Origin of the sequence: Streptomyces sp. NPDC099050 (assembly GCF_044759865.1) — a bacterium.
In the GTDB taxonomy this organism is placed as follows: domain Bacteria; phylum Actinomycetota; class Actinomycetes; order Streptomycetales; family Streptomycetaceae; genus Streptomyces.
In genome coordinates this window covers 57,516-113,815 of the sequence record NZ_JBIWAE010000012.1, presented here as the reverse complement: position 1 = coordinate 113,815, position 56,300 = coordinate 57,516, and the positions used below count along the sequence as shown (strand labels likewise).

Genomic DNA, 56,300 nt, shown 5'->3' with positions numbered 1-56,300 from the left:
GGAGTCGGTGAAGCCGCCGTGGTCGCAGGCGCCGATGGGATGGGCGAAACCGCTGCCGTCGCAGGCGCCGCCTCGGTGGGGGTGCTCGCGGCGACATTCCCGGCATGCGACGGCTCACCGCAGCCGGCAACCACCACAAGCAGGGTCGCTGACATGGCACTCGCCAACGTGAAACGCCACCGGCGGCGCGGATGTGGAACGGGCATAGCGGAGCTCTCCTTCGATCGTGTCGGTCGATCCGACGACCTTCAGTGGTCCGGCAGCCCGGAAAGGTTGCCTACCCGTGCGGACTTTTTTTGACAGGCGGAACGACGGGCAGAATCAGAGCGTGGTGGTGAACCGTGCTGCAGCTCGATGAGCTGCAGTTTTCTCGAGGGTTGGGTGGGGTAGCGGCCAGGGCGGGGCAGCCAGTGGACGGTTGGTTCTGTCCCTCAAGGAGGTGCGCAGTGCCGTCGGCGATCGCTTTGCTGGAGTGCCGTGAGGCGCTGGCGCGGGAAGAGCTCGAGTCCTGGCTGGAGGCGGTGCGGGAGGCCGAGGAGGGCGAGGTCGCCACACGTCGCGCGGACAGCGGGCCGGGAACGGCATCCGTGCAGGACAAGGTGGATGACTCACCGTCAGTGTCTGTGGCGGGACCGGCCGCAGTGGCGGCCGTTCCGGTGATCGTGGGGCAGGCGGTGCCGACGGGGACGGGTGGGGGCGTCGACCACGACCAGCGGCCGCCGCCCTGGCAGGCCCCCGCGAGCGGTGAGGAGCGGACGGTGTCCCGCCGCGCTCTGTACAACGCGTTCAAGGCTCACGACGCCGAGCGAGCCTCGACCGCGTAGGCACCTGAGCAGCACGTTCACATCGCCATGATCGGGCCACGGCCCCTTTCTCACGTATTCAGTTCCCACCCCCCCTCACACCCACCCCCCTCACACCCGCACCCCCACGCGCTGGCGAGGTCACGCCGAGATGCGCTACGCCTCACAGGGCGTCACCGGTCAAGAGATGTGCACAGTCGTGTTCGCGCAGCATGCGCATGACGGTGGCGGGTGAGGGGTGTTGTCCCTTCTTCGTGCCCGTGGTGATGACGAGCCGCTTGGCGATGTCGCGCAGGTGGAGGGCCATCACGGGCGCCTGGTGCGCGACCCCGCCGACTCCGCGACCTGCTGGCCGGCGCACGCTTCGGGATCGCGCCGTTTCGCGCGGGCCGTCCGTGGTCCATGAGCGTCATCGACTGCCAGGGCATGGGCCTGCCGGTCATCGCCCCGCGCACCGGGTGGCTGGCCGAGCTCATCGACGAAGACCGCCTCTTCGACACCGCCGACCAGGCCGTGGCCATCGGCACCCGGCTCGCCACCGACAGCGAGTTCTACCGGGTGCACGCCAAGCTCGCCCACGCCGCCACCGCCGACCTCACCCCCGCCCACGTGGCGGCCAGCTATCTGGAGGCCCTGCGATGACCACACTGTTCGACGCGGTGATGCTGTCGTACGACGAACCGCTCGCCGACAAGCTGCACGCCCACCTCCAGCCGGTGCTCGGCATCCGTGTGAAGCGGCTGCACGGCGTTGAGGGGATGCGCCGGGCCTACCGGATGGCCGCCGAGGTCGTCGACCGCGAACAGTTCCTGCCGGCCGACGGGGACTTCGTCCTCGCCGCCCGACCCTGTGGTGGTTCAGCTTTTGCCGGTCAGGCGCCAGACCTGGTTTTTCTTGGTGGCCAGGGCACTGGCGGAGTCACAGGTCCACTGGTGGACCAATGCTCCGACGGCGGTGGAGATCCCGCTGACGTCCACGCACTTGCCGCTGTGCAGCGCGACGAGCTGGTAGTCGTTGGCGGCGACATGCCGCAGCGTGAACTGCTGGTTCGTGCCGCCGTGGCAGGTCCACTGGTGGACCGCCTCACCGTTGGCGGTGGAGACACCGCGGATGTCGAGGCACTTGCCGCTGTGGCGGTTCACCAGGGAGTAGGTGTCCGCCACCCCTGGCACCGGACGGAAGTCGAACCGCTGTTCCTCACCGGCGCCGCAGGTGTACTGCCGGTACTGAGTGCCGTCGGTGGTGCTCTGGTTGGGGTCGTCCAGGCAGTGCCCGCTGTGCTGGGCGACGGCGGTTGACGAGAAGGTGGACTGGCCGGTGGTGAACTGCCACCAGTTCATATTGAACAGGTACCCGCTGCCACCGGCGAAGCGCAGGTACAGATCGTGGGTCCCGGTCGCACCGGTGACAGGGCACGAGACCGTGCGACAGGTCTGCCAGCCTCCGGTGCCCGACACCGTGCATGTCCCGACCGTCGGCCCAGTAGGACTGTCCAGGTGCAGCTCAACTCGGCCGCCGCTGGTGCCTGAGGCCACCCTGGCGGTGAACGAGCCGGCACCGGCGCCGAATGCTACGCCCTTGGCCTTGATGTAATCGCCGTTTGAACTGCAGGCCCAGTCGGACGCCAACGAACTCATCACCTGGGACATCAACGTCGACTCCACCGTGTGCCGGGCCCACCAGCACGCCGACGGGGCGCGAAAAAGGGGGATCTGCAAAAGGAGCCGCCCAGCGGTGTCGGCGCGGAGCCGGACGACCACGGCCTTGGGCGCTCGCGCGGCGGTCTGACGACAAAGCTGCATCTGGCCGTCGAGCAGGGCCAGAAGCCTATGTCGATCGTGATCACTGCCGGACAACGAGGGGACTCTCCGCAGTTCGAACCCGTCCTGGAGAAGATCCGCGTCTCCCGTCCCGGTTCGGGCAGACCGCGCACCCGTCCGAACCGGGTCCGCGCCGACAAGGCGTACGCCTCCCGCAAGAACCGCGCTTACCTGCGCAGGCGTGGTATCCGTTGCACCATCCCGGACAAGGCAGACCAGGCCCGCAACCGCAAGAAGCTGGGCTCGCGTGGTGGCCGGCCGCCCACGTTCGACGCTGAGGACTACAAAGCCCGGCACGCAGTCGAGTGCGGCATCAATCGCCTCAAAGGCACCGTGCCGGAGCCGCGAGATACGACAAGCTCGCGGTCCGCTACGAGGCGACCGTCCTCGTAGCGGCCATCAACGAGTGGCTGTGACCAAGCGGCTCAGGACGGGAAGCACGCCTCGGAGGTCGCCGCCGTCCACCGTGACGGTCGCCGCCGCCCGTGCTCCTGCCGAGGCGTTGAACGCCACACTCAGTGCGACGGAGGCGAACAAGGGCAGGTCGGAGCGGCTGTCTCCGACGGCCCCGCACAAGCGGGGAGGCAACCCGAGCTCTCGGGCCTGTTCGAGGGCGAAGTCTCGTTTGTCGTACTCGTCGAAGTGGCGGGCGACGCGGCCGGTGAACCGATTGTCGATGGTCTCCAGCCGAGGTCCGCTGAACGCGTGGAAGCCGAAGCGGTCGGTCAGGTAACTGCCAACCGGCGACCAGGCCAGAGTGGCCAGCACGGGCACCAACCCGTTCCGCCGGCACCAGCCCACGGTCTCCGTGATGCCCGAGACCAAGGGAAGTCCATCGAGCCAGCCAGAGACTTGCTCTTCGGATACACCTGCCCAGCCCTTGGCATCCAGCTCCGAAACCTGTCGATTGTCTAGGTCGCCGGAGGCGTAGGCATCCTCGGCCTTGGCCAACTCGTCCCGATGGCCAAGGAAGCCAGCCAGAAAGACCGACGAACTCGTGCCTGGGACGAGGGTGCCATCGACATCGAAGAACACGGCGCCCGCATGATCGGATGAGAACACCGGCCAAGGATGTCACCGCCACGCAAGACGCCAGATCCGGGGGTACCCCACTTACTTCCGATACGCGCCCTAACCCGGACCAAGCCTCCTATACCGCGCTGACCGGGCGGGTCGCCACCTGCTGGCGCCAGTGCGCGCGGCCGCCGCGCCACTGTCGTGGTGGTAGCGGCGGCAGTGGGCGGACCATTCGAGGTTTCCGCGGATCCATGTTCTCAGGACGTCGAGGTGGCGCACGATCTGGGGTGGGGCGGTTGGTTCGAGCCGGCTGGCGCCGGTCTCGAAGGCGGCGATCAGGTTGTCGCACAGCCGGGCGGTCTCGGTCACAGCCTCAGGCAGGCTGATGCGCCGCTCGGCCATCAGTACATGCGGGAGCAGGGTGGGTACCGGTCCCGGTTCCCGGGTTTCTTTGGTGTAGGACCAGAGGTCGTTGGCGATGCCGATGTGGTCGATGGCCAGGGTGGTCAGTTCCTGGACCCGCGGGTCGCCGAGTTCGTCAGTGGAAGGGGCGATGCCGCTGATCAGCGCGCTCAGCTCGATGCAGGGGCCGACCGCTCCGTTGCGGCGGCGCAAGCTGCGGTAGGCGTCGATGCCCAGGGGTGCGGCTCCCGCACGGACGGGGAGCTCCCAGGCCAGGGACAGTAAGGCCTCGCGCATTCCGTCAGCGAACCGCAGTACTTGGTGCGGGGCGGCCGAGCGCAGAAGGCGGTCGCGCAGGTCCGCGAGTGCCGCTACGAAGTGGTGAGTGGACGTCACCGGCAGGAAAGGCGGGTCGAGGACCGTGAGGAGCTGGGGCAGCAGTGTCAGGTAGGCGGCAGGGGCGTCCTGGCGGGCTTCGTCGCAGTAGGTGTCGTCGGTGGCGAACAGCCAGGTGTGGAACTGGGCGGTGAGTGAGAGCGGTGCGGGGTCTGCCGGGCCGGGGGTGGTGTAGGCGGCGAATTCCACGCCGCCGGCCCGTAGGTACCGTTCGCCGATGGGGAAGCGGTCCAGCCAGGTGGCCAGTTCCGTGCGCGCCAACTCCAGGTGGCCGGGGTCGGGCGGGGTGAAGGGGAAGGGGCAGTACAGGTCGGGGATCGCGAACGCGGTCACATTGCCTCCAAGGTTCTTAACGCCTGAGGTCCCTGCCAGGGCTGTTCGCTCCCAGCGGGTGCACCCGGGCCTGCCGGGTTGATGGCCGGGGCCGGGTTGCGGTGCGGGTTCAGCGGGGTTCAGGTCGGACGGGGGTGGGGGTGCGAGCCGTGCCCTGCGCAGGGTGGGGCAGTTGGCGAGGCTCGCGGGTCGTGGTGCGACTGGCTGTGGCTCAGGGCGGTGACCACCGCGATGGCGGGCCTCGGTCGTACCGATGGCGTCTCCGATGCATTCGTGGCGTGCGGCACCCAGGCCGAAGAAGCCCTGACGCCGAGCCGTGGTGACGGGCTCGGAGATGTGGCAGGCGGGGGAGGTCGTCGTGGTCCGATGCGTATATCGTCCGCGGGTCCGTGGATCAGCACGCGGGGCAGGGGCGCCAGCGCGGAGCGCGCCAAGCACGGGCCCTGGCCAAGGAGGGGCCGGACTCCCGGGGCATCTGGGGGCAGGCGGCTGGTTTCGGTCAAGAGGTTCTCTCGGTAAGGGTGGAGGCGATGGCCCGCAGAGCGGTGCTAGCGGTCTCGGGCAGGCCGGCTGCGGTCAGGGCCAGCTGCGCCTGGCGGTGGCGGGCCGCGATCAGTTGCTCGATCCCGTCGCGGGCACCTGTGCTCTCCAGCAGGTCGCGGATCCGTGCCACGAAGCCGGGGCCGGGTTCCGCGCCGCGCAACAGGTTCTCCAGCAGTTCGCGGTCGGAGCCGGTGGCCCGGTGCAGGGCGAGGGCCACCAGTGCGGTGTGCTTGCCTTCGCGCAGGTCGTCCGCGGGCTTCCCGGTCACCGCCGGGTCGCCGAAGACACCCAACAGGTCGTCTCGCAACTGGAAGGCCTCCCCCAGCGGTAGCGCGAAGGCACTCAGCGCCGAGAACAACTCGGCATCGGCGCCGGCGAGAGCCGCACCCAGGTGCAGCGGCCGCTCCACCGTGTACTTCGCGCTCTTGAGCCGGGCGATCCGCAGGGCCGCGTCAATGTCCGTACCCGGCTGGCCGGTGGCGAACAGGTCGAGGTACTGGCCGTACATCAGCTCCGTGCGCATCGTGTGCACCACCGCCGCCGCAGCACCGAAGCGGTCTTGACTCAGTCCGGCCGTGTGGAGCATCTCGTCCGACCACACCAGGGCGAGGTCCCCGAGCAGAATGGCCGCGCTGGCGCCCAGCCGGGCGGCGTCGGGGTGGCTGGGGTGGCGGGCGGCGAGAGCTTCGTGTGCACTGGGCTGCCCCCGGCGGGTGGTGCTGCGGTCCATGACGTCGTCGTGGACCAGGGCGAAGGCGTGGAACATCTCCAGCGACGCGGCCACCGCCAGGACCGGTTCCGTGTCGCGGCCACCAGCGGCCGCATACCAGCCGACGACGCAGAGCTCCGGGCGGATGCGCTTGCCTCCGGCCAGGACCAGATCCCGCAGAACGCCGGTGAACTCGGCCGGGAAGCCTTCCTCAGCGGCGAGCCGGGCCTTGGCGTCAAGGAAGCCGGCCAGGCGCGCATCGACGGCACGGCGAATACCGGCCAGGTCGAGCGCGCCAGCCCTGGGCGGGTCAGCGGTCTCGGACAACGGATCCCCCTTGGGCCGGGGCACGAGTGGTGGGCACGTCGAAGGACGACCAACAGGGTTCATACCCTGGCAAGACGCGGCTCACCGTGCCAGCGGTGACGCACCGAGGCAACCAGTGCCGAAGCCAAGCCGTGGGCGACCCTTCGGGATCATCGCCGACGCGGCACGCAAGTGGGGACGCTGGGGCTGGCCGACCGAGAAGACCATCAGGTCTGACTTAGACCGACAAAGGTGGAGTCCAGAAGTCCTTCCGGGTGGAGCCCACAAGTCACCGTCAAAGCCACCTGGTCGATGCGCCGCCGCCGTTCCAGGAGTGAGAGAGAAGCTCCCGGCCCGCAGTTTCGGGATGGCCAGTTCCGGGTCGCCTGCCTGCGTGGTCACCGTCTTCCCCCGGTGCCCGTTGCACCAGGTGGTGCGGGTGTCGGTGTGTTCGCCCCACTCGGCGCCGATCTTCGTGGTGGCCTCAGCCTGGATCGGTTTCTGCAGCAGCCGCTCGGCGACCTCGCGGACGAGTTCAAGACCAACGGCCGAACGCAGTGACTCGAGCAGGCGAAGTAGGTCATGCTGGGACAAGACCACCGTGCACCCCCTGGGGTCGAACTGCCCGTTCACTCCGGACAGTTGCACGGTAGCCTGCCAGTTGAGCAGGGGGCAGCCACCGGCAGACGGTGCACCCAAGGGAGCAGGACCCGCGCACTCAACCGCGGGGATCTCCTAGACCACACAGCGGGATGCCATCCACCTCTGTACCCGCCCGCAGTACACCATGGCGTGCTATCCCGGCGGTCGGTGCGGAACTCCTGGTCCGCAACCTTCACCGAGGAGCAGCCTGCGATGAAGACGCCTGAAGGTGAGACACGCATCCCTCGCCTACACATCCCCATCCCCTACGTGTGCAATCCGCTACAGGAACAGGCGAGCCGCAACATGTGGGAGTGGCTTGACAGCTACGGTCTGGTCCCGGCCGGACGGGCGAGGGAACGCACCCGGCGGAGCCAACCGGATCTATCGGCGGCGATCACCTGGATCCGAGCGGACCTGGACCTTCTGACCCTAGGCGCCCACTGGCTTGGCTGGGCATTCCGGGTCGACGACCAGTTGGACGAGGACGACCGTTTCCAGCGGTTTCAGGCCCGAGCGGAGGCTATCCGCGATTTCCGCGCGATCCTGCACGGCGAGGAGCCCGTTACCGTCTCACCCTTGACGGAGCCGCTGAGGGACCTGTGGGGCAGGACGTCCATGCTCGGCCCCGCCCCGTGGCGTGCGATGTTCCTCTACAACATCGAACAGTTCTTCGACACCTACGTCCAGGAGGCGCGCCTGGACGAGCTCGGCCACACACCGATCCTGCGTCAGCACATCGACCGGCGGGTGTACTCGGTGGGGATGCTCTGGATGTGGGATCCGGGCGAGGCGGACCTCGTGCGGCTTCTTCCTGACGATATCCGCAACAGTGAGGCGTTGTACCGCGTCCGCCGCGCCGCAGCGTTGCAGATCGCGCTGGTCAACGACATCTTCGGGTCAGTGCGCGATGAGTTCACCGGCTACCAGCACAATGCGGTCGGTCTGCTGCGCGGCCGCGACAGCCTCTCCTACCAGGAGGCGTTTGATGTAGCAGGTGCGATGGCCGACGAGCAGTTGGCGGTGTTCCTGCGGGAGCGTGCCACATTCGAGGATGATCTGGCCAGACGTGGTCTGCCCGACGACGCCCATACTGCCGTGATGGAGCACCTGGACCAGATCGCCGCCTCCGTGCGCGGCCAGCATTCGTGGCATGTCACGGTCGAGCAGCAACGCTACGCCCTGGATGACCTCCTGGATCCCGAGCAAGCGGATCTCCGCAGCTATCCTGACGATCTCCTGGCGGGCTATCAGGGCGGGTAGCCACCAAGTGGACCAGGCCGGCGACGGCTCGATCGGCGTCCGCTCACCCCCGGTGGGCTCACCTTCGCAGACCCGGCTTTCTGGTGGCGCGACTGTACGAGGCGCTGCACGACGCACTCACAGTCGCCGAGCTACGCGGTGCCCGCCTCGACGTCTCGGGGGACGGACCGGCCGGTCCGCCCCCGAGACTGCCCAACCCTGACGTCACCGCGCAGGCGCCCAAGTGCCGAGGCGGCGGGACCGCGATGTCCGCGTACCGCTTGCCAAGAGCGCGAGCCGAAAGTGCGAGCCGTCAGTGAGGCCGGCCCCCCGCACTCACGGGTTGATCGATCCCACCTGGGTGATCACCCAGCGGGACGCCGTCTCCTTGGTGTCCCGGAAGACGACGTCGGTTCCGACTGTTCCATCCGCGTGCAGCCACTCTTGGCTCTTGACATGCACGATGGACTTCGGGCTGCCGGAGGTGGTGTTCCACTTCTGATAGTCGCCGTCGTTGCACAATCCCGTGTAGACGTCTGCGCCGTTTCCGTCGAGGCAGTGCTTGTATTGGGGGTTTCGGAAGACGCCGTTGATGACGGTCCACACCTGGCTCGCCCTGCGGTCGCAGTTGCCGAGGATCACGTTTCCCTTGTTTGACGCGATGTTCGCCACCTGCAGGCAGGAGTTGGTGCTGTTTGCGTTCTTCACCTGGTAGATCGGTACCAGCGCCGCTGCCTGCGCCGAAGCCGGGGCGCCGGCCAGCAGCGTCGATCCCATGGCCAGCGCCGCCCCGGCGCCGGCGAGACGCGCGAAGTTCTTTTTGTTTTCCATGTCTTTTCCCCTTGAGTTCGGCGTATAGGTGGTTCTGCTCCCGGGTTGCCTCGAGACGTCCACAACCTGTCGCACGCCGTCCTCACGCCGTCCCCATCACGTCACCACCGGCCGGTGGGTGGGCGTTGCCGCGAACCCTGTGCTTTGATCTTCTTACTGGTGGCAAGGGGGAGAGGCCGAGAGGATGGACTTTCGCATTCTCGGTGCGCTGGACGTCCGGACAGGCTGTGAGCGGGTGCCGGTGCCCGGGGCGCGTCGCCAGCGACTGCTGGCAGCACTGCTGCTGGCGCCCAACATGGTGGTGTCGCTCTCCAAGCTCATCGAGATGACCTGGGACGACGAGCCACCCCCCACCGCCACCAAACAGCTGCGGAACTCCGTCTCGGCGCTGCGGGAATGCCTGGGTGACAGCGACCGGCGGCTCATCCTCACCGAGGAGCCCGGCTACCGGCTCCGCGTCGACACCGCCCGGCTCGACTCGCTCCGCTTCGCCGCCGGGGTGGCCGAGAGCCGCAGCCACGCCGCCGAGGGGAGACTCGAGCGGGCGGTCCAGCTGATCCGGCCGGCGCTGGGCCTGTGGCGTGGCCCCGCACTCGATGGGCTGGGCACGGCGGCCCTGGCCAGATCCGCCGCGCGGCTGGACGAGCAGCGGCTCAGCGCGCTGGAGCAGTGCGCCAGATGGCGGCTGGAACTCGGCGAGCACCACGAGGTCGTCGACGATCTGGCGGATCTCGTGCACGACCACCCACTGCACGAGGGCCTGCACGCCCAGCTGATGGCGGCGCTCGACCACGGTGGCCGACGCGCGGACGCGCTGGGTGTCTTCCACCGCCTCAGAACCCGCCTCGCCGAGGAGCTGGGGGTCAGCCCGGGCCCCAGCACCCAGCGGCTGCACGAGCGGATCCTGCGCGGTGAATCCGGAGCCCGCCGGGTCGACCGGGTGCGGCGGGACGATCCCGGCGGGGCGACCGGAGCCCTGCCCGCCCCGAGGCCGCCTCAGCCCGCCACGCCACCGGTGCCCCGTCAGCTGCCACAGGCGATCCGCGACTTCACCGGCCGTGCCGACCACCTGGCGGCGCTCGACGCGCTGTTACCGCCCGCAGGCGGTCAGGCAGTGGTGATCTCCGCCCTCGACGGTTCAGGCGGCGTGGGCAAGACGACCCTCGCGGTGCACTGGGCCCACCGCGTCCAGGGCCGCTTCCCGGACGGCACACTGCACACCAACTTGCATGGTTACGGGCCCGGCAGGCCCGCGACCCCGGACGAGGTCCTCGACGATTTCCTGGTCGCTCTCGGCGTACATCCGGCGGCGGTGCCGGCCGGGACCGGCGCCCGCTCGGGACTGTTTCGCACGCTGGCGACGGGGCGACGCATGCTGATCGTGCTGGACAACGCCAACAGTGCGGAGCAGGTCCGGCCGCTGCTGCCGGGAGCGCCCGGGTGCATGGTGCTGGTGACCAGCCGCGACAGCCTGACCGGGCTGGTGGTCACCGAAGCCGCGCACCGGATCACCCTCGACGTGCTGTCTCCGGACGAGGCCTCGTCCCTGGTCGTGGGCATCATCGGCCCCGCTCGCGCCCAGGCGGAGCCGGCCGCGGTGGAGAGCCTCATCCGGCTGTGTGCGCGATTGCCGCTCGCGCTGCGGATCGCCGCCGGGCGTGCCGCCGCGTACGAACATGTCGCCGTCGCCGACATCGCCGACGAGCTCGCCGACGAGGACTCCAAACTCGACGCACTGAGCTGGGGCCAGGATCCCTACGCCGCGGTCCGCAACGTACTCCAGTGGTCCTACGCACAGCTGCCGGCAGCTCAGGCGAGCCTGTTCCGGCGCCTCGGCCTGCACCCCGGCCCGGACATCTCCACACCCGCAGCCGCGGCCCTCGCGCGCCTGCCCCCACACACGACACGGCAACTGCTGCGGGCGCTGGCAGACGCGCACCTCATCGAACCGGTCGCGCACGACCGATACCGCTTTCACGATCTACTGCGCGCCTACGCCGGCGAACTGGCCGGTGCGCACGACTCCGAGGCCGAACGGGGACACGCTCTCGACGCGATGCTCACGTGGTACGCCCACACCGCGCACACCGCCGACCGCCTGCTCTACCCCGCCTGCACCCGTGTGGTGACGAACCCCACCGAGTCAGCCCATCCACACCTCCTGGCCGGCCGTGACGACGCCTGGGCGTGGTTCACCGCGGAACGGGCCAACCTCGTCGCCGCCCTGCACCACGCTGTCGACACCGCCATGGACCGGTACGCGCTGCACCTCGTCGACGCTCTCGGCTTCCTGGTGCTCATGGGCGGCTGGCAGGAGCGCGTCGACACCGCCACCGCGGCCCTGCACGCGGCGCGGCGCTCCGGCCGGATCGATCACGAAGCCAACGTCCTGCTCGCTCGTGGGGAGGCGATGGCACACCTCCAGCATCCGGACGCGGAGCGGGATCTCATCCGCGCCTGCGCCCTTGCCAAGGACGTCGGCAACAACCACATCCAGATCGCCGCCCGCACCGAACTCGGCCAGCTGCTGCGCCGACAGACCCGCCTCGTCGAGGCGCTGCGCCACTTCGACGAGGCGCTCGTGCTCAGCCGGGGCTTCGACACCGGGCGATGGGAAGCGGTGGCGGAAGGCAACATCGCCGTACTCCACGCTGACCTCGGCAACCCCCGCCTCACCATCGAGCACGGCATCCGAAGCGCTCGACTGCGCCGTCGGCTCGGCGACAGGGACGGTGAGGCATGCGCGCTCTCGGCCATCGCCAGGGGCATGCAGGGCATCGGCGACCATGACAGGGCTGTCGTCCTGTGCCGGCGCGCCGTCGACCTCGGTCGCAGGTCCATCGGCAGCCACGACGAGACACTGGCCTGGCCCCTGGCGGTCCTCGCCACGTCATTGGACGCCCTCGGGCGTACGGACGAGGCCCTCGCCTGTCGGCGAGAGGCCGCCGCCATCTACACCGATCGAGGCCTGGACGCCGAGGCCGACGCGATGCGGCAGCACATCCGACGCATCCATACGGCAGATCCCGGGCCCGCCGACTCCTCGACCTGGTTGCCGCCGGGGCCCCGGTAGCGGACCTTGTAGAAGTGCGGGCACTTCGCCCAGCGGGAGGGCGTGTGCTCGCAGTCCTTGAAGAAGCTGCCCATCCCGCGGGCCAGTGTCGTGGCTGCCATGCGCCCGGACTCCTCGGATACCGATGCTGACGGTTTGCTGACCGTCAGCGATCCGATGCCCACTTGACCTGCGAAAACGTTGCTGCGCCGCGCTTTGTTCTGGAACTGGATCGGACGGTCCCAGGAGGACATCGAGGGCTTCCGCGAGGACTGGACGAAGGGCACCCGCTACGGCGAGGTCAAGGGCTACGACGGCGCTCCGATTCCGGCTCCGGAACTGCCCCCGACTCGCCTGAAGCCTAGGGGAAGAGTGCGCTGACCTGCGCTGATGTTGTCAGGGGTGGGCCGGGCGGAGAGGTCGTCGCTTCGTTCCGGTTCCCCTGGCCTGGCGGACGCCCTTGCGGTCTCCAGGCAGGCTTCTTGATCTTGGGGTCGCGTTCCGTGCCGACCCTTTGCTGACTCAGGCCAGTCGTACGCCGGGTCCTTGTCCGCCTTCGGCCTATGCGACTGACGTGCCGTCGGGATTCCGGCCGTGTCGTGGCGGACCCGGCGCTGCTGGTGCGGCCTGATGGGACACCGGGCGCATGGAACGGGCAGCACCGGACATACGACGGTACGTCAACCAGCTTGTAGGCAGGCAGGGTTTGCCCGCCTTCCGTACGTTCGCCGAGGAAGTGAGACGACATGCCGCTGACATTCCGGAAGAGCTTCAGGATCCTGCCCGGTGTCCGCCTCAACATCAACCGCAAGTCGTGGTCGATCACCACCGGCGGCAAGCACGGCCCCCGCCGCACCCGCAGCAGTACCGGACGCCGCACCACCTCGATGAACCTGCCCGGCCCTTTCGGCTGGCGCAAGACCCGCCGCGGCTGATCCGCCAGCGGCCCGCCGACTCCACGCCCCCGGCCGCGTAGGCCGGGGGCGGCCCGCGATACGGTGCGGGCCGCGTTGCTCTTGAAACTGCGGCCGCGGATGCGACCCCGGTGATCTCGGAGCGGATCAGCCGGCGTCGCTCCGTCGATCCGTGCCTGGACAGGCCGCCGGACGCGGTTGGTGCCTACTCTGGATGTGAAGTCTCAGGCGAAGTGGAGGCACCATGCTCGTCCTCGGCGTCATTCTTCTCATCATCGGGTTCGTGACCGGAATTTCGATCCTGTGGACCATCGGGATCGTTCTGTTGGTCGTCGGAGCTGTTCTCTGGATCCTCGGAGCGGCGGGCCACGCCGTCGGGGGCCGGAATCACTACTGGTGACGGACGGAGGGCCCCTTCCATGGCCGTCCGCAGTCATCTGATCCACTGCCCCCCCGCACGTTGTCTGGGAGGTGCTCGCCGATCCGAAGCGCTACGGGGAATGGGTGGTGGGACCGTCAGAGTCCACGCCGCTTGATCACGTTTGGCCCGGCGTCGGATCCCGGCTCCGGTACACCGTGCGGCTGGGCCCTTGGACGGCCGAGGGGACCCCGACCGGCGCGGATCTTTCTGCAGCTCCGGCCCTGGGGTGAGGAGACCCTGGTCGTGTGCGACGAGCATCCCCTGCGCGGGTTGGGCGGGAGTCTGCACAACCCGGCCGTCGAAGTCCTGCTCCAGCTCCGCCACCGGGGGATGCTCGCCCGGCTCGCAAGGGTCGCGGAACAGGGCCGGACAGAGGGCGCCCGGTGATGCGGGAGTGCGCGGGGACGTCGGGGGCCGGAATGCCGATGGAGGGCTGCCGTGACACGCTGAAACGGGGGATCCAGCCGGTCCCGGCCCCGCAAGCCGGCTCCGCAACCCATGGGAGACCGGCATGGTCAGTGACGCCAGCAGACCCCGAGCGGGCAACGCACACCCGAGCCCCTGGCATGCGCCCACATCCGGCACCACGATCCTGGCAGCAGCCTTGATGATCTTCGGTGGAGCGATGGCGCTATTCGAAGGGATCGCGGCCGTCAGCAAGGACGACCTGTTCCTCGCGACGCGGCACTACGTGTTCGAGTTCAGCCTGGCGGGCTGGGGCTGGATCCACCTCATCCTGGGCATCGTCCTCTTCGCCGCCGGCTGCGCCGTCCTCAGCGGAGCCCTCTGGGCGCGCTTCTTCGGTGTTGCCATCGCGGGGCTGGGCGCGATCGCCAACTTCCTGTGGCTGCCGTACTACCCGCTGTGGGCCCTGGTGCTCATTGCCGTCAACTTCTTCATCATCTGGGCACTGTGTACGGGTATGCGCCGAGAGGCGGATACGGGCCCGGTCGCCTGACCTGCAGACCCGCAGACCCGCAGACCCGCACCGTGCTCGGTGGGGACCTGCGGTCGGGCGGATCCGACGGGCTGCGCCGTGACGGTTCCGGACCGTCAGAAGGAGACGGCGTCGCGGATGAGCGGGCAGGTCATGCAGTGTCCGCCACCGCGCCCGCGCCCGAGTTCGGCGCCGACGATGGTGATGACCTCGACACCGGCCTTGCGTAGCAGCGTGTTCGTCTGCGTGTTGCGGTCGTACGTGAAGACCACGCCGGGCTCCAGGGCGACCGCGTTGTTGCCGCTGTCCCACTGCTGGCGCTCGGAGGCGTACGCGTCCCCGCCGGTCTCGATGACCGTCAGGCGGGGCAATCCGAGGCCCTTGGCCACGACGTCGACGAACGGGCTCGATCCCTCGTCCGTGATCTCGACGCCCACAGGCTTGTCGCTCGGGCGCAGGGAGAAGGTGTGCACCGCGTCCATGATCTTGGGGTAGAGGGTGACGATGTCGCGGTCGGCGAACGTGAAGACGGTGTCGAGGTGCATGGCGGCGCGCAGTTTGGGCATGCCCGCGACGATGACGTGCTGGGCCGCGCCGTTCTTGAACAGGGACGCGGCGACTTGAGTGATGGCCTGGCGGGAAGTGCGTTCGCTCATTCCCATCAGGACGACGCCGTTGCCGACCGGCATGATGTCGCCGCCCTCGAACGTGGCCTGTCCCCAGTTCTGTTCGGGATCGCCCCACCATACTGTGGAGGCCTTGAAGTCGGGGTGGAAGGTGTAGATCGCCTTCATCAGGAGCGTTTCATCGTGCCGGGCAGGCCAGTACAGCGGGTTCAGCGTGACGCCGCCGTAGAGCCAGCAGGTGGTGTCACGGGTGTAGAGGGTGTTGGGGAGGGGCGGCATCAGGTACTCCCGCGCACCGGTCGCCTCGCGGGCGAGCGCGACGTAGCCGGACCGGAAGTCGTCCGGCAGGTCGGCGGTGGACAGGCCGCCGATCAGGAAGTCGGCCAGCTCACGCGGGGCGAGGGTCTCGAGGAAGGCCCTGGTGTCGTCGAGGAGGCCGAGGCCGACCTCGTTGGTGGTGATCTTCCGGTCGAGGAGCCAGGCCCTGGCCTCGGCCATGGCCATGGTCTCGGCGAGCAGATCGTGCAGTTCGACGACCTCGACTCCGCGCTGGGTGAGCTTGTTGACGAAGTCCGCGTGATCGCGCTGGGCGTTCTCCACCCACATGACGTCGTCGAAGAGGAGGTCGTCCGCGTTGGTGGGGGTCAGGCGGCGGTGCGCGAGCCCGGGTGCGCAGACCAGGACCTTACGGAGCCTGCCGACCTCGGAGTGGACGCCGAAGGCGGGCCGGGGGGTGCTGTCGGTGCTCAACGCATCGCGCCTTTCGTCGGATGGATCGGAGATCGGTGATCGGGTCTTGGGCGTCCCGCTCGGGGACCGGTGGTCAGGTACGGATCACAGCTCGATCCAGCCCATGGCCAGAGCGAGCACCCCCACGAGAGCGCCGGCGACGGAGACGGCACAGATGACGGCTTCTCCGGGGGAGAACAGGCGCCGGTTCTGCTCCCGCCGCGCCTTGACGAACAGGAACGTGGCCGGGGCGTAGAGGATGAAGGAGACCAGGACCAACTTGAGTCCGGCGGCGAACAGCAGGAACGCCGTGTACAGCGTGGCGATCACCGCGATCACCAGCTCCCCGCGCGTGTTCCGCCCGACGGTCTCCTCGCGGTCCAGCCCGAAGGTGACCTTCACGGCGAAGGCGGCGGCGAGCAGGAAGGGGATCAGGCTCAGGGCGCTGGTCAGGTCGAGCGCGAAGTTGAACGCGTCCTCGGAGAACATCGTGACGATCAGGACGACCTGGCTCAGGGACGTGGTCATCAGCAGCGCGGGTACCGGCACGTCCTCGGAGGTGGCCCGCCCCAGGAACCGGGGCATGTCCTTGTCCTTCGCGGCGACGAAGAGCACTTCCGCGGCCATGAGCGTCCAGGCCAGATAGGCACCGAGGACGGAGACGATCAGGCCGACGCTGACGAAGACCTTGCCCCAGGTGCCGACCGCGTGCTCAAGGACACCGGCCATGGACGGCTGGCGCAGCTCGGCGATCTCGGCCATCGGCATGATTCCGTAGGACACGATGGTGACCGAGGCGAAGACGGCGAAGACGCTGAGGAATCCCAGGACGGTGGCGCGCCCGACGTCCTCGCGACGCTTGGCGTGCCGGGAGTAGACGCTCGCCCCCTCGACGCCGAGGAAGACGAAGACGGTGGCCAGCATCGTCCCGCGGACCTGGTTGAACAGTGAGCCGGCGTAGTCGGCGCCGCCCCAGTTGGCTGCGAAGACGTCCGCGTCGAGGCAGAACAGCGCGAGGACGACGAAGACGAGGATGGGTACGACCTTCGCCACGGTCACGATCTTGTTGATCGCGGCCGCCTCCTTCACTCCGCGGCGGATCAGCAGGAAGAACGCCCACAGGCCGACCGAGGAGAGGATGACGGCGAGGAGGGTGTCCCCATCGCCGAGCGCGGGCCAGATCGCGCCGATCGTCGACATGATGAGCACCCAGTAGGTGACGTTGCCGACGCACGCGCTCGCCCAGTAGCCGAAGGCGGAGAAGAACCCGAAGTACTCTCCGAATCCGGCCTTGGCGTAGGCGTACACGCCCGCGTCGAGGTCGGGCCTGCGCACCGCGAGGGTCTGGAAGACGAACGCGAGCATCAGCATGCCCGTACCGGCGATGGCCCAGGCGATCAGGGCGCCCGCGACCCCCGTCTCCTGGGCGAAGCGGCGCGGTAGGGAGAACACACCGGCGCCGACCATCGAGCCGACCACCATCGCGGTCAGTGTCAGCAGCGTCAACTTGACGGCCGGCCGGCCCGCGGTGGTCGCCGCGTCCTTGGTCTCGGCGTTGCTCATGGCTTCCTTCGTCTACGACTCTCGGTGGTGGGAGCGGCCGGCTACTGGCCGATGGAGGCCCCGGGTCCGGACCCGGCCCCGGATCCGGCCCCGGATCCGGACCCGCCCTCGGATCCGGTCACCGGCCCGGCCTCCGGCGGTGCGATTTTCTCGATCTTGAACCCGGTGATGCCGTAGAGGACGCTCAGGGCGGGGCTGGCGTAGTTGAAGACCGCGAACGGGGCGTAGGCCAGGGTGGAGACGCCGAGCACCGCTCCCATGAACGCGCCGCATGAGTTCCACGGGACGAGGGCCGAGGTGACCGTGCCGCTGTCGGCGCAGAGACGGGACAGGTTCGTCGGTGCGAGCCCGCGCTTCTCGAACTCCAGACGGAACACCCGCGACGGCAGAACGAGCGCGATGTACTGGTCACCGGCGACGACGTTCAGGCCGAAGGCGCAGGCGAACACGGTGAGGAACAGTCGGCCGGTGCTCTTCGCCGAGCGGATCAGAGGGTTCACGAGCCGGGCGATGAGCCCGAACTCCTCCAGCAGGGCTCCGAAGGTGACCGCACCGATGATCAGCCAGAGAGTGAGGAGCATGCTGTCCATGCCGCCACGGGAGAGCAATTGGTCGATCAGCGGGATGCCGGACTGGATGGAGAATCCGTTCGCCATGGCGAGCCAGATGCCCTTCAGCGACTCCAACACGAGGCCTCCGGAGCCGGCGACGAAGTCCCGCATCACGGAGGGCTGCAGGAACGCGCCGAGCACGCCCGCGAAGAGGGCGGAGGCGATGAGGGCGAGCGGGGCCGGCACCTTCTTGACCGACAGGAAGGCCAGGAGGGCGAGAGGCAGAAGGTTCAAGGGAGTGATGTGGTAGATGTCGCCGAGCCGGGCGAGCTCGATTTCCTCTCCGACCGGATTGACCACGTCGGCACTCTTGACCAGGCCGATCACGAGGAAGACCGCGAAGGCGACGACGAACGCGGGAAGTGACGTCCACGCCTGGCGTTTGATGTGCTCGTGGACGTCGACCTTCACCATCTGGGCGGTCAGCACCGTCGTCTCGGACAACGGGGAGAGCTTGTCTCCCAGGTATGCGCCCGAGATCACCGCGCCGGCTGTGATCGCCGTGGAAACGCCGAGCATGTCCGCGACTCCGACCAATCCCACACCGATCGTGCCCGCGGTCGTCCAGGAACTCCCGATGCTCAGGGCGATGGCGCCGCAGATGACGGCCGTGGCCGCGTAGTACCAACTGGGTGAGAGCACCTGGATGCCGTAGTACACCAAGGTCGGGATCGTCCCGGACAGGTTCCACACCCCGATCAGGGCGCCCACCGCCAGGAGGATGAACACCGCGCTGGTGATCGACGAAAGGGCGCGCTGGCCTGCCTGCTGCACCGCACTCCACGTATGGCCGTTCTTCATCGCGACCAGTGCTGCGGCCATGGCACACAGCACCAGGGCCACCTGGATCGGCCCGTCCAGTGCGTCGAGCCCGAAGAGGGCCAGCGACCCGGCAACCAGAGCGGCCAGCACCACCAGGGGCACGATCGAGTCGAGCAGGGACGGTTCGCGCACTGGCGGCTCCGGCGCTTCGCCCTCGTCCGCGTTCCGCATCCCGGCCCCGTTCACGCGTGGGCATTGGCCGTGATGCCGAACCCCTCCGACGAAGTAGAATATCAACCTAAATCGGTAGATATCTCGGAATTGGGTGAGTGTCGCCGCACGACGGCCGCCCGCGCCGACCGGGCCGCATCCCGTGGGCACGGTCGGCTGCACCTCGTCGACCGGTCAGTAGATGGCCGTGAGGCGGTCGAAGCGGCCGGGGTGCCGGGTCATTCCGCGTAGTCGTTGCCCTGGAGATGCAGCGAGCGCAGGGCCGCCTCCAGGGTGAAGCGGCGGTCCGGGTCCGTGATGCGGTCGCCCAGGCGGGCGTCCAGGTTGCGCAGGCGGTAGCGGACGGTCTGTGCGTGGACACCGAGTACCTCGCCGACCTGATCGGCGGGGGCGCGCGTGGAGATGTGGACGCGCAGCGTCTCGACCAGGCGCCCGCGCCGGGAGCCGGTGAGCCCGCTGAGCGGGGCCAGTTCGCGGGCGGCGATGTGGGTGACGAGCGCCGGGTCGGACAGGAGCCACAACGTTGTCAGGTGGTCCTCGCAGTGCACGACCGGTCGGTTGGGCACGATCCCGTCGTCGATGAGCTGGAGCACCCTCCTGGCCCACCGGATGGAGTCGGCGGCCTGCGGCGGTGGCACGGTCAGGCCGATGACGGCCGAGGCGCCCGCCAGGGCGGATTCGAGCATCGCCAGACGCTCGGGGGTGAGGGGGCCGGGGATCAGCAGGTGCGGCTGCGGGATGCCGAGATCGGCGAGGACGTCCCGGTCCAGGCAGGTCCGTATGGCGTCGGGCGCCGGGGCCCGTAAGGCCACCAGGGTGCACTGGGCGGGGAGTTCCCAGGCCGTCTGCTCGCACAGCTCGGCGATGGTCGCCTGCGGCAGGGGCGAGCCGGCGAGGATGAGGTGGAGCAGTTGCCTGCGTAACGCCGACACCTCGGAGGCCGCACGCGCCCGTACCTCCGCGTACCCCTCGCGCGCGAGCGCCTCCAGTTCGTCGACGTACGCGAAGAGCGCGTCCGCGAAGGCGAGGATCAGCGAGGGGGACAGCTTGTACCGGCGGCCGATGGTCTTGGCCCGGCGCAGCGCGATGCGCGCGCCGAGCCGGTAGGCCCCCTGGAGGGTGTCGAGGTCGCGGCCCTCGTAGGCCTCCACCCGGCCGAACTTGCGGAGGAGTTCGTCGCGCAGGACCGAGCTCGCGCCGGGGTCGGCGACGCGGTCCACGAAGGTGCCCAGCGCCTGTTCCACACCCTGGCGGATGGCATCCGCGTTGGGGCCGTTGAGGAGCCTGGTGTAGACCGGATAGGCGCGCTGGACTTCTACTCTGATCTCCTTGATGAGGCCCGGGACCTCGGGCCTCATCAAGGCTGCGAACTCCTTGGGGAGCGGATCGAGCGGTTCGCCGATGTCCGGCGTCTGTGCGATTGAGGGCATGACCGATCCCTTGCTCTCCTGCGCGCCCGATGGGGAGCGGCGTGGCAGCACCCTGGCTGACTGGAGGGCGCGGGCGCGGCCCGTCAGGTCCATACCTGTTTGTGGTGCTGACGCTAAATCAAGTTGCTTGTGCTGTACACCACGTGAGCACGAGTCGCGCCGGAGGAAGGGGCGGGGTCGGTGTAATCGGCCGGGAATCGGCCCTGGATGGCGGTTACTTGACTGCGGAGTGCCAGTTGCGGGAGAGCTGCTTGCCTGCGTCGGGGGCCACCGTACCCGGGGCGTAGAGCCCGCCCAGGTAGGTCTGGGTGTTGTTCAGGGTCAGGCTGTTCTTGCCGGCCGCCGAAGGCAGGCCGGTCTTGAGGTTGACCGCCGCGTCGATCAGGCCGAAGATCCCCAGGCCGCAGCCGCTGGCGCCGGGGACCGCGAAGGACGTGTCGTACTGGGTGGAGCCGAGGAGGTTGAGGCGGCTCATCTCGCCCTCCTCGTTCGCGCTGCCGTCACCGTTGAACCGATCCACCCCGAACTCCGGGTAGTTGCGGTTCTTCGGCTGCAGGAGGATCGGGTTGGCCTTGGTGCCGATGTAGCAGTTGCTGCCCAGGAACGGGTTCTCCAGGTGAATGCGGACGGGGATGTTCACGATCGTCTGGTCGGTGACGACGCCCGCTATCTGGTCGAAGTTCGAGGGGGCGCCCACCGACTCCAGGGTCGCGGTGATCTTGTTGAGCTTGCCGTCCGACAGCTGCTGGCAGATGGCCGTGATGCCAGGGATGTTGCTCGGACACATCAGCCCGAGGAGGCCGCCGGGCACCGTCGCGGAGTCGGCGATGATCGCCCCGGAGGAGGGCGCGACAACGACGCTGGTGCCGTCGGAGTTCTGGACGACTCCCATCTGGAGGTTGCTGTTGCCGGTGAGGACCGTCGTGTTGCCGAGTTTGATGGACCCGCTGGTGGAGTAGGAGACGACGCACTGGGGCGCCTTGTCCAGGCCGTCCGCGCCGAGCATTGCCGGCGAGTCGACCGGGCAGCGGGTGAACGGACCCCAGCTTCCGTTGAGCGCCGGTGTGGCGGCGGTCGCCGTACCGAGGGAGGCGAACGCGCCGAACGCGGTCAGCGCCGAGAGGGTGGCGAGCCGGGTGCGTGCGGAGGCGAGTGGCATGGAGGTGCCTTTCGGTGACGGGGGACGTTCAGGTCTGTGGTGCGGGGTGCGGGGTGCGGGGTGCCAGGTGGCGGGGGTCCGGAGGTGTGGGGGTGCGGGGGCACGGAGGTACGGGTGCGGACGTGCGTGGTGCGAGGGTGGGGATCAGCGCTCGGGCTTCGGGACCACGTACGGCTGGAGGTCCTCGGTGCACTCGCCCTCGGTCGGTTGCGCCACGCTGCAGGTCTGGCCCTGCATCTGCTTGATGTAGTTGCCGGAGCCGGAGATGGACGCGGTCAGCAGCCGGTCCAAGTCCTCACCGCCCGCCCCGCAGCCGGTGAACGCGGGGACGGTCACCTCGCCCGTCAGGGGTCCGCCCGAGGACAACTGGTACCCCGTGGCCGGCTCGCCGGAGATGATCACTCCCTTGCCGAGCATCACCAGGTGCGGGCCGGGATGCGCGCCCGGGTCGGGCTCCGGGGAGCTGAGCGGGCCCGCGGTGCGGCAGGAGGGGCCGACGTCCAGGCGCGTGCCGTTGACCTTGACGTCCAGTACGCGCAGGACCAGCGGAACACGCACATAGGTGGTCGCGTAGTTGTTGCCCGTGCTGAAGTCGAGCAGGACGTCCGCCGCGACGCTCATCGGCCCCGCCTGCTCCAGCACCATGGTCGCCGTCGTCGGGGTGAAGCCGAAGGTCAGGAAGGTCGACGTGAACGGCGGGGTCTGCTTGCGGCCTTGGTGGTCGAGATTGCCTTCCGAGTTCTGGATGATGTGGAAGGTTCCGTCCGGGAACGGGACGAAGTCCGCGGGCCCCTGCTCGATCTGCACGCAGGACAACGGGATCAGTGAAGCGCCGCCCAGTTTGCTGACGTTGGAGTAGCCCGTGATGTATCCGGTGAGCGACTGGCTGGTCGGGTTCTCCTTGACGCAGCGCGGCGCGGGCGGCCTGACGGCCGCCGGGCCGGAGCGGGCATCGCCGACCTTCGGCGCCTTGCCCTTGTCCTTGTCCTCGCCCTTGTCCCCGGGCGTCGGCGCCGCAGGGCCCCCGGGCGCTGTCGACCCCTTCGGAGTGCCGGGGCCCGTCGATGGCGCGGGGTCCTTCGGTCGCCCGGACGCCGGGGCCGTGGGGCCCGACGGGGAGGGCGAACCGCTCGGGGCAGGGGTGTGGGCGGTCGGACCGACCGGGACGGTGGCGAGCAGGCCGTGGCCGGCCGCGTCCTTCGCGAGGGTGCAGTCGAGGGTGAGGGACGCGGGAGTGGCGGGTGCGAGGGACGCGGGAGTGGTGGGTGCGCCGTCGGCCGTACCGAGGGCGAGGTCGACGGCGAGGTCCGTGGCCGTGAGGGTGAGGTCGCCGTCGGCGACGGCCGTCACGGTCGGGGCGTCGCCGGTGGTGGTGAGGGTCAACGGGCCCTCGGCGGGGACGGCGACGGGCTGGGCGGCGCCGGTGCCGCGCCAGAGGGCCTGGGTCTTCGCCCCGTGCTGGGCGACTTCGAGGGACAGCCTGGTCTCGGGCACCACCGTGGTGGCCTTGAGGGCCGCGAGATCGGCGATGGCCGGGGCCGGAAGCTCGACCGTTGTGCTGACCGCGGTGGGGCGGATCGCCTCACCGGTGGTGGCCCGGCCGGGGAAGGTGGCCTTGACCCGTACCGCGACGCGTTGCTGTCCCGAGGGCAGCGCGCAGTCGTAGGGCAGCTTCGCGGTGACTTCCCGCGACCCCACCGCGGCGGCGGCCGAGGAGATCAGGGGGGCGAGCGCCACGAAGGCGGCGATCGCAGCACCGCGTGCGCGCACGCGCGGCGTCCGCAGGGCGGGACGGTGGCCTCTCATCACTTGCTCCGCTCGGGGATCGTCCGGGGCACGACGGCCGGCGGGGCCGGTCGGCGTGCCTGGTCGGCGTGGGTCGGCGAACGCCCGGCCGGTCCCGCCGGTCGGGCGTACGGACCCGCGGGAGTGCCGGGGGCACTCCCGCATGCCCTACGGGTTGGAGCCGACGATGGTCGGGATGATCGCGGTGCCGGTCTTCTTGACCAGGTAGGCGCCCTTGAAGATCGGCTTGGCACCGACCGGTACGGCGCTGCCGCAGTTGGTCGAGGAGACGACGTTGAGCTCCCCGGTGGTGCTGGAGACCGCGAGCTTGCCCGTCGAGTTGGTGTACGTGCCGGACGCCTTGCCCGTCACGCGGAAGACGCAGGCACCGACGGTGACCTTGGCGTCGACGTTGCCGATGTAGCCCTTGGTGACGCCGGTCGCGGCGGTGTAGTCCTGTGCCACCACGGTCCACGGGGTGGTGGCGACGGTCGTCACGTTGCCCAGGACGCTGGTGCAGGGCGAGCCGCTGGCACCGAAGCTGATGGCGCTGATCGAGCCGACGGTGGCCGGGTTGCCGGTCGCGCTGGCCATCGAGCCGGACGCGCCCGAGGTCGTACACGTCATGGCGATGCCGTTGACGCTGAGGACGATGTTCCCGCTGTTCGTCGCCGTGAAGGCGGCGGGGGAGGGGTTGACGGTCCACGTGGTGGACGGCACGGCCGATGCCGTGCCCGCGGTCAGGGCGAGTGCGGCGGCAGCGGCGCCGGTGACGAAGGCGAGGTTCCTGATGGTGTTCTTCATGGCTGTGGGACTCCTTGGGGATCGATCGGCAGAGGGTGGGCCGCAGCTGTGCGGTGGGGGGAGACACAGACGGCCCGCGGCTCGGTGTTCCTCGGCCGCGACGCTGACGTTACTTGCGGGAAACTTGGCTGAACAATGGCGTAGTTCAAGATTCTTTGAAGAGCTGGCATTAACTGTTCGCGGGGTGAGCGGTCCTTGGCATCGCATTAGCCACCGGGTGCGTAAAATCGATAATTCCGGTCGATCGGGCGCCGCTCCGCGCTGTTTTCCCTCGTGTAGGGCGTATGCATCCCGGCGGGGAGCCCGGGGTGCTCTCCGTCGTGACAAGTAGCGGCGTGCATGTGTAATCCACGTGACAAAGAATGCGGGCCGGAGGCCGTCCCGGGAAAAACTCGGGACCCACTTATTGCCGTCGGATGTTACTCGGCCGTAGCGTTCCGGGTGCGACGCCCGCCCCCTGGTCGGCGGCCCCTGAACACGGGAGTCCTCAGGGGGGAGACAAGTGGCGCACCCGAGCTTGTCCGCGCGGTGACAAGTTCATCGGCGCCGGGCCGAATTGGTGTCACACCTATTGTCCGGTGATCGCGAACGACCTAACGTGCGGCCCGCGACGCACACGTGGCGCGCGACTGCTGGAGGTGAAGTGGGAATCGAAGTGGCTGTTGAAGGTCTGACCATGTCCTTCGGCAAGCAGAACATCTGGCAGGACGTGACCCTCACGTTGCCCGCAGGGGAAGTGAGCGTCATGCTCGGCCCCTCCGGAACGGGGAAGACGGTCTTCCTCAAGTCGCTCATCGGCCTGCTGAAGCCGGAACGGGGACGCGTCCTCGTGGCCGGCGTCGATATGGTGAACAGCCCCGAGCGCGACATTTACGAGGCCCGCAAACTCTTCGGCCTCATGTTCCAGGACGGCGCCCTCTTCGGGTCCATGTCCCTCTTCGACAACATCGCCTTCCCGCTGCGCGAGCACACGCGGAAGAAGGAGTCGGAGATCCGCCGGATCGTCATGGAGCGCATCGACGTCGTCGGGCTCCTCGGCTCGGAGGGCAAGCTCCCCGGCGAGATCAGCGGCGGCATGCGCAAGCGGGCGGGACTCGCCCGCGCGCTCGTGCTCGATCCGCAGATCGTGCTGTGCGACGAGCCGGACTCCGGTCTCGACCCCGTCCGCACCGCCAACCTCTCGCAGTTGCTGATCGACCTCAACGCGCAGATCGACGCGACGATGCTGATCGTCACCCACAATCTCGACATCGCCGCGACCGTCCCCGACAACATGGGGATGCTCTTCCGGCGCAACCTCGTCACCTTCGGCCCGCGGGAACTGCTGCTCACCAGCGAGGAACCGGTCGTGGCGCAGTTCCTCGCGGGGCGGCGCGAAGGACCCATCGGGATGTCCGAGGAGAAGGACGCGGCCACCCTCGCCGCCGAGGCCGCCGTGCCCGGCCTCGTACCCGCCGCGCCCCGGGCCATCGTCCCGCAACTGGAGCCCTCGCCCGGACTCCCGCCGCGCCAGGCCGCCATCAGGCGCCGCGAGCGCGTCCTCGCCATGCTCGACACGCTGCCGCCCGCCGCCCGCGCCGCCATCGAGGACACCTACACGCGCGGCGCGTTGGCGCCGACCCTGCGGCTTCCGGCCACCGGGAGCGGCTCGTGATCACGGGCGCGCTGCGGCAGACCGGCCGGCTCTTCGCCCTCGCGGCCGAGGTGGGGCGGTCCATCTTCAGACGGCCCTTCCAGTTCCGGGAGTTCGTCGAACAGTTCTGGTTCCTCGCCAGCATCACGATCCTTCCCGCCGCGCTCGTCTCCATCCCGTTCGGCGCGGTGATCGCCCTGCAAGTCGGCTCGCTCACCCAGCAGTTGGGTGCCCAGTCCTTCACCGGAGGCGCCAGCGTCCTCGCCGTCATCCAGCAGGCGAGCCCGCTCATCGTCGCCCTGCTCATCGCAGGCGCGGGCGGCTCCGCCATCTGCGCCGACCTCGGCTCCCGCAAGATCCGCGAGGAGCTGGACGCGATGGAGGTCATGGGGGTCTCGCCGGTCCAACGCCTGGTCGTGCCCAGGGTACTGGCGACGATGGGCGTGGCCGTGCTCCTCAACGGCCTGGTGTCCGTGGTCGGCACGCTCGGCGGGTACTTCTTCAACGTCATCCTCCAGGGCGGCACCCCGGGCGCCTACCTGTCCAGCTTCTCCGCACTCGCCCAACTGCCCGACCTGTACATCAGCGAACTCAAGGCCCTGATCTTCGGGTTCATCGCGGGCATCGTCGCCGCCTACCGCGGCCTCAACCCGCGCGGCGGCCCCAAGGGGGTCGGCGACGCCGTCAACCAGTCCGTCGTCATCACCTTCCTGCTGCTGTTCTTCGTGAACATGGTGCTGACGGGCATCTACCTGCAAATCGTCCCGCCGAAGGGAGGCTGAGGCCGATGGCCTCCCCGCTCGTATGGCTCGACCGGTCCGGCGACCAGTTGCTTTTCTACGTCAAGGCGCTGGCCTGGATCCCGCGCACCCTGCGCCGCTACCTCAAGGAGGTCCAGCGGCTGCTCGCCGAGGTGGCCTTCGGCTCCGGCGGGCTCGGTGTCGTCGGCGGCACCATCGGCGTGATGATCGCGATGACCCTGTTCACCGGGACCGTCGTCGGCCTCCAGGGGTACGCGGCCCTCGACCAGATCGGCACCGCCGCGTTCACCGGTTTCGTCTCCGCCTACTTCAACACCCGCGAGATCGCACCCCTGGTCGCCGGCCTCGCGCTCTCCGCGACCGTCGGCGCGGGCTTCACCGCCCAGCTCGGCGCGATGCGGATCAACGAGGAGGTCGACGCCCTCGAGGGCATGGGCATCCGCTCCATCCCGTACCTGGTCACCACCCGCATCATCGCGGGCGTCGCGGCGATCATCCCGCTCTACGCGATCGGGCTCCTCTCGTCGTACCTCGCCTCCCGTTACGTGACCGTCCTGTTCAACGGCCAGTCCCAGGGAACGTACGACCACTACTTCAACCTGTTCCTCTCCCCGACGGACGTCGTGCTGTCGGTCCTCAAGGTGTTGATCTTCAGCGTCATGGTGATCCTCGCCCACTGCTACTACGGGTTCCGAGCCTCCGGCGGCCCCGCCGGGGTCGGCGTCGCGGTGGGCCGGTCCGTGCGCAACGCCATCGTGATCATCAGCGTCACCGACTTCTTCCTGTCGCTGGCCCTGTGGGGCGCGACCACGACCGTGAAGGTGGCGGGGTGAGATGAGCAGCCCACGCGCCATGAGCAGCCCACGCGTTACGACCCTGCGCCGCCGCTCCGCCGGCCTCGTCTTCCTGCTCGTTCCCGCCCTCCTGGTCTGGCTGGCGATCGCCGTCTACGACAAGCAGTTCACCGACAGCGCCCCGATCACCATCGAGACGGGCAGCGTCGGCAACGAGATGCACCCGGGGGCCGAGGTGAAGATGCGCGGCGTCGTCATCGGCGAGGTCCGCTCCATCGCCGCCACCGACACGGGAGCCCGGCTCACCCTCGCGATGGATCCCGACACCCTCCACGAGGTTCCCGCCGACGTACGCGCGCAGATGCTGCCGACGACCCTGTTCGGCGAACGGTTCGTGGCGCTCGTACCGCCGGCGTCGCCCTCGTCCGAACCGATCGGCGCCGGCGCCGTCATCCCCGAGGACCGCTCCAGCAGCGCGGTGGAACTCCAGCAGGTCCTGGACAACGTGCTGCCCATGCTCTCCGCCGTCCAGCCGCAGAAGCTCTCCGCCACCCTGTCCGCCGTCTCCCGGGCGCTGGAAGGGCGCGGTGCCAAGCTCGGCGACACCCTCGCCCAACTGGACGCGCACCTCAAGAAGTTCAACCCCGAACTGCCCGCGCTCAACCGGGACCTCCAGGAACTCGTCAAGGTCAGCAACGTGTACGCGGACGCGGCCCCGGACATCGTCACGGCCCTCACCGACTTCACCACCACCAGCGGGACGCTCGCCGAGAAGGAGAGCGAGCTGGCCGCCACCTTCGGGGCCACCACCCGCACCGCCCAGGACATCACCACCTTCCTGCGCCAGAACAAGGACAACATCATCCGGCTCAGCGCCACCGGCAGGCCGACCCTGGAACTGCTCGCCGAGTACTCCTCGTCGTTCCCCTGCACGCTGCGCACCCTCGCCGCATTCGTGCCGGCCATGGACAAGGCCCTCGGCAAGGGCACCGACCGGCCCGGGCTGCACGTCAACGTGGTCACCGTGCCCTCGCGCGGGGCCTACGCACCCGGCCGTGACACCCCCTCGTACACCTCGGGCGGCGGTCCGCACTGCTACCCCGTGCCCTACCTCGGTGTCCCGGTGGCACCCGCCGCGCGGGCCACGGCGGCGGCCGACCAGGACCTCGGTCCCGCCAACTCCGCGCAGGAGAACGACCTCCTGAACGAACTCCTCGCGCCCGCCGCCGACAAGCCGCCCGGCGACCTGCCCGACTGGAGCAGCCTGCTGGCCGGACCCGCGTACCGCGGAGCGGAGGTGGTCCTCAAGTGAGAGACGGCCTCGCACACACCCGGCGACGCCCCCTGACCGGCCCGGTGGTCAAGTCCTTGATCTTCGTCCTGGTCACCGCCCTCGCCACGACCGTGCTCGCGCTCAGCATCGCCAACACCGGAGTGGACTCGGGTACGCGCTCGTACAAGGCGCTGTTCACCGACGTCACCGGGCTCATCGACGGCGACAGCGTACGGATCTCGGGCGTGAAGGTCGGGGAGGTGACGAACGTCCGCGTCGTCGACCGGCGCACCGCCCAGGTCACTTTCCGCATCCGCGACGACCGCACGCTCCCCGAATCGGTGACCGCCGCGGTGAAGTACCTCAACATGGTCGGGCAGCGCTACGTCTCCCTCGACCGGGGCAGCGGCGACGTGGGCTCCGCCCTGCCGCCCGGCTCCACCATCCCGCTGGACCGCACGACGCCCGCGCTCGACATGACGCTCCTGTTCAACGGATTCAAGCCGCTCTTCGAGGGCCTGTCGCCGAGTGACGTCAACGACCTCGCCGGGTCGCTCGTACAAGTCCTCCAGGGCGAGGGCGGCACCGTCGAGAGCCTCCTTCGGCACATCGGCTCGCTCACCCGGACCGTCGCCGCCAAGGACCAGGTGATCGGCCAGGTGGTCACCAACCTCAACACCGTCCTGGACACGCTCAACACCCGCGAGGCCGCCTTCGGCGATCTCGTCGTCACCCTCCAGAAGCTCGTCACGGGCTTCAACGACGACCGCAAGCCGCTCGGCGAGGCCGTCCAGGCGATGGGCGACCTCACCACCGTCACCGCGGGGCTCCTCCAGGACGGGCGGGCCCCCCTCAAACGGAGCATCGGTGAATTGGGCCGCCTCTCGAACACCCTCGGCGACCACACGCCGCAGATCGAGGACTTCCTCAACAGGACACCGGCCAAGATGGCCGCCCTGGCCCGGCTGTCCTCGTACGGGTCCTGGTTCAACCTCTACCTCTGCGAGGCCCGCGTGAGCGGTGTGAGCACCTCCGACGGTTCCAAGCCGCCGACCGGCATCATCGTGACCGAATCGAGGTGCCGCGGATGAGCCGCCCGCCCAGGTTCACCCCCGTCAAGGACCGCAACCCCGTCGCGGTGGCCGTCGTCGGACTCGTCGTGCTCGCCATGATGGCCGTCCTCGCCTACAACCTGGACCGCCTGCCGTTCTCCGGCGCGGGCACGACCTACAGCGCCGACTTCACCGAGGCCGCCGGACTGGCCACCGGCGACGAGGTGCGCATCGCCGGCGTCAAGGTCGGCTCGGTCACCGGGGTCACCCTCGACGGGCCCAAGGTGAGGGTGACCTTCGGAGTCGGCGACGCCTGGGTCGGCGACCGCTCCACGGCCGCCATCGCCATCAAGACCCTGCTCGGCGAGAAGTTCCTGGCCCTCGACCCGCTGGGCGCCGGACGCCAGGACCCCGGCAGCCGCATCCCGTTGGCGCGCACCACGTCCCCGTACGACGTGACCCAGGCGTTCCAGGACCTGAGCGGCACCGTCGACGCCATCGACACGAAGAAGCTCGCCGAAAGCTTCGAGACGATCTCCGCGACCTTCAAGAACTCGCCGCCGAGCGTGCGCAGCGCGGCCACCGGCCTGTCCGAACTCTCCAGGTCCGTCTCCAGCCGTGACGCCCAAATCTCCCAACTGCTTCAGGGAAGCAGGACGTTCACCAAGACCCTGGAAGGAAAGAAGTCCAGCTTCGAGACCCTCATCGAGGACGGCGGTTCACTGCTCGGGGAGTTGAAGGACCGGCGCGACGCCATCCGCGCCCTGCTCAAGGGCAGCCGGGAGCTGGGCACGCAGCTCAGCGGCATCGTCACCGACAACGACCGCCAGCTCGGCCCCACCCTCAAGGCCCTCAGCCGCGTCACCGAGGTCCTGGAGAAGAACAGCGGTCAGCTCGACAAGACCCTGGCCCTCGTCGGCCCGTACTACCGGCTCGTCGGCAACACCCTGGGCAACGGCCACTGGTTCGACAGCTACCTCTGCGGAGTCGTGCCCCGCAACTACCTGCCCGAGGCGTCACAGCCCAAGACCGGATGCCAACCGCCGCAGCAGAAGCCGGCGGCGGCGAAGGGAAGCGGTGCCCGATGACCAAACTCAGAAGACCCCTCGTCATCGGGCTCACCATGGTGGTGCTGGCGGCCTGCGGCCTCGTCGCCGTACGCGCCCTCGGCTCCGGCGGCACCCGTGTCACGGCCCATTTCGACCGCGCCGTCGGCATCTACGCCGGCTCGGACCTGCGCATCCTCGGGGTGCGCGTCGGCGAGGTCGAGTCCGTGGAGCCCGAGGGCACCCGGGTACGCGTCCGACTCCACATCGACGACGGCGTACGCGTCGCGGCCGACGCACGGGCCGTCATCGTCGCCCCCAGCATCGTCGCGGACCGGTACGTCCAACTCACGCCGGCCTACGCCTCGGGCCCCGCCCTCGCCAACGGAGCCCAGCTCGCCGCGTCCCGCAACCGGACCCCCGTCGAGATCGACCAGCTGTACGCCTCGATCACCGACCTCGGGAAGGCCCTCGGCCCCGACGGCGCCAATGCGGGCGGAGCCCTGGCCGGCCTGATCGACACCGGCGCGAAGAACCTGGGCGGCAACGGTGACGCGATCGGCACGTCCATCCAGGAGTTCGGCAAGGCGGCCAAGACCCTCGACGGCAGCAGCGACGACCTGTTCGCCACGCTCGGCCAGCTCCAGACGTTCACCACCATGCTCAAGGACAAGGACGGCGACGTCCGCACCGCCCAGGAACGCCTCGACGACGTGGTGACGTTCTTCGCCGACAACAAGGACGACCTCGCGGGCGCCCTCACCGAACTCGGCAAGGCCCTCGCTCAGGTCAAGACCTTCATCCAGAACAACCGGGGCGAGCTGAAGCAGAACGTCGACCGGCTGGTTCCCCTGACCCAGGCCCTCGTCGACCAGCGGGCCTCCCTCGCCGAGGCCCTCGACGTGGCCCCGCTCGCGGCGTCCAACGTGGTGGGCGCGTACAACAAGGACACCCGCACCCTCGACGGCCGGGCCAACCTCAACGAGATCAGCATGGGCGGACCGCTGCTCCCGCTGCCCGTGACCGGCGGCTCCTCGGCCGGCAACGGGAAGGCGGACCGGTGAAGCGCCGCGGATCCCTCACCGGCAAGGCCGCCGGGGCGGGCATCGCCGGGATCGCCGCCCTGGGCGCGGTCGTGGTCCTCACCGTGACCATGCTCCCCGCCGACCTGCCCCGCTTCGACGGCATCGAGGACCTGCCGCTGCCCGGCGGCGCGGACCTCGGCTCCCACCCGTACACGGTCACCGCCGAACTCGCCGACGTCCTCAGCCTCGCCCCGCAGTCCGCCGTCAAGGTCAACGACGTCGCCGTCGGCCGCGTCACCGAGATCCGCCTCGGGACCGGCGACTGGACGGCGCGCGTCACCATGAAGATCAACGGAGACGTCCGCCTGCCCGCCGACGCGGGCGCCCGCCTCCAGCAGTCCAGCCTGCTCGGTGAGAAGTTCATCGACCTCACCGCCCCCGCCAAGGACGCGGGCGGTGCGCGCCTCACCAACGGCAGCACGATCCCGCTCGCCCGCACCAGCCGCAACACCGAGGTCGAAGAGGTCTTCGGCGCCCTGTCCCTGCTGCTCAACGGCGGCGGGGTCAACCAGCTGAAGACCATCACCAAGGAGTTGAACTCCGCACTGGGCGGACGTGAGCCCGAGGTCCGCTCCATGCTGGAGCGGGTCAACACCCTGGTGAGCGAACTCGACGCGCACCGGGACGACATCACCCGGGCCCTCGACGGGGTCAACCGGCTCTCCGCGACCCTGGCCGGGCGCAAGGAGGACGTGGGGAAGGTCATCACCGGCCTCTCGCCCGGCCTCAAGACCCTGGAGAACCAGCGGGGTTCGCTCCTGACCATGCTGCGCGCCCTCGACACGCTGTCCGGCGTCGCCGTCTCCACCATCAACGCCGGCAAGGACGACATGGTCGCGGACCTCAAGGCCCTGGCGCCGACCCTGCAGGCACTCGCCGACGCCGGCGCCGATCTGCCCGACTCCCTCCAGGCCCTGCTGACGTACCCCTTCACCGACGAGGTGATGCGGGGCATCAAGGGCGACTACCTCAACACCTACCTGTACATCGCCGCCGAACCGGGCACCCAGGTCATCCCGCCGCTCGTCCCGCAGGCCACGCCCGGCCCTACGCCCACCCCTCCCGCCGACCCCGGGGCCACCGCCCGCGGGAGCACGTCCGGCCGCGGATCCACGAACCCGCCCTCACCGCTGCCGCTGCCGCCCGTCCAGAGCTTCGAACCGCCGGGAGCCTCCTCTTCCCCCTCCTCCCCGAGCGGGCGGAGCGCCACCACCGGAGCAAAGGACGGAGGGAAGACCCGGTGATCACCCTCGCCGTACGACTGAAGAACCTCGCGTTCCTCGTCATCTCCGTACTCGCCCTCGGTCTCCTCGGCATCCGCTACGCCGACCTCGGCCGCTACATCGGCGTCGCCGACCACTACACCGTCGACGTCCACCTCTCCCGGACCGGTGGCCTGTTCCCCCACTCGGACGTCACCTACCGGGGCGTCTCCATAGGACGCGTCGGCGCCATCGACCTCACCGCCGACGGGGTCGTGGCCCGGCTGCACATCAAGAAGGCGGCCGCCCGCGTACCCGCCGACGCCAAGGCCGTCGTCGCCGGACTGTCCGCCGTCGGCGAGCAGTACATCGACCTGCGGCCCCGCAGCGACCAGGGCCCGTATCTCACGGAGGGGGCCCGTATCGACCAGGCCGACACGGAGGTCCCCGCACCCGTCACCGACCTCCTGGCCAGCATGAACGACCTCACCCGGTCCGTTCCGCTCGACTCGCTGCGCACGGTCGTCGACGAGCTGGGCAAGGCGTTCGAAGGCCACGGCGACGACCTCCAGGCCCTGATCGACAGCGGCAGCGCGTTCGTGCAGGCCGCCGACCGCTCCCTGCCCGCGACCACCCGCCTCATCAACGACGGCGAGGTCGTCCTGCGCACCCAGGCCGAGGAAGCCCGAGCCATCCGCGACTTCGCCACCGGCGCACGCGAACTCGCCGTCACCCTCAAGGGATCCGACAGCGATGTCCGCCGCTTGCTCACCGTCACGCCGGACGCGGCCACCCAGATCAGCGGCCTCCTGCGCGACCTCGACCCCAGCCTCGGCGTGGTCCTCGCCAACCTGCTCACCACCTCGGAGATCGCCGTCACACGTCAGCGCGGCATGGAGGAACTGCTCGTGAAGTTCCCCGCGGCCGTCTCCGCGGGTGCCACCACCGTCGACGGAGGACGGATGAACCTCGGCATGGCCGTCACCTTCTTCAAGCCCCTGCCCTGCACCTCCGGCTACGGCGGCACGCGCTACCGCAACGGCCTGGACCTCGGTACCGCACCCGCCCTCAACACCGGAGCCTCCTGCACCAGCCCGGCCTCGTCCGGGAGGAACGTGCGCGGCTCCGCGAACGCCCCGAAGGGCGGCCCCGTCCCCACCCCGGCCAAACCCGGCTCCCTGCCCTCGGGCAGCGCCGGCTCCGCCACCGCACCCGCCGGGCAGCCCCTGCCCGGCGCACTCGCCCTGCCGGGGCAGGCCGGCGGCCCCACCGACCTGGCCGGGCTGCTCGGCCTCGGCGCCGGGAGCGGTCGATGAGGCGGGCGCGCGTCTTCGCGGGCGCGGCCCTGGCAGTGGCGCTCGCCTTCTGCGGGACCGGCGCCTGGACCTACGCACAGGCCCGCACCGACGACGCCCTCGCCTTCGGCCGGGAGCGGGACGACGTCCTCGCCCAGGGCCGTGATCACCTCACGGTGCTCAACACCCTGGACGCGTCCACGCGGGAGCACGCGGAGGCCAGCATCGAGGCGTGGCGCGACGCCTCCACCGGGCCGCTGCTCACCGAACTGGGCGCCACCCGGCCGGTGGTGGGTGCCTCGGCCCGCGCCACCGTCACCGAAGCGGCCGTGACCGCGCTGGACACCCGGGCGGGTACGGCGAAGCTCATCGCGACGGTCCGCGTCGACGTCACGCCCCAGGGCGCCTCGAAGGTGACGAGCGACCGCAAGCGCCTCGAAGCCGTCCTGGAGCGTACGGACGACGACACGTGGAAGGTCAAGGCACTGAGTGCCGTACCGGTGGCGGGCGCGGGCGCCACCGCATCCGCCACGGCCGGCGCGGGAAGCGAGGCGGAGTGATGCTGCTGGGGCGCAAGGCGATGAACGGGCCCGCGGAGGCGGAGGGGCCGGCCGTGCGGGACACGACGGCCGGCCCCGGAGCGAAGGCCACGGCGGACCTGGACGACGTGCCCGGACCGCCCGGTAGCGGGACGCGGACGCCCGTACCCGCCGACGGGGCCGGCACGAGTCCGCACGCCGAGGACGAGCACCAGGACGCGGGCATGGACACGGACGCGGGCGCGGCCGGTGCTGACTCCGGTGCCGAGGGTGAACCGGACCTCCGGGGTTCCCGCTCCCGGTTGGCCGGCCGGTGGCGCCATCCGGCCGTTGCGGCGGCCGTCGCCCTCCTGCTCCTGGGCGGGAGCGCCTTCTTCTACGGCGCACACCGACTGCGCGCGGCCCCGTCCGCCCAGAACCGCGCCCTCACCGACACCGCGACCACCGAACGGGTGAGCGGCGAGGTCAGTGAGGGCCTCGCCAGGATCTTCTCGTACACCCCCACCGGCGCCGACGCCACCGCGCGATCGGCGCGGACGGTGCTCGGGGGGAAGGCGGCCCGGCAGTACGGCGACCTGTTCGCCCAGCTCCGCGCCAACCTGGAGACGCAGAAGATCACCCTGAACACGAGGGCCGTGCGCACCGGGGTGATCGAACTCGACGGGGACACCGCGCGCCTCCTGGTCCTCCTCGACCAGACCTCACGGCGGGACGAGGGCGCCACGACCTCGGCCGCGGCCCAGCTGACCGTCACCGCCCAGTTCCATGAGAACCGTTGGCAGATCGTCGACATCAAGACCCGCTGAGAGATGAGCGGGAGACGGGAACACCCCATGACACTCGCGGTCCGCGCCCTCGCCGGCACCCGGCCGATCCTGGCCGTCGCTCTCGCGCTCACCCTGGTCGCGGGCGGCATCGCCGCGTGGGCGGCCCAGGACTGGTACGGGGCGAGCCACGACGAGTCCGCCGCGTACGCCGTCCAGCGCGACCGGGCGCTCGCGGCGGCGGAACAGGCCGTGCAGAACCTCAACACCCTCGACCACACCAAAGTGGACCAGGGTCTGGATCTGTGGGAGTCGTCCACGACCGGCGACCTGCACGACCAACTCGTCAAAGGGCGGGCCGAGTTCGCGCAACAGGTCAAGGCGGCCAAGACGGTGACCACCGCCCGGGTGCTGTCCGGCGCCGTCACCGAGTTGGACGACCGCGCGGGCCGGGCCAAGGTACTGGTCGCCCTGCGGATCACCGTAAGGGCCGCTGACGACAAGAGCAGCGAGAAGGACAGCCGCATGCTCGGCGAACTGAGCCGCACCGGAACCCACTGGAAGCTCAGCGCGCTGGGTCAGGCCCCCGTGGGTGGTACGGCGACCGGCTGAACCGGCCGCCGTACCGCGAGAGCAAGCCGCGTCCGAGAGCCGCCCGCACCCGAGAAGGACAGGCACGATGTCGACGACCCGCCACCTCATCAACCGCCAGCGCCGCCGCCAGACGGCCGGCAACCAGACCGTGCCGGCCGTGCGCCCGGCCGATGCCACCGGTTCGCAGGAGACCCTGGCCGACGCCTCCCGCCCACCCGTGGGTCACCGGCCCGTATCCTCGCGGACGCGGACGCGGACACGGACACCGACGAGCGGGGCCGCCGGCGCGAAGCGGCAGGAGGCGCCCGAGCCGGACGAAGGGGCCGGGACGGCCGACCGCACCGGCAGGGGTGGAGGGAAACGCCTCGTCCCCCTCCTCGTCCTCTGCGCCCTCACCGTCCTCCTCGGCTCCGCCGCCGGATTCGCCCAGAGCCGGGCGGCGGCGCTGCGGGACGATCCCGTACGGGCGAACACCGCGCTCACCGACCTCGCCCGTACCAGCGAGATCAAGGGCCAGACCGCCAGTGCCGTCGCCTCCCTCTTCTCCTACGACCACGCGCGGCCCGGCGCCTTCGAGAGCGCGTCGAAGACCTTGCTCACCGGCAAGGCCGTCACCCAGCACCGGGCGCTGTTCAACGACGTGCTCGCCCAGGCGGAGAAGCAGAAGACGGTGATCACCACGACGCTCACGGACAGCGCCGTCGAGCGCATCGACGGCGACCGGGCGCGCGTCCTGGTCTATGCGGATCAGAGCAGCGTCAGTACGGCGGGAACCGAGGGGCGGAGCTCCCAGGACCAGGGCGTCTATGCGGGAGCGATGTTCGCCCTGGACCTGCTGGATCGAGACGGGCACTGGCTCGTGGAGGGGATCGACACCTTCGGCCGCTGACCTGAGGTGCGCCGGGCCGCGCACGGCGTGCTCAGGGCGAGGGTCAGACAGCGCCGCTCGTCGTCCCGATTCCCCTACCCGCGGACTGGCCAGGGGGAGGGGAGGCCGGGCGGGCGTCCTGCGGGTTGCGCCGTACGCCGACTGCGGCGAGGACGGCGCCGATGACGCACAGGGCGCCGGTGACGAACGCGGCGGTGTGCACTCCGTTCATGAACGCCTGGCCGCTGCCCTCGATCACCGCGGCCTTCAGCTGCGCGGGCATTTCGCCGGAGACCGGTGCGATGCCCATGGCCACCGCGTCCTTGGCCTCGTGCAAGCCCTGGGCCATGGGTGCCGGTACCCCGGCGGAGGCGAGTTCGGCGGTCAGGGTCGAGTTGACCCGGCTGCTGATCAGGGAGACGAGTACGGAGGTTCCGAGCGCGCCGCCTACCTGGAGCGCGGTGGCCTGGAGGCCGCCCGCGACGCCGGCGTCCTTGACCGGGGAGTTGCCCACGATGGCGTCGGAGGAGGCGGCCATCACCATGCCCACACCGAGGCCCAGGGCGATGAAGGGCGGCCACATCGCGACGTACGGGGAATCCACACCCCATGCGAGTACGCCGAATGCGGCGCCGCCTTGCAGCACCATGCCGAGCGGCATGGACAGCCCGGCGCCGAACTTCTCGGTGAGCTTCGCGCCCAGCGGGGAGGCGACCACGGATGCCAGGCTCAGGGGCAGGGTGCGCACGCCCGCTTCGACGGGGGTGAAGCCACGTACGTTCTGCAGGTACAGCATCACGAAGAAGATCACGCCGAGCAGGACGAAGAAGTTGATCGCCGTGATGATCGTGCCGATGGTCAGCGCGCGGTTGCGGAACAGCCGCATGGGCAGCAACGGGTGCTCCACACGCGTTTCGTACCAGCCGAACACCAGGAGGATCGCGAGGCCGGTGGCGAGCGCGCCCAGCGTCGAGCCGGAACTCCAGCCCCACGTCTCGCCCTTGACCACACCGAACACGACGACGAGCAGTCCGAGCGCGAGCAGGATCACACCGGGGACGTCGAAGCGCTGGTCACCGGGGGCGGAGGCGGAGGCGTTCTTGCTCTGCGGTAGCACGAGTGCGCTGAAGACGAGCGCGACGACGCCGATCGGAGCGTTGATGTAGAAGACGGATTCCCAGTTGACGTGCTCGACGAGCAGACCGCCGACTATGGGGCCGAGCGCGGTGGACACCGACGACACCATCGCCCAGATGCCCACGGCCATACCGAACTTCTTCGGCGGGAACACCGCGCGCAGCAGCCCGAGCGTGTTGGGCATCAGCAGCGCACCGAAGAAGCCCTGCACGGCTCGGAAGGCGATGACGCCCTCGATCGACCCGGCCAGGCCGATGGCGACCGAAGCGAGGGTGAAGCCGACGACTCCGATCAGGTAGAAGGTGCGCCGGCCGAAGCGGTCACCGAGCTTCCCGCCGAGGATCAGCGCGGCGGCCAGGGCCAGCAGGTAGGAGTTGGTGACCCATTGCAGGTCGGCGGTGGACGCGTTCAGGTCCCGGCCGATCTCCGGGTTGGCGATCGCGACGACGGAGCCGTCCAGACCGACCATGAACAGGCCGAAGGCGACGGCGACGAGCGTCAGCCAGGGATTGGCGCGGCGGCCCGCCGGAGCGGAGGGCCGGGTGCGTGCGGGCAGGGGAGAGCTGTCCACGACGGTGGAGGACATGGAGGTGCCTTGCTTCCTCGTAAGGATGGAGGTCGACGGGACGCGGCTACGCGTGCGCCGTCAGTGGGCGGCGGGGTGAATGTGCCGCGCCACGCCCCGCAGCGCACCGAGGGCTGACCCGATGGCGTCGAGATCCCCGTCGGTGAGGGTGTGCAGTGCCTCGACGAGGTATCCGTCCAGGAGGCTCCCGACCTCGTCGAGCCGCTGCCGGGCCTGGGCCGTCAGGTGCAGATGCGCGACTCGCTTGTCCGCGGGGTCCTGCCTGCGCTCCAGCTGTCCTTGGCCGGCCAGCTGTGTGACCAGGGCGCTCACGTTGTTCGGCTTCATCAGCAGGACGTCGGCGGCCTCGCGCACCGTGACACCGTCACGCTCGCCGACGAGCCGCAGGAGCGCCAACTGGCTCTCGGGCGGCTTGGGGTGCGGAAAGTCCTGGGCGAGGCGCCGGTCGAGTGCCCGGTGCAGCGCGGGCAGGACGGCCGACATCGCTGACGCGATCTGCCGGATGTCCTGTTCGGACGCGCTGGGGGTGGCCATGCAGGCAATATAAGTATGGCGAGATACCTATGTCAACATACTCAATAGCGGAGACGTGCAGGTGGTGCCGGCCGGGGGAAGCCGGTCTGCGGCGGAGTCTGTGAGCGCCGCGCCGGCACCACCTCGGGTGTGAGCGTCCGGTCAGAGCTCCCTGCGTCCCGGACGTTCCTCGTACGGGGTGGCACGGGAACCGTCGACGCTCACCTCCAGGCGGCCGACCCGCTCGATCTCCACGACCACGCGGTCCCCGTGGCTCAGCGGGCCGACTCCGGCAGGGGTGCCCGTGGCGATCACGTCGCCGGGGTGGAGGGTCATGACGGAGGAAGCGTAGGCGATCAGGTCGCGGATGCCGTAGATCAGGTGGGCCGTGTTGGTCCGCTGTCGGGTGGCGCCGCCCACGTCGCAGCGGAGGTCGAGGGAGTCCGGGTCCGGGATCTCGTCCGCGGTCACGATCCAGGGGCCGATCGGGGTGAACGTGTCGAAGGACTTGCGGGTGGAGCGGTCCTCGCCGGAGCGGACGGTGATGTCCAGCAGGCACGTGTAGCCGAAGACGTGGTCCAGGGCCTCGTCGGGGCTGACGTGTGAGGCGGTGCGGCCGATGACGACGCCGAGCTCGCCCTCCTGGTCCGTGCGCTTGTCGGAGTAGGGCAGGAGGATGTCCTGGCCCGGTCCGATGACCGAGGAATTGGCCTTCAGGAAGACCCCGAGGTCGGCGACCGACGTGGCGTACTCCATCTCGGCCTTGTGATCGAGGTAGTTGACCGGTGCGCCGATGATCTTTCCGGGGCGGGGCAGCGGGGCTTCCAGTACGGCCTCGGCGAGCGGGACCCGCGTACGGCCGCCGAGGTCCACGTCGACCGGGCCGTGCCGGTCGGCGGCTTCGATGTGGTGGTGGAGTGCTCCGGCCGCGCCGAAGGGGCCGGATCCGGCGAGCAGTTCGGTCACGTCGACGAGGTCGTCCCCGTCGAGGAGTCCGATACGTCCTTTGTTGAACAGGGCCAGGCGCACCGTGGCCTCCTTGCTGAAGTGTCGGATGGGCGGATCAGGCGCCGGGGGCGGCGTCTTCCGCGTGGTAGAGCCCCAGGGATCGCATGACGGGCTCATCGCTGTAGGAGAACAGCACGGCGTCGTTCGAGGACGAGCTGTTGAGGTGCCGGTAGGACGTCCAACCGGGTACGGCGAAGGTGTCGTTCTCGGACCACTCCAGCCGCTTCCCGTCCACGATCGTGGCGCCTTCACCGCGTACGACGCTGAAGATGGTGGAGGCGGTGTGCCGGCGTCCGGCGCCCCGGAAGGCCGGGCGCAGCCTCTGGATGCGGCAGCCGATCGTGGGCATGACCGGACCGCCGGTCCACGGGTTGGTGTATTCGAGGACGATGCCGTCGACCTCGCTGCCCTCGGCGGTGTCGGCGACGGCGTCCAGGGCGCGTTGGGTCTCCGTCCAGGTGTAGCGGGTGACGGGGGAGTGGGGGCCGTCGGGGGTGAGCCAGGCGGGGGTCAGCCGGCCGTGCAGGAACTGCTTGCTGCCCGCGTCGTCGGGCCGGGTGACGGGCTGGAGCCGCTGCGGGTACTTCTCGTAGAAGCCGGCTTCCAGGGCGTTGACGAGCGGGTAGTCGAGTGCGTCGAGCCAGATCATCGGAGCGTCGCCCTCATGGGTGTGGTCGTGCCAGTGCCACCCGGGGGTGAGCAGCAGGTCGCCCGGGGACATGAAGACGCGCTCGCCGTTGACCGTGGTCCACGCGCCGCTGCCCTCCAGGATGAAGCGGAACGCGTTGGACGTGTGGCGGTGGGCCTGCGCGGTCTCTCCGGGCAGGATGATCTGCAGTCCGGCATAAAGGGTGTTGACGGTGGCCGGGGGATCGCTCAGGCCGGGGTTCACGAGCATGAGCACGCGCCGTTCGGCCTCCTCCAGGGAGAGGGTCCGGGAGAAGTGCAGCAGGTGGGGCCGCAGTTCCTGCCAGCTCCAGAGGTGGGGAACCGCACGGCTCTTCGGTTCGGCGGGGAACAGGTTGCCGTAGAAGCGCCACAGCGGTGCGGCTCCCGAACCCTCCAGCGCCTCGTAGACGAGTTCGTCGTTCACGGCGTCCTCCTGTGGTGGCCGGATCACGGGGTGGGAACCGAGGCGGGGGCCGGCGCCCACACCCAGGACATGTCGTCGAATTCCTCGGACGAACGGGACGAGAAGAGGGCGTTGCGGAGGGTGGCTCCCATTCCCTCCAGGTGGCAGATCTCGCCGAAGCGCCGGGCGTTCGTCTGGATGAGCGCCGCCCGTTGGCGACGCTGCCCGGCGTACGCGGCGAACGCGTCGGCCGGGTCGGCGAACCGGCCGAGCGCTTGCCCGAGGGCCACGGCATCCTCAAGTGCCTGACAGGCACCTTGGGCCAAGTACTGGAGCATCGGGTGGGCGGCGTCGCCGAGCAGCACGATGCGGCCGTGCACCCAGTTGTCGATGGGCAGACGGTCGTACAGGGGCCAGCGGCGGTCGCGTGCCACCAGCGGCAGTGCGTCGCGGACGGTCTGGCAGGCTCCGGCGAAGCGTTCTTCGAGCTCGGCTTCGGTGCCCCAGGCATCCGAGTCAGGCCGGTAGTCGTCGCTCTCGAACACCGCGACCTGGTTGTACAGCTCTCCGCGCCGGACGGGGTACTGCACCAGGTGCATGCGGGGCCCCGCCCAGACCATCACCGCTTCCGACGCGGCGTGCTGTGACATCCGGCCCGTCATGCTGCCGACGGGCAGCGCCCCGCGGTAGGCCACGTAGCGCGAGCAGACCGGTTCGCCGTCGCCGACCAGGGCCTGGCGCAGGCGCGAGTGCAGGCCGTCGGCGGCCACGACCGCGTCCGCGGTGAGCCGCGCCGCGGTGTCGGCGAAGCGCAGGTGTACCCCCGCGCCGTCCTGCTCGGCATGGGTGACGGTGTGACCGGTGCGGAGCGTGATGGCGGGGTGGTCCCGGCAGGCGTCCAGGAGCGCGGCGTGCAGGTCGGTGCGATGGGTGACCAGGTACGGGTGGGTGAAGCGTTCGGTGTACGCCGCGCTGCGCAGGTCGAGGGAGGTCACCTCGTCACCGGTCAGAGCATCCATCATCACCAGCCGCGGCGGGGCGACGGCGTTGCGCTGGACCGCGGGGAGGACTCCCAGCTGGTCCAGGGCGGCGGACGCGTTGGGTGCGAGCTGCAAGCCCGCGCCGATCTCGCCGAACCGGGCGGATCGTTCGAGCACCGTGACGTGGTGGCCGGCGCGGGCGGTCGCCAGCGCGGCGGCCAGTCCGCCGATGCCGCCGCCGACGACGGCGATGCGGAGTGGAACGGGAAGTGCGGACATGAGGCCTCCTCGGGGGCAACGGCTACTGGTTCGAGCGGACCGGTGCGTCGGTCCGGGCGGCGATGTCGGCGATGGTGACGCCTGGAGCTGTCTCCACGAGAGCCAAGCCGTCTTCGGTGACGTCGAGGACGCCGAGGTCGGTGATGATGCGGTGAACGCACCGCTCGCCGGTGAGGGGCAGGGAGCAGTCTTCGACGATCTTGGGGCTGCCGTCCTTGGCGGTGTGCTCCATGAGGACGATGACGCGGCCGGCGCCGTGCACGAGGTCCATGGCGCCACCCATGCCCTTGACCATCTTCCCGGGGATCATCCAGTTCGCGAGGTCGCCGTACTGCGACACCTGCATCGCGCCCAGGACCGCCGTGTCGATGTGGCCGCCCCGGATCATGCCGAAGGACAGGGCGGAATCGAAGAACGAGGCGCCGGGCAGCACCGTGACGGTCTCCTTCCCGGCGTTGATCAGGTCGGGATCGACCTCGTCCGCAGCGGGGTAGGGGCCCGTACCGAGGATGCCGTTCTCGGAGTGGAGGACGACGTGGACACCGGGCGGGAGGTGGCCGGGAATGAGGGTGGGCAGGCCGATGCCGAGGTTGACGTAGGAGCCGTCGGTGAGTTCGGCGGCGGCTCGGGCGGCCATGTGGTCGCGGGTCCAGGGCATCAGGGACGCACCGTCCTCTTCTCGATGGGCTTGTCCGCCGCCTGCGGCGGGGTGAGTTCCACGACCCTGCGGACGTAGATGCCGGGGAGGTGCACCGCGCCGGGGCTCAGAGCGCCCGGTTCGACGAGCTCTTCGACCTCGGCGATCGTGATGCGGCCGGCCATGGCGGCCAGCGGGTTGAAGTTGGCCGCGGATTTCCGGAAGACGAGGTTTCCGTGCCGGTCCCCCCGCCAGGCCCGGACGAGGGCGTAGTCGGTGGTGATGCCGTGCTCCAGCACGTGCCGGCGCCCGGCGAACTCCCGGGTCTCCTTGGCAGGTGACGCGACGGCGACCGAGCCGTCGGGAGCGTACCGCCAGGGCAGTCCGCCGGAGGCGACCTGGGTGCCCACGCCGGCCGGGGTGTAGAAGGCGGGGATTCCGGCGCCGCCGGCGCGCAGCCGTTCGGCGAGCGTTCCCTGCGGCACGAGTTCCACTTCCAGCTCGCCGGACAGGTACTGCCGGGCGAATTCCTTGTTCTCGCCGACGTAGGAACCGGTGACGCGGGCGATGCGTCCGACGGACAGCAGGACTCCGAGCCCGCGCCCGTCGACCCCGCAGTTGTTGGAGACGACCCGCAGGTCGTCCGCGCCCTGTTCGAGAAGTGCGCGGACGAGGACCTCGGGTACACCGCTGAGACCGAAACCGCCCACGGCCAATGAGGCGCCCGGCTGGATGTCGGCCACCGCCTCGGCGGCGCTGCCCATGACTTTGTCCACGGCGTGTGCTCCTTTCATCGGGTGACACCGGGCAGCACGCGGGACCCACGAGTGAGCCCCGGAGACAGGGCGACTTCACCTTCCGGGCGCATCACGTCCCACCCTCCGGGCGCAGAGCGTCCGAGAGGGACTTGACGCCACCGTGGGCGGTGAGACCGCCGTCGACCGGGATCTCGGCGCCGCTGATGAACGACGAGTCGTCGGAGAGCAGGAAGACCACCAGTGGAGCCATCTCATCGACGGTTCCGGTGCGCCCCAAGGGGGTTTCGCGGATGCTGGCCTCGCGGAAGGCCGGGGCCGCGGAGGCGGTCATCTCGGTTTCGATGAATCCGGGATGGATCGTGTTGACGCGGATCCCGCGCGGGCCGAGTTCGAGGGCAGCGGTCTTCGACAGGCCGCGCAGCGCCCATTTGCTGGTGGTGTAGGCCACCGGGTAGTGCGCGGTGACGGCCGCCGACGAGCCGACGTTGACGATGGAGGAACCGGGAGGCATGAGCGGAGCGAGGTGCTGGATGCCGAGGAGCGGCCCGGTGACGTTGACCGCGTGGACGCGGGCCATGTCCTCGGCGCGTACGTCACCGAGGCGGGCGCGCCAGGTGATGCCGGCGTTGTTGACCAGGCCGTGCACCTGGCCGTGCGTCTCGCGCAGTTCGGCGGCGAGTTCCGCCCAGTCCTCCTCGCTGGTGACATCGAGGCGCCGGCAGCCGCTCGCGGATGTCACGTCGGTGGCTACGACGTGGGCACCCTCTCGGAGGAGTGCTTCCACCTCGGCCGCGCCCTGGCCGCGAGCGGCGCCCGTGACCACGACGACCTTGCCCCGTAGTCTCTGGGCCGGCGGAGCGCTCACGGCCGCTCCCGATCGCGTCGACGGCCCGCGGGCAGCGGCACGGGCTCGCTCCCGGGAACGATGGTGTTGGTGAGCGAACCGAGACCCTCGACCGTGAGGGTGACGGTGTCGCCGGGCTTCAGCGGCGGCGGCGTCCGCTCGCCACGCAGTCCCCAGAGTTCGGCGAGACAGCCTCCGTTGCCACAGGTGCCCGAGCCGAGCACGTCGCCGGGGCGCACGAGAGTGCCGCGGGAGGCGTAGGCGGTCATCTCCTCGAAGGTCCAGCTCATGTTGGAGAGCAGGTCCTTGCCCACGGCCGCACCGTTGATCTCGGCCGTGAGTGCCAGGCGCAGGAAGCCCTCCGAGTCCCGGTACTGCTCCAGCTCGTCGGCGGTGACGAGATAGGGGCCCAGGGTGGTGGCGGTGTCCTTGCCCTTGCAAGGGCCGAGGCCGACCTTCATCTCGGCGGACTGGAGGTCGCGGGCGGACCAGTCGTTGAAGACGGTGTAGCCGACGATGTGGTCGCGGGCCCGTTCCGGTGTGAGGTCGCGGCCCTCACGGCCGATGACGGCGGCCACTTCCAGTTCGAAGTCGAGCACGGTCGCGCCGGGCGGGACCGGTATCCCGTCGAGCGGACCGTAGATCGCGTGCGGGTTGGTGAAGTAGAAGGTCGGTGCGGCGTACCACTGCTCCGGCACGCCGGCCCTCCCTTCCACGGAACGCCGGACCCCCTCGACGTGCTCCTCGAAGGTGACGAAGTCCCTTACGGCCGTGGGCCGCACGGGAGGCAGCAACCGGACCTGGGAGACGTGCGGGCCGGGCGGTACGCCGCGTGCGGCCGCGCCGGCATCGAGCAGCCCGGGGAGACCACCGGTCTGCTCCAGCAGGCTCGTGAGCGAGGAGACGCCGGGCAGGGGGAAGAGCGTGCCGTCCGCTTCCACGACGCCGACGTGCCGGTGATGTTGGTGTTCATAGGAGGCGAAGCGCATGTGCGGCTCCCGGTAGGAGTGGTCGGCCAGGGGTACGGCCGCTTCGGCCGATGCCGGCGCGGGAGGATCAGACCGGCGGGGCGACGAAGACACCGCGGTCGGGGTCGTTGAACGACTCCTTGGCGACGATCTCGCTCATGGCGTTGGCGGTGCCCCACTGGTCGGTGACGTCCGGGTCGGAGAAGTCGTAGACGTGCGGATGCCAGCTGTCCTCGTCGAGCAGCTCCAACTCCGTCGTGTACTCCACGGTGTTGCCGTGCGGGTCGAGGAAGTACGTGAAGGTGTTGTCGCCGGCCATGTGGCGCCCGGGGCCCCAGATCTTGCGGTGGCCCGCCCGGATCACGCGGCCGGAGCCGCGCATGTACTCGTCGATACCGCGCATCTCGAACGAGATGTGGTGCAAGGAGGTGTGCGGGCCCTTGGCCAGGGCCATGGAATGGTGCTGGTTGCTGATCCGCATGAAGTGCATGACCTCCCCCATGTGGGGAGAGCTGAGGGTGTCGGAGAGAAGGAAGCCGAGGTGGCGCTCGTACCACGCGCGGGTGCGATCGAGATCGGGGGAGTTCAGGACGACGTGGGAGAGCTTGACCGGGATGGCCTCCTTCTCCTCGATCTTGCGGTGCTGGCGCACCGCGACATCGGCGGAGACCTCGATGGTGCGCCCGTCGACGTCGAAGAAGCGGAAGCCGTAGCCGCCGCCGGGCGTGTCCACGGTCCCGGGCCGCGAGATCAGCTGGACGCCTCCGGCCAGGAGCTGCTCGGCGAGGGTGTCCACGTCGGAGGGGGAAGCGGCGCCGTAGGAGACGAGGTCGAGCCGCTTCTCCTCGGCCTTGCGCAGCCGCACCACGTACTGCTCCGGGGAGCCCTCGGCCGCCAGGAAGGAAACACCGGAATCCTCGGCGACCTTGGTCAGGCCCCAGACGCCGGCGTAGAAGTCGAGCTGCTTGTCGTAGTCCGGCACGGCCAGGTCGACGTGTCGCAGGTGGGTGAGCAGACGTGCGTTCATGGTGGGTACCTCCTCAGACGAGGGCGAGGTTCAGCAGGGTGGCCGCGTTGCCGCCGCGGACGGCGTCGAAATCGGTCGGGGGCAGGCGCGCGGCCCTGAGGGCGGCGACCGGGTCATCGGTGCCCATGTCGAAGGGGAAGTCGGATCCCAGCAGGACCCGCTCGGACCCGGCGACCCGTACCAACTCCCGCAGGACGTCGGGGTCATGGACCAATGAGTCGAAGTGGATCTGTTTGAGGTAGCTGCTGGGCGGCCGCAGGCATCCCGCGCTCGCGTCGGAGCGGGCGGACCAGGCGTGGTCGGAGCGTCCGATGTGGGTGGGCAGGTAGCCGCCGCCGTGGGCCGCGATCAGCTTCAGGCCGGGGTGGCGGTCCAGTACGCCGGAGAAGATGAGATGGGAGAGGGCGACGGCGTTCTCGGTGGGCTGGCCGACGGTGTTGGACAGGTACCACCGGTCCAGGCGCTCGTCGAGGGTGCAGCCGAAGGGGTGCAGGAAGACGATCGCGCCCGTCTCCGCGGCCCGCGCCCAGAAGGGCTCGTACGCCGGGTGGGACAGGTCACGGCCCGGAGCGTGGCTGGAGATCTCCACCCCGGCCAGTCCGTGTTCCAAGGCGTGGTCGAGGGCCAGCGGCGCCTGCTCCGGGTGCTGGAGGGGGACGAGCCCCAGTCCGCGCAGCCGGTCGGGTGCGGCCGCGCAGTGGGTGGCGGTCGCCTCATGGGCGAGCCGGTACACCTTCTCGGCCGTGTCCTCGTCCGCCCAGTAGTGGTAGTGGGAGGGGGACGGACTGACCAGCTGCACGTCCACGCCTTGCGCGTCCATGGCGGCGAGGCGTACTGCGGGGTCGGTCAGCCGCGGGATGCGGCCACGGACCATGGGACCGCTGACCGCGAGCGCCGCGGCGCCGTTGCGCCGGGCATCGAGGCCCCTCGCTTCCACCAGTCCCGGCAGACCGTCCACCAGGGCCTCGACCTCCGGCAGCAGCACATGGGCGTGGACGTCGACCGTGGGCGCGGTCAGCGGCTCCGGCCTGGGCACGCGGCTCACGGCAGCTCCCGCAGCATCGTCATGGTGCGGCCCATCAGGCCGGGCACGTCCGCGTCGCGTACCCCGTCGAGCTGCCACCGCCCGATCTGCACGGACGCCTCCACGACAGGGCGGACACGGGCGATCCGCCGCTCGTAGAACGCCTGGAGCAGAGCGCCGTCCCAGTCGTCGGCGCCGGCGAGCATCTGCGCGAGCACCCACGCGTCTTCGAGGGACAGCGCGGCGCCCTGCGCGAGGGTGGGCGGGCAGCAGTGGGCGGCGTCGCCGATGAGGACGACCCGGCCGCGGTGCCACGAGCCCTCGACCAGCATCTGGTCGAACCAGGTGTAGTTGACTAGTCCGGGGTCCGTGATGCTCTCCGCGATCTGCGGCCAGAAGCCGCCGTAGGCAGAGGCCAGCCCGCGCATCTCGTCCGCGTAGGAATCCGGTGGAATGGATGCCCGGTCCCGGTTGGCCTCGACCACGTACGCGTACAGGGTCGTGTCGCCGGTGGGGCAGTAGCCGGAGATGTAGGCCGGTCCGCCGTAGGCGAGGTCGGTGCGGGTCACGTCGGCGGGGCGGGGCGCGCAGACGCGCCAGATGGCCATGCCGGTGGGCTCGGGCTTGGCGTTGACGCCGATCGCCGCGCGAGTGGTGGAACCGAGGCCGTCGGCCGCGATCACCAGGTCGTAGCGCCCCTCCGTACCGTCGGTGAAACGGACACAGACGCCTTCCGCGTCCTGGTCGAGGATCTCGGCCCGGGTGCCCAGGCGGACCCGGGCTCCGCTCGCGAGGACGGCATCGATCAGGATCTGCTGGAGCTCGGGCCGCTGCATGCCGAGCGTGGCGGGCAGATCGTCGCCCCCCGTGCGCAGATCGCGATGGACGTGCAGGACGGATCCGTCAGGTGCGGTGATGCCGACGGAACCGAAGCCGAAGCCGGACGCCCTCACCTGGTCCCACACACCCAGTTCGCGCAGTACGCGCAGGGCGTTGCCCTGGAGGGTGATGCCGGATCCGGCGGTGGCGTTCCAGTCGTCCTTGGCCTCTACCAGGTCCACCGAGAAGCCGGCGCGGCGCAGCAGGATCGTCGCGGCGTTGCCGGCCGCGCCGCCGCCGACGACGAGGACCGTGCGGGTTTCGGTCATGGGAACTCCCTTGTTCCTCTGATTACTTGACGGCTATCGGATTGATCGGGGAGCCGACCGCACCGGTGATGGGCAGGGGAGCGGCGGTGAGCCAGAACTCGTACACGCCATCGGCCGCACAGTCCTCGGCCAGGGAATCGAGGTCCCACATCTCGCCGATCAGCAGGCCGATGTGCGGGATGGCCACCTGGTGCAGGGGCTGGAAGGCGTGCTCGAACTCGTTGGGGCGCACCTCGAAGCCCCAGGTGTCCGTGGCGATCGCGGCGATCTCGCTGCCGTGGAGCCAGCCGGCGGTGGTGAAGGACAGACCGGGGGCCGGGCCGCCCGCGTACTCGCCCCAGCCGTCGCGGCGCACTCGGGCGAGCTGTCCGGTGCGCACCAGCACCAGGTCCCCGCGTCCCACGGCTACGCCCTGGGCTTCCGCGGTGGCCGTCAGGTGGTCCTCGGTGATCGCGAACCCGTCGGGCAGTTCGCCGTCATGGCCGACGGCGCGGCCCACGTCCAGGAGCACCCCTCGCCCGGCGATCTGGTGAGCCATGTGCTCGATGCCGGTGACCAGATCGCCCTCGGAGGTGACGACCTTCTCGGCGGGGCGGCCGTTCCACGCCTTGCCGTGGTCGAAGATGTGGCCGAGCCCGTCCCACTGGGTCGAGCACTGCAGCGGCATGGCGATCACGTCGTCGGCGCCGCCTATGCCGTGCGGGAGGCCCTGGTTGCCGAGGGCCGCGTCCGTGCCGGTGTCCAGCATGGTGTGCACCGGGTTGGTGCGCCGACGCCAGCCCTTCTGCGGGCCGTTGATGTCGAAGCGCTGGGAGAGGGAGAAGCTCACACCGCGCCGGACGAGTGCGGCGGCCTCGCGGCGCTTGGCCTCGTCGAGGAAGTTCAGTGTGCCGAGTACGTCGTCCGCGCCCCAGCGGCCCCAGTTGGAGCACGCCTCGGCGGTGCGGGCGATCGATCCCTCGGGGTCGCCCCGGTCCAGGCTCATCACGCCTCCGCGGTACAGCGGGTGCGCTGCGAACCGAGGCCCGTGATGGTGCTCTCCATGACGTCGCCGTCGCGCAGCAGCCGGCCCCAGTGCATGCCGTTGCCCGCCGGGGAGCCGGTCAGGACGAGGTCGCCGGGGAGGAGGCGGGCGCTCTGCGAGACGTAGGAGACCACGCGCGCCACGCTGAAGATCATGTCCTTCGTGGACTCGTCCTGCATGGTGTCGCCGTTGAGCTTCAGCGTCAGGCGCAGGTCACCGGTGTCCGCGATGGACTCGGCGGGCACGATCCAGGGCCCGAGAGGGGTGAAGCCCGGCGCGTTCTTGCTGCGCAGCCAGTCGGTGCCGATCTGCGGCATGTCCCGCCGGAAGACGGTCGCCCGGTCGGTCAGGTCGTTGGCGATCGTGTATCCGGCGACGCACTCCAGCGCCTCCTCCACGGACACCCGGTAGGCGGGTCGGCCGATCACCGCCGCCAGCTCAAGCTCCCAGTCGGGCTTCTCGGCCCAGGAGGGGAGGGCGACGTCGTCGTACGGGCCGGTGACGGAGCTCGGCAGGCCGATGAAGACGTAGGGAAGATCCTCCGCCGCCCGGCGGTCCATGATCTCCGCCGCCTCGGCGCGCCGTTCCTGCTCGGAGCGGTCGTCATCCGCGGCCCGGTGTGCCACGTGCAGGTCGATCACGTGCTGGCGGTAGTTGGCGCCGGACTGGAACACCTGCCGGGGCTCGACGGGGGCGTGCACCCGGTACTCCGAAAGCGGCCTGAGACCGGGGTGTTCCTGCGTGGCGAGGGCCCGGAGTTTCGGCAGGACCACATCCCAGTTCTCCAGCAGACCCGTGGCGGTGAGCTGCGCGTCATCGAAGGCGATGCGCAGGTCGAGGACCTGAGCGTCAGGGGTGACCAGGGCGGGGAAGGCGGGCCCCTCGGGGGCTGACAGCGTCGAGAGGGCGAAAGGTCCGGCGAAGAGCGCGGACGGAGATCCAGGTTTCACGGACATGTCCTCCTGATTGCGATGTGACTAATCTGGACCCGCCGTCGGAATCAGGGAAATCGATTGTTTGGATAGTTGTCATCCATGGCATTTATTTGTTCCTGGTCGGCGCCCGAACAGCAAGGGGAAATGCCGTGAACCTGGCCCGTCTGGATCTCAACCTCGTGGTCGCGCTGCGCGCCCTGCTGGAGGAGCGCAACGTCACGCGGGCCGGGCAGCGCGTCGGGCTGAGCCAGCCCGCCATGAGCGCGGCCCTGAGCCGACTGCGCCGCCACTTCGACGACGACCTGCTCGCCCGCGTCGGCGGTCACTACGAACTCACCGCCCTCGGCCAGGTGCTTCTGGACCGCACCTCCACCGCCTACGACGTGCTGGAGCGGCTCTTCTCCAGCCAGGCGAGCTTCGACCCGGCCGAGGAGAGCCGTGAGTTCAGTCTTGTGGCGTCCGATTACGCCGTCGCCGTCTTCGGAGCCGAGTTCGCCCGGGTCGTACACGAGGAAGCCCCCGGCGTGCGCCTGCGGTTCACCCAGACGCCGGTCACGGTCGTCGATGACACGGCGAGCCTGCTCAGCGCCACCGACGGCCTGGTGATGCCGCACGGGGTCATCAGTGCCTTCCCGGCCACGGATCTCTACGACGACCGGTGGGTCTTCATCGTCTCGGACGACCACCCCAGCGTCGAGGAGCGTCTCACCCGGCAGGATCTGGCCCGCCTGCCCTGGGTCGCGTACCGGCGGACGTACGACGCCCCAGCGGTGCGACAGCTGGGCATGCTCGGAATCGAACCCCGGGTCGAGGTCTCGGTCGACAGTTTCCAGCTGCTCCCGCTCCTGGTGGCGGGCACCCGCCGGATCGCCCTGCTCCAGGCCCGTCTGGCCGAGCTCCTGGCACCGCTCGCCGGCGTGCGGGTCCTGGAACCGCCCTACGAGGCGGTTCCGCTGCGCCAGGCGCTCTGGTGGCATCCGGTACACACCCACGACGCCGCCCACATCTGGCTGCGCGAGACGGCCGCGCGGGTCGGCCGGCGTCTGGGCGACGCACCCGGGGCGTAGAACCCGCGCTGCCCTCGCCAGGGCCGCCCTTCGGCTGGACCCGCGCCGAGGAGCCCATCCATGGGACAGATGACCGGCATCAGGAACATGGATCAGCCAGAGGGTGGGCAAACCGGTCTGGACCGCCCATAGTCATGTACATCGAGCGCCCGAGCCGAGGCCACCCCACCCGCCGACCGGTTGTTCCGGGCTGCCCGTCCGTTGTTTTCGTCTCCCCTTCCGGACTGCATCCATGCCCCCACACACCGTCCGGCGGCCCACCGCGCCGCTTCCCCCGGCGACAGATGGGCGGGAAGGTGCCGGCCACTGCTCAATGGGCAGGCGGCGCCGTAGTACTGCCGCGTACGACCAGACGCGGCGTCATCGTGGTCTGCATGGCCCGGTCCCGTCGGCCCTCCACGCGGTCGATGAGCATCCGTGCCGCGGTGGAGCCCATCGTGTGGCCCGCCTGGTCGACGCTGGTGAGCTGTACGGGAGCCAGGGCGGCGAGGGCGGTGTTGTTGTAGCCGACCAGCGACAGGTCCCGCGGGATGCGCAGGCCGAGGTCGTACGCGGCCCGGTAGATGCCGAGTGCCGCGACGTCGGCGCCCGCCATGATGGCGGTGGGACGGCGCTGCGCCGTCAGCAGGGCCGTGCCCGCCTCGAAGCCGCCCTCGTCGGAGTAGGCGGCATGCTGAACACGGGCGTGTGCCCCCAGGCCGTGGTGCTCCATGGCCGCCAGGTATCCGCTGGTCAGGACGGCTTCCGGGGTTCGACGCCAGGCGCCCGCCTTGGTTCCGGACGCGGAGACCAGCGCGATGTCCCGGTGGCCCAGCCCGGCCAGGTGGTCCACGACAAGACCTGCTCCGACGCCGTCGGCGTCCACCACCGAGTCGTGTGCGTCCGCGGTGTCGTGGTGGCCGATGACGACGGTCGGGGTCGTCGCGGCCGTCGCCAGGACCTCCGGTCGGGGGCAGCCCGGGGCAATGAGGACGAGCCCGTCCATCTGGCGGTCCACCATGGCGCGAACGGTCCGGGTCTGGGCCTCGGCGCCAAAACCCGCCGCGCCGATCATCACCGTGTACGCGCTGCCGTGCAGCTCGTCGTGGATCCCGTCGAGGATGTCGGCGAAGAAGGCGTTGCGGATGTTGTCCAGCAGGACTCCGACGGTGTACGTGCGACCCCTCATGCCGCGTGCCGCGGCATGAGGCCGGTAGTCCAGCTCGGCCATGGCCGCGTTGACCTTCTCCCGCATGGCCGGACTCGAGCCGTAGGCGTTGCGCAGCACTTTCGAGACCGCGGCAGTGGACACCCCGGCGTGCCGGGCGACATCGGTGATCGTCACCCGCTTCTTGGGCTTTCCAGTCGGGTCCATGAGCCATCACTCCGATCTCGCCTCGCGGTGTAACGGTCTACACCGCTAACGGCACAGTACGTCAACGCCAAGCCACCATTTCGCAGGAGTTACAGATCCGTGTCTTGACTCTTCGCGAGGAGGGGGCGCAATGTTTGAGCCACCCGAGTGGAGAACGTTCTACACACTCCCGATCGGGGGCCTGCCCGTCGCCTCTGCCGACGGCCCTTCTCCTCGCCCGCTCACTTCTCCGTACCAATGACAGGGAGACCTCTGTGTCCATCAACCCGCGCCGTGCACGCCGAGCGCGCATGAGCACCCTCACGGCCGGCACCGCCTCGGTCGCCCTGCTCGTCACCGCCTGCGGAGGCTCCGGCGGCAGCGCCGTGTCCGCGCCCAAGGACTTCGGCTACCTGAGCGCCACGGAGAACACCACCGTCAAGAACGTGCTGACCACGCTCTCCAAGGAAGCGTGCGCGGCGGAGAACAAGGCCCGTCCGCTCAAGGTGGAGAACGTGCCGCAGAGCGGCCTCGACCAGAAGCTGCAGCTGCTCGCGGGACAGGACGCGCTCCCGGTCCAGTTCGCCGCGGGCAACTCGCCCGCTCTCACCAACCAGCTGGACAAGTCCGGCAAGATCGCGGATCTGGAAGGAGAGCTGTCGCTTCTGGGCGTGTACGACCAGCTCCAGCCGGCGGCCGTCTCCACGATCAAGGCGCTGTACGACGGCAAGGTCAACGTCCTGCCGTACGAGTACAACATCGAGGGGATCTTCTACAACAAGAAGATCTTCCAGGACCGCGGCGTCGCGGTGCCCACCACCTGGGACGAGCTCACCGCGAGCGCGGAGAAGATGAAGACCGCCGGCGTGCAGCCGTTCTCCGCCGCGGGCAAGGAAGGGTGGCCGCTGACCCGTGTGCTGAGCGGCTACCTCTACCGCAGCCTCGGCCCGGACGCGCTCCAGGACATCCGGAGCGGAAAGGCCAAGCTCACCGACCCCGCGTACGTCAAGGCGGCGCAGGAGGTCGCCGACCTCGGCAAGAAGGGGTACTTCGGCGAGGGCGTCGGCTCCATCAGCTACGACGTGGCCATGAACCAGTTCCTCTCCGGCAAGGCCGCCATGTTCTACATGGGCAGCTGGGCGCTGGCCAACATCGCCGACCCGAAGGTCAACACGGTCGGCGTCGAGAACATCGGCTTCATGCCGTTCCCCACGGTCGCCGGCGGCAAGGGATCCGCCGACCAGTACCCGTCGAACGTGGGCCTCGGCATCACCCTGGGCGCCAAGTCCTTCGACGACAAGACGGGGGACTGGGTGGCCTGCATCGCCAAGAACTACGGCAGCACCGCCCTGAAGGACGCGGGGACGATCTCCGGCTTCAAGACCAACACGCCCGTCCAGGACGCCAACGCGGTCACCGCGCAGATCCGCAAGACCATCGGTGACTCGAAGCAGAACGTCCTCTGGTTCGAGGCGCTGTTCGGGACCAAGGCCACGACGGTGAGCACCTCCAACGCGGCCTCCCTGGTCAACGGAAGCATGAGCCCGCAGCAGTTCATGCAGACCGTCCAGGACTCCCTGAACAGCCAGTAGGCCAGTGGGCCGGTAAGCCAGGCGGCGAGCGGCCCCGACCGGCTCGGGAGCCCCGCGGCGCCGCCGCCCGGGCTTCCGGGCCCCGCCGCCCGCGCCTCATCACCTCGACGAACTGGACACCACCTATGCACCGTGTACTCGGTGACCGCAGGGCCATCCTGATCCTCCTGGGCCCCGCCCTGCTCGTCTACTCCCTCATCATGCTGGTCCCGATGGTGTGGTCACTGGGCTACTCCTTCACCAAGGGCAACTCGATCGACGGCTTCTCCGGCAACGGACTGGCCAACTTCGAGCGCCTGCTGACCGACCCCGCCGTCCACGAAGCCTTGTGGTTCACGCTCAAGTTCGCCTTCGTCGTCACGATCGGTCAGGTGCTCGCCGGCTACCTGCTCGCCCTGCTGTACGTCTTCTACCTCAAGCGGGCGTCGGCGCTCGTGCGCACCCTGGTCTTCTTCCCCGTGGTGCTGCCCACCGTCGCCGTGGGTCTGCTCTTCCAGAACCTGTTCCAGGTAGCCCCGCAGCCCGGTCCGGTCAACTCCCTCCTGGGTGCCCTCGGCCTGGAGCCGGTCGACTGGTTCGCGAGCGGCGGGACCGCCTTCTGGGTGCTGATCGTGATGGAGATCTGGCGTTCCATGGGCTTCTACGCCGTGCTGCTGTTCGCCGGCCTCGTGGACATACCCGACGAGGTACTGGAGTCCGCGCGCCTGGACGGGGCTTCGGGCCTGCGACTCGTACGCCACATCGTGCTGCCGCTGTCCTTCCCGGTCCTGATGTCGTCGCTGATCTTCAGCATCAACGGCACCCTGAAGATCTTCGACGCGGTCGTCGCCCTCACCAACGGCGGTCCGGGCAGCGCCACGACCCCACTGACCCTGTACATGTTCCAGACGTCCTTCACCTACGGCGAATACGGCTACGGCAGCACCATCGCGCTCCTGCTGACCGTGGTGAGCCTGCTGGTGTCGCTGGTCGTCTTCCGCCTCACGCGGCGCGACCTCACGAAGGGCTGACCCATGGCCGTTGACACACCCCTGAAGTCCACTCCGCGCGGTCACCGCCGCGGCCTCCCGGCCGCAGGCCGCCCGCCGCGCCGCCGCGGCAGGGCCCGACCGTGGGTGATGCGCGTCGTCGTCGCCCTGCTCCTGGTCGTCGAGACCTATCCCCTCGTGTGGATGTTCCTCACCTCGGTCAAGTCCAATGCCGACTACCTGAACAACCCGAGCTGGAGCCTGCCGACCACCTGGGAGTGGGGGAACTACACGGAGGCGTGGACGACCGGCAACATCGGCCTCTACGTCCAGAACAGCCTGATGGCGGTCGTCCCCTCCCTGGCACTCATCCTGCTCCTGGGCACCGCTGCCGGCTTCGCCCTGCAGATCATGGTGTGGAAGGGG

The 56,300-nt window shown here is 69.8% G+C and carries 55 protein-coding genes and 1 pseudogene (1 of these 56 only partly in view); 27 read left to right on the top strand and 29 right to left on the bottom strand.

The genetic code is table 11. The annotated features are described in order from the left end of the window. Positions 1-446: 446 nt before the first annotated feature. Entirely contained in the window at positions 447-824 is a 378-nt protein-coding gene (locus tag ACIQV3_RS21265) for a hypothetical protein (RefSeq protein ID WP_403713980.1), read from the top strand. Positions 825-966: 142 nt separating this feature from the next. Here ACIQV3_RS21265 and ACIQV3_RS21260 read toward each other — a convergent pair whose 3' ends face one another. After that, complete coding sequence (locus ACIQV3_RS21260; RefSeq protein WP_403713979.1) at positions 967-1,110, bottom strand: hypothetical protein; 144 nt, start codon at positions 1,108-1,110, stop codon at positions 967-969. Between the two features lie 95 nt (positions 1,111-1,205). On the opposite strand from ACIQV3_RS21260, the gene ACIQV3_RS21255 reads away from it, so the two are divergent. Beyond that, on the top strand, positions 1,206-1,445 hold the full coding sequence (locus ACIQV3_RS21255) for a hypothetical protein (protein ID WP_403713977.1): 240 nt from the start codon (positions 1,206-1,208) through the stop codon (positions 1,443-1,445). 215 nt (positions 1,446-1,660) lie between these two features. Here the strand turns inward: ACIQV3_RS21255 and ACIQV3_RS21250 are convergent, their stop codons facing one another. Continuing rightward, entirely contained in the window at positions 1,661-2,659 is a 999-nt protein-coding gene (locus ACIQV3_RS21250) for an RICIN domain-containing protein (protein ID WP_403713976.1), read from the bottom strand. Between ACIQV3_RS21250 and ACIQV3_RS21245 the strand changes: the two genes are divergently transcribed. Further along, positions 2,588-3,016, top strand: a complete 429-nt coding sequence (locus ACIQV3_RS21245; protein WP_403714139.1) for a transposase — start codon at positions 2,588-2,590, stop codon at positions 3,014-3,016. The two genes, ACIQV3_RS21250 and ACIQV3_RS21245, sit on opposite strands and share 72 nt — an antisense overlap. Before the next feature lie 6 nt (positions 3,017-3,022). Here the strand turns inward: ACIQV3_RS21245 and ACIQV3_RS21240 are convergent, their stop codons facing one another. The 4 genes from ACIQV3_RS21240 to ACIQV3_RS21225 form a co-directional block, all read right to left on the bottom strand. Continuing rightward, complete coding sequence (locus ACIQV3_RS21240; protein WP_403713975.1) at positions 3,023-3,685, bottom strand: HAD family hydrolase; 663 nt, start codon at positions 3,683-3,685, stop codon at positions 3,023-3,025. A gap of 69 nt (positions 3,686-3,754) precedes the next feature. Further along, positions 3,755-4,771, bottom strand: a complete 1,017-nt coding sequence (locus ACIQV3_RS21235; RefSeq protein ID WP_403713973.1) for a hypothetical protein — start codon at positions 4,769-4,771, stop codon at positions 3,755-3,757. Between the two features lie 499 nt (positions 4,772-5,270). Beyond that, positions 5,271-6,350: a polyprenyl synthetase family protein gene (locus ACIQV3_RS21230; protein WP_403713972.1), complete on the bottom strand. Its 1,080-nt coding sequence runs from the start codon at positions 6,348-6,350 to the stop codon at positions 5,271-5,273. 81 nt (positions 6,351-6,431) lie between these two features. Beyond that, positions 6,432-6,929: a transposase gene (locus tag ACIQV3_RS21225; RefSeq protein ID WP_403714137.1), complete on the bottom strand. Its 498-nt coding sequence runs from the start codon at positions 6,927-6,929 to the stop codon at positions 6,432-6,434. Between the two features lie 255 nt (positions 6,930-7,184). Here ACIQV3_RS21225 and ACIQV3_RS21220 point away from each other — a divergent pair, with 255 nt between their 5' ends. Next, positions 7,185-8,234 (top strand): sesquiterpene cyclase, encoded by a 1,050-nt coding sequence (locus ACIQV3_RS21220; RefSeq protein ID WP_403713971.1) that lies wholly within the window; start codon positions 7,185-7,187, stop codon positions 8,232-8,234. A 315-nt stretch (positions 8,235-8,549) separates the two neighbouring features. On the opposite strand, the gene ACIQV3_RS21215 is transcribed toward ACIQV3_RS21220, so the two are convergent. Next, positions 8,550-9,044 carry a ricin-type beta-trefoil lectin domain protein gene (locus ACIQV3_RS21215; protein WP_403713970.1) on the bottom strand — a complete coding sequence of 165 codons (495 nt, stop codon included), beginning with the start codon at positions 9,042-9,044 and terminating at the stop codon, positions 8,550-8,552. A gap of 184 nt (positions 9,045-9,228) precedes the next feature. On the opposite strand from ACIQV3_RS21215, the gene ACIQV3_RS21210 reads away from it, so the two are divergent. The 6 genes and pseudogenes from ACIQV3_RS21210 to ACIQV3_RS21185 all read left to right on the top strand — a co-directional run bounded on the left by ACIQV3_RS21210 (position 9,229) and on the right by ACIQV3_RS21185 (position 14,389). After that, positions 9,229-12,117, top strand: coding sequence for an AfsR/SARP family transcriptional regulator (locus ACIQV3_RS21210; protein WP_403713969.1), 2,889 nt, complete (start codon positions 9,229-9,231; stop codon positions 12,115-12,117). A 195-nt stretch (positions 12,118-12,312) separates the two neighbouring features. Beyond that, positions 12,313-12,477: pseudogene (locus ACIQV3_RS21205) on the top strand (pirin family protein); the annotation flags it as partial. Positions 12,478-12,842: 365 nt separating this feature from the next. Next, a complete protein-coding gene (locus tag ACIQV3_RS21200; RefSeq protein ID WP_403713968.1) occupies positions 12,843-13,031 on the top strand; it encodes a DUF4236 domain-containing protein in 189 nt (62 codons plus the stop codon). A gap of 223 nt (positions 13,032-13,254) precedes the next feature. After that, the gene (locus ACIQV3_RS21195) at positions 13,255-13,410 is read left to right on the top strand and encodes a DUF6131 family protein (RefSeq protein WP_403713966.1); all 156 of its coding nucleotides are present in this window, start codon (positions 13,255-13,257) and stop codon (positions 13,408-13,410) included. A 264-nt stretch (positions 13,411-13,674) separates the two neighbouring features. Continuing rightward, positions 13,675-13,818 (top strand): hypothetical protein, encoded by a 144-nt coding sequence (locus tag ACIQV3_RS21190; protein WP_403713965.1) that lies wholly within the window; start codon positions 13,675-13,677, stop codon positions 13,816-13,818. Positions 13,819-13,942: 124 nt separating this feature from the next. Then, positions 13,943-14,389, top strand: coding sequence for a hypothetical protein (locus tag ACIQV3_RS21185; protein ID WP_403713964.1), 447 nt, complete (start codon positions 13,943-13,945; stop codon positions 14,387-14,389). A 95-nt stretch (positions 14,390-14,484) separates the two neighbouring features. Here ACIQV3_RS21185 and ACIQV3_RS21180 read toward each other — a convergent pair whose 3' ends face one another. From ACIQV3_RS21180 to ACIQV3_RS21150, 7 genes are all read right to left on the bottom strand, one after another. Further along, entirely contained in the window at positions 14,485-15,744 is a 1,260-nt protein-coding gene (locus ACIQV3_RS21180; protein ID WP_403713963.1) for an arginine deiminase, read from the bottom strand. A gap of 84 nt (positions 15,745-15,828) precedes the next feature. Further along, positions 15,829-17,286 carry a basic amino acid/polyamine antiporter gene (locus ACIQV3_RS21175; protein ID WP_403713962.1) on the bottom strand — a complete coding sequence of 486 codons (1,458 nt, stop codon included), beginning with the start codon at positions 17,284-17,286 and terminating at the stop codon, positions 15,829-15,831. Between the two features lie 41 nt (positions 17,287-17,327). Then, positions 17,328-18,851 carry a Na+/H+ antiporter NhaC gene (gene nhaC / locus ACIQV3_RS21170; protein WP_403713961.1) on the bottom strand — a complete coding sequence of 508 codons (1,524 nt, stop codon included), beginning with the start codon at positions 18,849-18,851 and terminating at the stop codon, positions 17,328-17,330. A gap of 257 nt (positions 18,852-19,108) precedes the next feature. Beyond that, a complete protein-coding gene (locus tag ACIQV3_RS21165; RefSeq protein WP_403713960.1) occupies positions 19,109-20,320 on the bottom strand; it encodes a helix-turn-helix domain-containing protein in 1,212 nt (403 codons plus the stop codon). A gap of 214 nt (positions 20,321-20,534) precedes the next feature. After that, positions 20,535-21,479 (bottom strand): hypothetical protein, encoded by a 945-nt coding sequence (locus ACIQV3_RS21160; protein ID WP_403713959.1) that lies wholly within the window; start codon positions 21,477-21,479, stop codon positions 20,535-20,537. Positions 21,480-21,623: 144 nt separating this feature from the next. Continuing rightward, complete coding sequence (locus tag ACIQV3_RS21155) at positions 21,624-23,285, bottom strand: DUF6801 domain-containing protein (protein ID WP_403713957.1); 1,662 nt, start codon at positions 23,283-23,285, stop codon at positions 21,624-21,626. A 147-nt stretch (positions 23,286-23,432) separates the two neighbouring features. Continuing rightward, on the bottom strand, positions 23,433-24,068 hold the full coding sequence (locus ACIQV3_RS21150) for a hypothetical protein (protein WP_403713956.1): 636 nt from the start codon (positions 24,066-24,068) through the stop codon (positions 23,433-23,435). Positions 24,069-24,711: 643 nt separating this feature from the next. On the opposite strand from ACIQV3_RS21150, the gene ACIQV3_RS21145 reads away from it, so the two are divergent. The 13 genes from ACIQV3_RS21145 (at position 24,712) to ACIQV3_RS21085 (ending at position 36,995) form a co-directional block, all read left to right on the top strand. Beyond that, entirely contained in the window at positions 24,712-25,722 is a 1,011-nt protein-coding gene (locus ACIQV3_RS21145; protein WP_403713955.1) for an ABC transporter ATP-binding protein, read from the top strand. Further along, a complete protein-coding gene (locus tag ACIQV3_RS21140) occupies positions 25,719-26,483 on the top strand; it encodes an MlaE family ABC transporter permease (protein WP_403713954.1) in 765 nt (254 codons plus the stop codon). The genes ACIQV3_RS21145 and ACIQV3_RS21140 overlap by 4 nt, the downstream gene beginning before the upstream one ends. Positions 26,484-26,488: 5 nt before the next feature. Continuing rightward, positions 26,489-27,295, top strand: a complete 807-nt coding sequence (locus tag ACIQV3_RS21135; protein ID WP_403713953.1) for an MlaE family ABC transporter permease — start codon at positions 26,489-26,491, stop codon at positions 27,293-27,295. A 19-nt stretch (positions 27,296-27,314) separates the two neighbouring features. Further along, a complete protein-coding gene (locus tag ACIQV3_RS21130) occupies positions 27,315-28,568 on the top strand; it encodes an MCE family protein (protein WP_403713952.1) in 1,254 nt (417 codons plus the stop codon). Next, positions 28,565-29,620 carry an MCE family protein gene (locus ACIQV3_RS21125; protein WP_403713951.1) on the top strand — a complete coding sequence of 352 codons (1,056 nt, stop codon included), beginning with the start codon at positions 28,565-28,567 and terminating at the stop codon, positions 29,618-29,620. Before ACIQV3_RS21130 ends, ACIQV3_RS21125 begins: the two co-directional genes overlap by 4 nt. Continuing rightward, complete coding sequence (locus ACIQV3_RS21120) at positions 29,617-30,669, top strand: MCE family protein (RefSeq protein ID WP_403713950.1); 1,053 nt, start codon at positions 29,617-29,619, stop codon at positions 30,667-30,669. Before ACIQV3_RS21125 ends, ACIQV3_RS21120 begins: the two co-directional genes overlap by 4 nt. Continuing rightward, positions 30,666-31,691 carry an MCE family protein gene (locus ACIQV3_RS21115; RefSeq protein ID WP_403713949.1) on the top strand — a complete coding sequence of 342 codons (1,026 nt, stop codon included), beginning with the start codon at positions 30,666-30,668 and terminating at the stop codon, positions 31,689-31,691. The genes ACIQV3_RS21120 and ACIQV3_RS21115 overlap by 4 nt, the downstream gene beginning before the upstream one ends. Further along, a complete protein-coding gene (locus ACIQV3_RS21110) occupies positions 31,688-32,956 on the top strand; it encodes an MCE family protein (protein ID WP_403713947.1) in 1,269 nt (422 codons plus the stop codon). The genes ACIQV3_RS21115 and ACIQV3_RS21110 overlap by 4 nt, the downstream gene beginning before the upstream one ends. Then, positions 32,953-34,230, top strand: a complete 1,278-nt coding sequence (locus ACIQV3_RS21105) for an MCE family protein (protein ID WP_403713946.1) — start codon at positions 32,953-32,955, stop codon at positions 34,228-34,230. The genes ACIQV3_RS21110 and ACIQV3_RS21105 overlap by 4 nt, the downstream gene beginning before the upstream one ends. Beyond that, a complete protein-coding gene (locus ACIQV3_RS21100) occupies positions 34,227-34,769 on the top strand; it encodes a hypothetical protein (protein WP_403713945.1) in 543 nt (180 codons plus the stop codon). Before ACIQV3_RS21105 ends, ACIQV3_RS21100 begins: the two co-directional genes overlap by 4 nt. Next, positions 34,769-35,554, top strand: a complete 786-nt coding sequence (locus ACIQV3_RS21095; protein WP_403713944.1) for a hypothetical protein — start codon at positions 34,769-34,771, stop codon at positions 35,552-35,554. Before ACIQV3_RS21100 ends, ACIQV3_RS21095 begins: the two co-directional genes overlap by 1 nt. Positions 35,555-35,581: 27 nt before the next feature. After that, positions 35,582-36,124, top strand: coding sequence for a hypothetical protein (locus ACIQV3_RS21090; RefSeq protein WP_403713943.1), 543 nt, complete (start codon positions 35,582-35,584; stop codon positions 36,122-36,124). 67 nt (positions 36,125-36,191) lie between these two features. Further along, on the top strand, positions 36,192-36,995 hold the full coding sequence (locus ACIQV3_RS21085; protein ID WP_403713942.1) for a hypothetical protein: 804 nt from the start codon (positions 36,192-36,194) through the stop codon (positions 36,993-36,995). Positions 36,996-37,038: 43 nt separating this feature from the next. Here ACIQV3_RS21085 and ACIQV3_RS21080 read toward each other — a convergent pair whose 3' ends face one another. From ACIQV3_RS21080 to ACIQV3_RS21015, 14 genes are all read right to left on the bottom strand, one after another. Beyond that, the gene (locus tag ACIQV3_RS21080; RefSeq protein WP_403713941.1) at positions 37,039-38,697 is read right to left on the bottom strand and encodes an MFS transporter; all 1,659 of its coding nucleotides are present in this window, start codon (positions 38,695-38,697) and stop codon (positions 37,039-37,041) included. A 60-nt stretch (positions 38,698-38,757) separates the two neighbouring features. Beyond that, entirely contained in the window at positions 38,758-39,231 is a 474-nt protein-coding gene (locus tag ACIQV3_RS21075) for a MarR family winged helix-turn-helix transcriptional regulator (RefSeq protein WP_403713940.1), read from the bottom strand. Positions 39,232-39,372: 141 nt separating this feature from the next. Further along, complete coding sequence (locus ACIQV3_RS21070) at positions 39,373-40,239, bottom strand: fumarylacetoacetate hydrolase family protein (protein ID WP_403713939.1); 867 nt, start codon at positions 40,237-40,239, stop codon at positions 39,373-39,375. 34 nt (positions 40,240-40,273) lie between these two features. Beyond that, positions 40,274-41,311 carry a cupin domain-containing protein gene (locus tag ACIQV3_RS21065; protein ID WP_403713938.1) on the bottom strand — a complete coding sequence of 346 codons (1,038 nt, stop codon included), beginning with the start codon at positions 41,309-41,311 and terminating at the stop codon, positions 40,274-40,276. Between the two features lie 23 nt (positions 41,312-41,334). After that, positions 41,335-42,549 carry an FAD-dependent monooxygenase gene (locus ACIQV3_RS21060; protein ID WP_403713937.1) on the bottom strand — a complete coding sequence of 405 codons (1,215 nt, stop codon included), beginning with the start codon at positions 42,547-42,549 and terminating at the stop codon, positions 41,335-41,337. A gap of 22 nt (positions 42,550-42,571) precedes the next feature. Continuing rightward, on the bottom strand, positions 42,572-43,207 hold the full coding sequence (locus tag ACIQV3_RS21055) for a CoA transferase subunit B (RefSeq protein ID WP_403713936.1): 636 nt from the start codon (positions 43,205-43,207) through the stop codon (positions 42,572-42,574). Continuing rightward, on the bottom strand, positions 43,207-43,962 hold the full coding sequence (locus ACIQV3_RS21050; protein WP_403713935.1) for a CoA transferase subunit A: 756 nt from the start codon (positions 43,960-43,962) through the stop codon (positions 43,207-43,209). The genes ACIQV3_RS21055 and ACIQV3_RS21050 overlap by 1 nt, the downstream gene beginning before the upstream one ends. 91 nt (positions 43,963-44,053) lie before the next feature. Further along, positions 44,054-44,809 (bottom strand): SDR family NAD(P)-dependent oxidoreductase, encoded by a 756-nt coding sequence (locus ACIQV3_RS21045; protein ID WP_403713934.1) that lies wholly within the window; start codon positions 44,807-44,809, stop codon positions 44,054-44,056. Next, positions 44,806-45,777 (bottom strand): fumarylacetoacetate hydrolase family protein, encoded by a 972-nt coding sequence (locus ACIQV3_RS21040; RefSeq protein ID WP_403713933.1) that lies wholly within the window; start codon positions 45,775-45,777, stop codon positions 44,806-44,808. Before ACIQV3_RS21040 ends, ACIQV3_RS21045 begins: the two co-directional genes overlap by 4 nt. Positions 45,778-45,844: 67 nt before the next feature. Further along, positions 45,845-46,783 carry a VOC family protein gene (locus ACIQV3_RS21035; protein WP_403713932.1) on the bottom strand — a complete coding sequence of 313 codons (939 nt, stop codon included), beginning with the start codon at positions 46,781-46,783 and terminating at the stop codon, positions 45,845-45,847. 13 nt (positions 46,784-46,796) lie between these two features. Further along, positions 46,797-47,801 carry an amidohydrolase family protein gene (locus ACIQV3_RS21030; protein WP_403714135.1) on the bottom strand — a complete coding sequence of 335 codons (1,005 nt, stop codon included), beginning with the start codon at positions 47,799-47,801 and terminating at the stop codon, positions 46,797-46,799. A gap of 23 nt (positions 47,802-47,824) precedes the next feature. Continuing rightward, entirely contained in the window at positions 47,825-48,955 is a 1,131-nt protein-coding gene (locus ACIQV3_RS21025) for an FAD-dependent oxidoreductase (RefSeq protein ID WP_403713931.1), read from the bottom strand. 22 nt (positions 48,956-48,977) lie between these two features. Continuing rightward, the gene (locus ACIQV3_RS21020) at positions 48,978-49,940 is read right to left on the bottom strand and encodes a cyclase family protein (protein WP_403713930.1); all 963 of its coding nucleotides are present in this window, start codon (positions 49,938-49,940) and stop codon (positions 48,978-48,980) included. Continuing rightward, positions 49,940-50,935, bottom strand: a complete 996-nt coding sequence (locus tag ACIQV3_RS21015; protein ID WP_403713929.1) for a fumarylacetoacetate hydrolase family protein — start codon at positions 50,933-50,935, stop codon at positions 49,940-49,942. The genes ACIQV3_RS21020 and ACIQV3_RS21015 overlap by 1 nt, the downstream gene beginning before the upstream one ends. Before the next feature lie 128 nt (positions 50,936-51,063). Between ACIQV3_RS21015 and ACIQV3_RS21010 the strand changes: the two genes are divergently transcribed. Beyond that, positions 51,064-51,981 carry a LysR family transcriptional regulator gene (locus ACIQV3_RS21010; RefSeq protein ID WP_403713928.1) on the top strand — a complete coding sequence of 306 codons (918 nt, stop codon included), beginning with the start codon at positions 51,064-51,066 and terminating at the stop codon, positions 51,979-51,981. A 310-nt stretch (positions 51,982-52,291) separates the two neighbouring features. Here the strand turns inward: ACIQV3_RS21010 and ACIQV3_RS21005 are convergent, their stop codons facing one another. Beyond that, a complete protein-coding gene (locus tag ACIQV3_RS21005; RefSeq protein ID WP_403713927.1) occupies positions 52,292-53,335 on the bottom strand; it encodes a LacI family DNA-binding transcriptional regulator in 1,044 nt (347 codons plus the stop codon). 290 nt (positions 53,336-53,625) lie between these two features. Here ACIQV3_RS21005 and ACIQV3_RS21000 point away from each other — a divergent pair, with 290 nt between their 5' ends. The 3 genes from ACIQV3_RS21000 to ACIQV3_RS20990 all read left to right on the top strand — a co-directional run. Further along, positions 53,626-54,906: an ABC transporter substrate-binding protein gene (locus ACIQV3_RS21000; protein WP_403713926.1), complete on the top strand. Its 1,281-nt coding sequence runs from the start codon at positions 53,626-53,628 to the stop codon at positions 54,904-54,906. 125 nt (positions 54,907-55,031) lie between these two features. Further along, the gene (locus ACIQV3_RS20995; protein ID WP_403713925.1) at positions 55,032-55,916 is read left to right on the top strand and encodes a carbohydrate ABC transporter permease; all 885 of its coding nucleotides are present in this window, start codon (positions 55,032-55,034) and stop codon (positions 55,914-55,916) included. 3 nt (positions 55,917-55,919) lie between these two features. Continuing rightward, positions 55,920-56,300: the 5' end (the start) of a carbohydrate ABC transporter permease gene (locus tag ACIQV3_RS20990; protein WP_403713924.1), read on the top strand. The gene runs 528 nt beyond the window's last position; only the first 381 of its 909 coding nucleotides appear in the window; its start codon is at positions 55,920-55,922; its stop codon lies beyond the right edge, outside the window.

Excerpts from the sequence above, each read along its gene's own strand:
- ACIQV3_RS21260 (WP_403713979.1), bottom strand. The coding sequence starts at position 1,110 with ATGGCCCTCCACCTGCGCGACATCGCCAAGCGGCTCGTCATCACCACG.
- ACIQV3_RS21255 (WP_403713977.1), top strand. The coding sequence starts at position 1,206 with ATGAGCGTCATCGACTGCCAGGGCATGGGCCTGCCGGTCATCGCCCCG.
- ACIQV3_RS21220 (WP_403713971.1), top strand. The coding sequence starts at position 7,185 with ATGAAGACGCCTGAAGGTGAGACACGCATCCCTCGCCTACACATCCCC.
- ACIQV3_RS21215 (WP_403713970.1), bottom strand. The coding sequence starts at position 9,044 with ATGGAAAACAAAAAGAACTTCGCGCGTCTCGCCGGCGCCGGGGCGGCG.
- ACIQV3_RS21210 (WP_403713969.1), top strand. The coding sequence starts at position 9,229 with ATGGACTTTCGCATTCTCGGTGCGCTGGACGTCCGGACAGGCTGTGAG.
- ACIQV3_RS21200 (WP_403713968.1), top strand. The coding sequence starts at position 12,843 with ATGCCGCTGACATTCCGGAAGAGCTTCAGGATCCTGCCCGGTGTCCGC.
- ACIQV3_RS21195 (WP_403713966.1), top strand. The coding sequence starts at position 13,255 with ATGCTCGTCCTCGGCGTCATTCTTCTCATCATCGGGTTCGTGACCGGA.
- ACIQV3_RS21185 (WP_403713964.1), top strand. The coding sequence starts at position 13,943 with ATGGTCAGTGACGCCAGCAGACCCCGAGCGGGCAACGCACACCCGAGC.
- ACIQV3_RS21175 (WP_403713962.1), bottom strand. The coding sequence starts at position 17,286 with ATGAGCAACGCCGAGACCAAGGACGCGGCGACCACCGCGGGCCGGCCG.
- ACIQV3_RS21165 (WP_403713960.1), bottom strand. The coding sequence starts at position 20,320 with ATGCCCTCAATCGCACAGACGCCGGACATCGGCGAACCGCTCGATCCG.
- ACIQV3_RS21160 (WP_403713959.1), bottom strand. The coding sequence starts at position 21,479 with ATGCCACTCGCCTCCGCACGCACCCGGCTCGCCACCCTCTCGGCGCTG.
- ACIQV3_RS21155 (WP_403713957.1), bottom strand. The coding sequence starts at position 23,285 with ATGAGAGGCCACCGTCCCGCCCTGCGGACGCCGCGCGTGCGCGCACGC.
- ACIQV3_RS21150 (WP_403713956.1), bottom strand. The coding sequence starts at position 24,068 with ATGAAGAACACCATCAGGAACCTCGCCTTCGTCACCGGCGCCGCTGCC.
- ACIQV3_RS21135 (WP_403713953.1), top strand. The coding sequence starts at position 26,489 with ATGGCCTCCCCGCTCGTATGGCTCGACCGGTCCGGCGACCAGTTGCTT.
- ACIQV3_RS21130 (WP_403713952.1), top strand. The coding sequence starts at position 27,315 with ATGAGCAGCCCACGCGTTACGACCCTGCGCCGCCGCTCCGCCGGCCTC.
- ACIQV3_RS21120 (WP_403713950.1), top strand. The coding sequence starts at position 29,617 with ATGAGCCGCCCGCCCAGGTTCACCCCCGTCAAGGACCGCAACCCCGTC.
- ACIQV3_RS21115 (WP_403713949.1), top strand. The coding sequence starts at position 30,666 with ATGACCAAACTCAGAAGACCCCTCGTCATCGGGCTCACCATGGTGGTG.
- ACIQV3_RS21100 (WP_403713945.1), top strand. The coding sequence starts at position 34,227 with ATGAGGCGGGCGCGCGTCTTCGCGGGCGCGGCCCTGGCAGTGGCGCTC.
- ACIQV3_RS21095 (WP_403713944.1), top strand. The coding sequence starts at position 34,769 with ATGCTGCTGGGGCGCAAGGCGATGAACGGGCCCGCGGAGGCGGAGGGG.
- ACIQV3_RS21090 (WP_403713943.1), top strand. The coding sequence starts at position 35,582 with ATGACACTCGCGGTCCGCGCCCTCGCCGGCACCCGGCCGATCCTGGCC.
- ACIQV3_RS21085 (WP_403713942.1), top strand. The coding sequence starts at position 36,192 with ATGTCGACGACCCGCCACCTCATCAACCGCCAGCGCCGCCGCCAGACG.
- ACIQV3_RS21080 (WP_403713941.1), bottom strand. The coding sequence starts at position 38,697 with ATGTCCTCCACCGTCGTGGACAGCTCTCCCCTGCCCGCACGCACCCGG.
- ACIQV3_RS21075 (WP_403713940.1), bottom strand. The coding sequence starts at position 39,231 with ATGGCCACCCCCAGCGCGTCCGAACAGGACATCCGGCAGATCGCGTCA.
- ACIQV3_RS21060 (WP_403713937.1), bottom strand. The coding sequence starts at position 42,549 with ATGTCCGCACTTCCCGTTCCACTCCGCATCGCCGTCGTCGGCGGCGGC.
- ACIQV3_RS21055 (WP_403713936.1), bottom strand. The coding sequence starts at position 43,207 with ATGCCCTGGACCCGCGACCACATGGCCGCCCGAGCCGCCGCCGAACTC.
- ACIQV3_RS21040 (WP_403713933.1), bottom strand. The coding sequence starts at position 45,777 with ATGCGCTTCGCCTCCTATGAACACCAACATCACCGGCACGTCGGCGTC.
- ACIQV3_RS21035 (WP_403713932.1), bottom strand. The coding sequence starts at position 46,783 with ATGAACGCACGTCTGCTCACCCACCTGCGACACGTCGACCTGGCCGTG.
- ACIQV3_RS21025 (WP_403713931.1), bottom strand. The coding sequence starts at position 48,955 with ATGACCGAAACCCGCACGGTCCTCGTCGTCGGCGGCGGCGCGGCCGGC.
- ACIQV3_RS21020 (WP_403713930.1), bottom strand. The coding sequence starts at position 49,940 with ATGAGCCTGGACCGGGGCGACCCCGAGGGATCGATCGCCCGCACCGCC.
- ACIQV3_RS21015 (WP_403713929.1), bottom strand. The coding sequence starts at position 50,935 with ATGTCCGTGAAACCTGGATCTCCGTCCGCGCTCTTCGCCGGACCTTTC.
- ACIQV3_RS21005 (WP_403713927.1), bottom strand. The coding sequence starts at position 53,335 with ATGGACCCGACTGGAAAGCCCAAGAAGCGGGTGACGATCACCGATGTC.
- ACIQV3_RS21000 (WP_403713926.1), top strand. The coding sequence starts at position 53,626 with ATGAGCACCCTCACGGCCGGCACCGCCTCGGTCGCCCTGCTCGTCACC.
- ACIQV3_RS20995 (WP_403713925.1), top strand. The coding sequence starts at position 55,032 with ATGCACCGTGTACTCGGTGACCGCAGGGCCATCCTGATCCTCCTGGGC.